We start from the raw sequence: 56944 nt of genomic DNA, 5'->3' as shown, positions 1-56944 counted from the left end.
CGCCGATCCCCCGACCAACCACCCTACGTGAGCTTCCAGGAGAGACGATGCTGGTCGCTGGGGCCGTGTTGGGCGATGGCGTCGCGGTGGGCCTGGGTGCCGTATCCCTTGTTGTGCTGCCACTCGTAAAGTTCGTACTTGGGGTCGGATTCGGCGAGTTCGACCATGAGATGGTCTCGGGTGACCTTGGCGATCACGGCGGCCGTGGCCACGACGGCGCAGTGGCGATCGCCCTTGACCTTGGTCGTCACCTGCGCGGGGATGGGGACGTCCGGGGCGTCGAAGGTGTTGAGCGCCTTGGTGATGTAGTCGCTCGGCCCGTCGAGGATCGCGCCGACGCGGATCGGAAGGGCGAGTCCCAGCTTGCGTTCGACGTCGGCCAGCGCGCGCAGAGCGGCCACGCCCAGCGCGTACGAGATGCCCCAGTCGTCGATTTCGGTGTTGGAGGCGGAGCCGACGGCGTATGCGGCGGCCCAGTCGGTGAGCTCGTCGTAGATGGCCTCGCGACGATGCTCGGTCAGGAGCTTCGAATCGGCGACGCCCGCGGGAACGTCGATGGCCCCGCTGTCGAGATCGCGCGACCGGATCGCGGCGCAGCCGACCATGACCGGTCCGGCGAGCGCGCCGCGGCCGACCTCGTCGAAGCCGCAGATCAGGTCGTAGCCCTGTGCGGCGAGGTCGCGTTCGAGATCGAGCGTGGGGGTGATCATGCGGCGTTACCGGCCGAACCGTCCGAACCGGCGTCGGGCACGTTGGAGAAGACCTCGTGGTGGGCGTCGAGTCCACTGATGCGGCTGAGGGGCCAGTATCGGGCGATGCCGACGCCGACGACGTCGCTCATCGGCACGAGACCCTTGTCGCCGTCGTCCTGATGGTAGCGGGAGTCGGCGGAGTTGGCGCGATTGTCGCCCATGACGAAGATGTGGTTCGCGCTGACCGTCACGCTGAACGGGAAGGCGCTGGGGTCGACTCCGGCCTTGAGGTAGGCGGTTTCGTTGACGGCGACGCCGTTGACCTTGATCGGCTGGCCGGCACCTTCGCATTCGACGGTATCGCCGGGCAGGCCGATGACGCGTTTGATGAGGTAGTCGCCGGCCAGCGGATTGCCGGACTGTTCGCCCGCGAGCCAGTTGGCGGGGTCGTGGAAGACGACGACGTCGCCGCGTTTGAGCCCGAAGGGCCTGGGCGAGAGTTTGGATGTGACGACGCGGTCGCCGGGTTCGATGGTGCTTTCCATCGAACGCGAGGGAATCTCGTAGAAGCCGACGAGCAGGACGCGGATGAGGATGACGACGAGGATCGGGATGCCGCACCAGATGAGCGTGTCGCGCCAGGAGAAGTTGTCGTCGTGCTCCTCCCTGCGTCTGCCACCGCCTCGGCCGCCGTTTCCGCCGGCGCCTACGGCCGGGTCGACCGGCTGTTCGCTGACGCCGACGACTTCGGCGGTGACGGGCATGTCGGACGGATCGACGCCGTGATTGGCCACGTCGAACGTGTACTGGTCGCGTTCGTCGGATTCGTTGGATGCCATGGTTCCCTTCCTGCTTGTCCATGTACTGCCCACATGCCCATGTGCATGCCGCCCATGCGCTCGAGCCAATCATAGTGCGTGGGTATGGAAACGGCCCGGAAACCGGAAGGCTTCCAGGCCGATTTTCACGTGAGTGATATCACTTGGCGCGACGCTCGACGATACGAGCGGCCTTGCCGCGCAGGGCGCGCAGGTAGTAGAGCTTGGCGCGGCGGACGCGACCCAGACGCACGACCTTGATGGAGTCGATGGACGGGGAGTGCAGCGGGAAGCGGCGCTCAACACCGGTGCCGAAGCTGATCTTGCGGACGACGAAGGTCTCGCGCACGCCGGAACCCTTACGGGCGATGACCACGCCGGTGAAGGTCTGGATACGGGAGTTGTTGCCTTCCTTGATCTTGACGTTCACGTCGACGGTGTCGCCCGGACGGAAGGTCGGGATCTCCTCGGCCGGCTTCATGTGCTTGGCGTCAAAAGCGTCAATGGCGTTAACCATGGTGTTTCCTTAGGTGCCGCCGCATATCGGCCACCGGTTGGGGGCATACGCTTCATGGCCGTTCCCCGGGCATCCCGCCCGATGCGGCTCCACGCACGCCGATTCGTTCCCTCGCCGGTTCGCCGACGAGGGGGTGTCAATCCGCCGGGAGACGCGCCTTGCGGCGGCCCGACTGGACTTCCTGGGCGAAACGGGTTTATGCGGTGACCCGTCTCACGACACAGCAATCGTCAAGATTATCCCTCGGGCGGGACAGGCGACGAACCCCGGAAGGCGGCCCCGCGATCCGACGAATCACCCCAGTCCATTCCACGAGCCGGACGGCGATCGCCCGGGAGCCGGACGCGCGCATCCGCGCCCGGCACCGCTCCCCTACCATCGTCCATCGGCCTGCAAGGGGCCGGAAAGGAAGGCGATCGACGATGGTCGACAACGTGATCTTCGACTTGTGCGGGGTGCTGGTCGACTGGCGTCCAAGGCTTGCGCTGGAGGGGCTCTTCCCGGCGGACGAGATCGACGACATGTTCGCCGAGGACGATCATTGCGGGTTCATGTACTTCGACGACCTGCATGACAGGGGCACGGACTACGTCGACCTGCTGCCCGACTACGAGAACGAGTACGGTCCGCGGCTCGCCGCGATGATGCGCGCCTACGCGGACCACGTCGATCGCACGCTGACCGGTCCCATGCCCGGCATGCCGCAGCTGGTCGCCGATCTGAGGCGACGGGGCGTGCGCGTATGGGGGCTGACCAACTGGGGACGCGACACCTGGCCGATCATGGCCGGCCGCCTCCCGCAGCTCATCGGCATGCTGGATGGCGTCGTCGTCTCCGGGCGCGACGGCGACGGCGCCGCCAAGCCGGACCGGGAGTTCTTCGATCTCGCACTCGCGCGGTTCGGCGTTCAGCGCACGTCCACGCTGTTCGTGGACGATTCGCCGTACAACGTGGACGGTGCCACGGCCGCGGGATTGCAGGCGTTTCGCTTCACCTGCGCGGATGAGACAAGACACTGGCTGGCCGACCACGCCCTTCTCTGATTCCACGAGCCGGACATCGCCCTGCCACGAGCCGGACCACCCCCTTCCACGAGCCGGACGGCGGCAACCGGCCGCACACGCCTCCTCTAGTATCGGATGACGATTTCAGCAGTCCATATATTGGACTTGCTGAATTCACATACCAAACAAACACAAACACACAATCACTATGTCTTCACCGTCGCAGGACGGCGTGGCGCGGTGCATAACTGAGTGCCCGCGACCCCACGAAACAGCAATCAGGGTGGTGGAGGGTAATCATGGGCACGTTTTCCTTGACGGCCAACAACGAGATCGGACGGAAGGCGGTATGGAGGGCCGTCACGCTGGGACAGCTGGAATTCCCGCAGGTCAGCGAACCGTACGCCGGTGCGTTCGACGACGATTTCTGGCCGAGCAGGCACGAGGAATACAACCGTCTCGAATGGGACGAGATGGACTGGCGGTCCATCCGCGAACAGATGGATCGGGCGAGCGACCAGCTTCAGCAGCATCCCGAAGCGTCGCCCGAACTCGAATTCGACGTGCCGTCGATACGCGAACGCACGTTCCTGGAGATGTGGTTCGGCTACGGCGATCCGAGCGTGGAGGCCTCGGCCGACGACACCCATTACCGGGTCGGCTACGGGCAGCATCGCATCTGCGCGTACGCCGACTATCCGATGAACGCCCGCGACCGAGACCTGATGCGGATCCCCGCATCCGGATTCCTCCCGACCGGCCCGCTCTCGCCGAACACCAGAATCCCCGTGCTGACGCACTGAATCATCCGCGATTCCCCCACGGGCGCGACACGAGCTTCAACCAAAACGAAGACAAGCAACAACAGGACAGGACGGCAGCGCCATGAAAACGAACAGAGCATACCCACGAGCCGTGATCACCGAGAAGGGCGCACGCGCGCTCGAAAGCGGGCATCCATGGGTATACGAGGGTGAGATCAGGCGGTTCGCGCTACCGTCAGGTGAGGCTTGGGACAACAATGGATCGCTCAAACCCGGCGCGCGGGAAGCGCTCGACGCGAACGCCAGCGGCAACACCAGCGGAACCGCCGAGACCGAAGGCGATTCCGGCACCACCCGCCCGAAACGCAACGACTTCCGCGAGCGCCGTCGCCGCAAGGAGCTGCTCAACGCGCCCCGGACCGAGGATGAGATCATCCCGCTCGACGCCCTGCCGGACGGCTCGATCGTCGACGTCGTAAACCTCAAGGGAACCTATCTAGGCACCGGCCTGCTGTCGCGTCACAGCCGCATCCGCGTGCGTCTGGTGACCCGCAACGCCAACGACGACTTCTCGCCGGCGTTCTGGGAGCGCAAGATCCGCTGGGCGTGGGAGTATCGCAAAACCGTGATGGGCGACGACGACATCACGGCATGCCGTGTGATCTTCTCCGAGGCCGACGAATTCCCCGGGCTGATCGTCGACCGGTTCAACGACGTGCTCGTCACCCAGACCCTGTCAGCCGGCATGGAGCGCCTCAAGCCGGTGATCTTCCCCGCGCTGCTCAGGGTCTTCACCGAGGACGGGGTGTTGTTGCGCGGCATTTACGAGCGCAACGACGTGTCCACGCGCGCGTTGGAGGGACTGGAGCAGACGACCGGCTGGTGGTCGGCATCGGACACATCCGATTTCGCCCCGACCGTTACCGACATCACCGAAAACGGCGTCAGGTATCACGTCGACTTCGCGAACGGCCAGAAGACGGGGTTCTTCCTCGATCAGAAGTACAACCGCCGAGCCGTGGCGCGACTTGCCCGGGGCCGGCGTGTGCTCGACTGCTGCACGCACACCGGCTCCTTCGCCCTCAACGCGGCCCGCGGCGGCGCGCAGTTTGTGCGCGCGGTCGACGTGTCCGAAACCGCCATCGACATGGCGAGGGAGAACGCGCGTCTCAACGGGCCGGACGTCTCCGGCCGCATGGACTTCACCGTCGCGAACATCTTCGATCTGCTGCCCGAGCTGGAGCGCACGCACAATCCCGAGCGATTCGATTTCATCATCCTCGATCCGCCGGCGTTCACCAAGAGCCGCAGCACGATCGGCTCGGCCGCGCGAGGCTATCGGGAGATCAACTACAGGGCGATGCGCATCCTGCCTCGCGGCGGCTATCTGGCGACCTGCTCGTGCTCGCATTTCATGGATCATGAGCATTTCAAGCGCATGCTCACCGAGGCGGCGCGCGATGCGGGCGTGCGTCTTCGTCAGATCGAGGAGCGTCAGCAGGCGCCGGATCATCCGATCGTCTGGGGCATTCCCGAGACCGACTATCTCAAGTGCCTGCTGTTCCAGGTGGTGTGACCGGCGTGATGACTCCTCGCAGCCCGCTCCTCGCAGCCCGCGTGGAGTAGTCATCGCGCCGCCATCAGGCGGGCGACTGCGGCACGGATGGCCGGTTCTGCGGCGAGCGGATCGCTGATCGAGGCCACCGACCGCTCGATCGGGCAGATGCCGGTGCGCGTGCGGTTGAGGATCACCGGCACGAGGGTGCCGTAGGAGGCGGCGATGCCCTGCGTGCGCAATGTCGCCAGTCCGGCCTCGCTCATCGTCTCGGCGTACACGGCGACGACGCCGAGACGTGCGTACAGCAGGGCCGCGCCCTTGCCGACCACGCGGTCGGCGGCCGAATAGCCGACGAGGCTGCGCCCTTCCGCCAGCCATTGCAGCAGCGGGCGCACACCACGGCCGAATCCGGTGAGGATCTCGTCGGATTCTCCATGGCGGTCGCCGCGCCCGTCGTCATGCGCATCGCCACTCCCGTCGCCACGGCAGGCCACACACCCGACCGCGGGGTCGGCCAGCAACACGCCCTTCGCGCGTTCCACATCAGTCGGCATATCAGCGCCTGCGTCCGCGATCCACGGTGGTCATGATCGCGGGGATCGCGATCCACTGCAGCACGAGGCCCGGCAGACCGGTGAGAACCGCGGCCCACACGGACGCGACGGTCATGGTCGTATTACCGAGAAGGGCGACGGCCACGCCGATCGCGAGCGCGTCGATCAGTCGGCCTGCGATCTGCGCACCGAGCAGCTTGACGAGCCATTCGATCGGCGAGGGCAGCGCGAACGGCAGGTTCACCCCGCGCAACACCCCGGCGACCAGACCGTAGGCGGCGAGTTCGATGACCATGAACGGGACCATCGGCGCCATCGGCATGCCGGTGAGCGCAAAGCTCACGACGGGCGCGAGCGCGCCGGTGGCGACGCCGGCGTACGGGCCGGCCAGCAGGCCGACCAACAGCACGGGCAGATGCATCGGCAGCAGCGTCTGACCGAGGGCCGGGCCAAGGCCGAGCGCGGCGCCGCCCAGATGGAAGATCTGTGGCAGGGCGACGGCCGCGATGACGGCGAGCACGGCGGCCAGCGACTGGACCTTAACGCTCGGCAGCGCACGGACGGCGACACCGGCGACCGTGCGAGTGGATGAGGTGGATGAAGTGGATTGCATGACAAGCTCCTTATGACGACTGATGAGTAATCACTGAGTAAATCACCGGTCAATCACCGGCCGGACGGTATTGCGCCCGGACCGGAGACCGGATTTGCTGCCGGATGGCGATGGTTCGACGGCTTCGCGGCTCAGCGCGCGTCGAGGTCGATGAGACGGTAGTCGCGCGAGCCCAGACCCATCTCCACGGCGTGCTCGATGATGTGGATGCCGTGGCGGGATTCGATGCGTTCGATGAGCGGTTCCTTGTTGTCGTCGGACACGTAGACCATGTCGACGCACGCCTGATCGACGGCCACCGGGTCGAGCGAGGCACAGATGCCGATGTCGTCCATGACCTGCGCGCTCGGATGTCCGTCGCAGTCGCAGTCGACCGAGAGGTTGTTCATCACGTTGATGAAGAGCATGTTGCCCTTGAGCGCGTTGAACACGGCGGTCGCGGCCTCGGCCATCGCCTCGAGGAAGGCGTCCTGGTCGCCGCTGAACGGCTGGGCGAGGATCTCGTCCTGTCCGGAGTGCAGGCGCTTCTTGCCGCGCGAGGACGCCATGCCGATCGAGATGTTCTTCAGGGCCCCGCCGAAGCCGCCCATCACGTGCCCCTTGAAGTGCGAGAGCACGGCGTAGTAGTCGTAGTTCGGGAAGTGCGATCCGACGATGTCGCCGGTGATGCGCCGGCCTCCCCCGACCGGGATTTCGATCTCGCCCTCCTCGTCCTGGATGTCGCAGGGGGCGATGTCGGTGAACCCGTGCTCCCTGATCGTCTTCCAGTGGTGTTCGGACGTGTCGCGTGTGCCCGCGTACGCGGTGTTGCATTCGACGATCGTACCGTCGAGCCGCTGGACGAGGTCCTTGATGAGGGACGGCTGCAGATAGTGCGTGTTGCCGCCCTCCCCGGAGCTCAGTTTGACCGCGACCTTGCCGTGCGGGCGCGCGCCGAGCGCCTCGTAGACGCGGATCAGCCCGGCGGGACTGATGTCGCGGGTGAAGTAGACCTTCGCGGCCATCGGATAGTCGGTTTGGTGTTCGAGCGTCATTGCCATGATTGATTGCCTCCTTGCCTTTCCACCACCCATCGTACAGCCCGATACGGCCTGAACGATGAACGAGCGCCCGACACCATGCGATGTGGTGCCGGGCGCTCGTCAGTCAGTCAACCGACCGATCGTGAGGATCGGGATCAGAACTCGCGGTTCTCGCGGTAGAACTTGATCAGGCTCTGGGTGGAGGCGTCCTGGGCGGCCAGGGCCTCGTCATCCTTGGAGATGGCCGGGGTGATCTGCTTGGCCAGCTGCTTGCCGAGCTCGACGCCCCACTGATCGTAGGAGTCGAGGCCCCAGACGGTGCCCTCGACGAAGGTGATGTGCTCGTACAGGGCGATGAGCTCGCCGAGCGCGAACGGGGTCAGGGCCACGCCGAAGATCGAGGTGGTCGGACGGTTGCCGGTGAACACGCGGGCCGGGACGATCTCCTCCGGGGTGCCCTCGGCGCGGACCTCCTCGGCGGTCTTGCCGAACGCAAGGGCCTTGGTCTGCGCGAAGTAGTTGCCGAGGAACAGCTCGTGCACGTCCTGGTCGCCGTCCTTGGTCGGGTTCGGGGTGTTGACGAACGCGATGAAGTCGGCCGGGATGAGCTGGGTGCCCTGGTGGATCAGCTGGTAGAAGGCGTGCTGGCCGTTGGTGCCCGGCTCGCCCCAGAAGATCTCGCCGGTCTCGGTGGTGACCGGGGTGCCGTCCCAACGCACGGACTTGCCGTTGGACTCCATGGTCAGCTGCTGCAGGTACGCCGGGAAGCGGTGCAGGTACTGGTCGTACGGCAGGACCGCGTGCGAGGCGGCCTTGAAGAAGTTGCGGTACCAGACGTTGAGCATGCCGAGCAGCACGACGACGTTCTTCTCGAACGGGGTGTTGGCGAAGTACTCGTCGATCTCGTGGAAGCCGTGCAGGAACTCCTCGAAGCGGGCCGGTCCGAAGACGACGGCCAGGGAGGTGCCGACGGCGGAGTCGACGGAGTAGCGGCCGCCGACCCAGTTCCAGAAGCCGAACGCGTTGTTCGGGTCGATGCCGAACTCGGCGACCTTCTCCAGGTTGGTGGAGACGGCGACGAAGTGCTTCTTGATGGCCTCGGCCTTCTGGGCGTCGTCGTTGGAGTCGATGGCGCCGTTGGCGGCCAGCTCCTCGAGCAGCCAGGTGCGGGCCTCGCGGGCGTTGGTCAGGGTCTCCAGGGTGGTGAAGGTCTTGGAGACGATGATGAACAGCGTGGTCTCCGGATCCAGACCCTTGGTCTTCTCGGCCAGATCGTTCGGGTCGATGTTGGAGATGTAGCGGGCGGAGATGCCGGCGTCCGCGTACGGCTTGAGGGCTTCGTACGCCATGACGGGGCCCAGGTCGGAGCCGCCGATGCCGATGTTGACGACGGTCTCGATCTTGCGGCCGGTCACGCCGGTCCACTTGCCGGAGCGGACCTCGTCGGCGAAGGCGTAGATCTTGTCGAGGACCTCACGCACGTCCTTGACGGTGTCCTGACCGTCGACGATGTACTTGCCCTCGTCCTCGACCGGGCGGCGCAGCGCGGTGTGCAGCACGGCGCGGTCCTCGGTGTTGTTGATGTGCACGCCGGTGTACATGGCCTTGATGCGCTCGTCGAGCTTGACCTCGCGGGCCAGGTGGACGAACAGCTGGAGGGTCTCCGGCTTGATGAGGTTCTTGGACAGGTCGAAGTGCAGATCGCCGGCGTCGAAGCTCAGGTTCTTGACGCGGTCGCTGTCCTCGGCGAACCACTTCTTGAGGCTGATGCCCTCGGCCTGCAGCTCGTCGTAGTGCTTCTGCAGGGCGACCCACGCCGGGGTCTGGGTGGCGTCAATGGGAGGATTGATGGCCATGGATTCCATTCCTTTCATCATCGATCGAAACGTCGCGCGGGGCCTGCCCGGCGATGCCGGACTGGTTACGCGATGTCCCTTATCAAGGAACAGAATACTCACAAAAGCGGACACAATAACACAAAAAGAATAAACGCTAACATATCGGCAACGTAGCAGTGAACGGACGGGGAATCGACGGGCGCGATCCGCCGGCGCATCATCACAGGCCTTCGCCCCGATATCGCGATCCGAGCCGGCAAACGCAGACGCCCGTAGCCGCGTGCCGCCCGATCGCACGCGGCGGCCACCGCCACCATCGAAGCCGGACGCACGACACGCCGGACACCACTCACACGACACGTCGATTTTGCGTTTTCCCGACGATGCCCTATACTCTTCTTTTCGTGCATGGATCGCGAATGCTTTCCAAGCACGACGCCACTTTAGCTCAGTCGGTAGAGCGGCTCACTCGTAATGAGCAGGTCGTCAGTTCGATTCTGACAAGTGGCTCCATCACCCCGGATCGCCCGTCCGGGGTTTTTGTTTTCCCGCAGACGCAGACCGCGATCACACGCCGAACCGTCCGCCCGCCCGTAATCAGGGTTTATGATAGATTGTCTCATTGCGCGCGAGTGGCGTAATTGGTAGCCGCGCAGGATTTAGGTTCCTGTGACTTCGGTCGTGTGGGTTCGAGTCCCATCTCGCGCACTGTCCTTCACGAGCTCTCACGAGCTTTCACGAGGCCGTGGCAACGTGACGAGCGGCATCGGGAAAACACGGAACTCGACAAGAACCACCCAGACAGACCAAGACACACCCAGACAGAAGACAAGAAGACAAGCGGAAGAAGTCACCATGATCGCGCTGCTCAAACCGATCGCGTTCCTGCTCATCATCGCCGCCGCATACCTCGTCAAGCGCGCCGGACTGTTCCGCCCGCGCGACTACCGCGTCATGCAGGTCGTCGTCTTCGACTTCACCCTGCCCGCCTCGATCATCGTCTCGTTCGCGACGAACCCGCATCACCTGAGCATGCTGCTCATCTCCGTGTTCGCGATCGTGTTCGGCCTGCTGCCGCTGCTGCTCGTCTACGCGGCGACGCGGCATCGCCCGGTGGCCGACCGCGCGTTCCTCATGCTCAACTGCTCCGGCTTCAACGTGGGCAACTTCTGTTTCCCCGTCATTCAGGCGTTCATGGGCCCCTCCGCGCTGGTGACGGCCTCGATGTTCGACATCGGCAATTCGGTGGTCGTCACCGCCGGATCGAACGTGATGACCACGTCGCTGCTGCACATCGACATGAATCGCACGCTCGCCGAACAGCACGCCGGCTCCGCGCCGACGATGCCGTACACGAAGCCGACCGATCCGGACGCGAGGCGACTCGCCCTCCGCGCGAAGCTCAAGCAGATCCTCAAGGGCTTCTTCACGTCGGTGCCGTTCGACATCTACATGCTGATGATCGTGGTGATGGTCTTCTCGATCCCGATCCCCTCGTTCGTGCCGACGCTGCTGCAGCCGGTCGCGGACGCGAACTCATTCTGCTCGGTGTTCATGGTCGGCATGCTCATGGATCTGCCGAAGACGCGCAAGGACGTGATGGACGTGCTGCAGGTGCTCGGATGGAGGCTGCCGCTCGGCGTGCTGTTCGCGGCCGCATGCTGGTTCCTGCTGCCGTTCGACGCCTCGGTGCGCAAGGCGGCGGTCATGCTCTCCCTCGCGCCGACCGCCGTGTTCTCGACGCTGTTCACCGATCGCGTGCTCGGCAACGCCAAGCTCGCCGGGTTCACGCTGTCGATCACGGCGATCATCGCGATCGTGCTGATGACCGCCGTGAACTTCCTGATTCCGGCGTGATTCCGGCGCGATTGCGCGGCTCCGCTAGTCGAGGATGGCCTCGATGGCAGGGACCAGGGCCTTCAGGGCCTTGCCCCTGTGGGAGATCGCGTTCTTCTCGGCCGGGGTCATCTCGGCGCTGGTGAGCGGCTCGCCCTCGTACTCGGGCTCCTCGCTGGTGCGGCCGGGCTGGTCGTCCGGCACGAAGATCGGATCGTAGCCGAAGCCGTGTTCGCCGCGCTCCTTACGGATGATGCGGCCGGGCATCTCCCCCGTCTCGACCGTCTCGGAGATGATGACGTGATGCGCGGCGAGCGCGGCGTCGGATCCCGCGGCGAGCGTGTCGCCGGCGGTCGAGTCGATCTCGTCGCCGGGGACGACGAGCGCGGCGGCGCAGCGGAACCGCGCGGTGCGTTTGTCGTCGGGGATGTCCTCGATCTGGGCGAGCAGCAGCGCGTTGTTGGCCTTGTCGTGGCCGTGCGCGCCGGCCCAGCGGGCGGAGAGGATGCCGGGGGCGGCGCCCATCACGTCGACGATCAGACCGGAGTCGTCGGCGATGGCCGGTAGTCCGGTGCGGCGGGCGACGTCGCGCGCCTTCAAGAGCGCGTTCTCATCAAAGGTGACGCCGGTCTCGACCGGGTCGGGCAGGTGGAGCGATCCGGCGGAGACGAGCTCCACCTTCGCGGCGTCGGCGCCGAGATCCTCCTCGAGGATGCGTCGGATCTCGACGAGCTTGCCTTCGTTGTGCGTGGCGACTACGAGTTTCATGGGGATGGACGGTCCTTTCGATCAGGGAATCAGTCGGAAATCAGTCGAGGGCGAGCGCGGCGCGCTGTGCGGCCTGCAGCTCCTCGTTGCCCTTCTGCGCCAAGTCGAGCAGCGTGTTCAGCTCGGCGCGGTTGAACGGGCGGTGTTCGGCGGTGCCCTGGATCTCGATGAAGTTGCCGGAGCCGGTCATCGCGACGTTCATGTCGGTCATCGCCTGGCTGTCCTCGACGTACGGCAGGTCAAGCATCGGCGTGCCGTTGATCACGCCCACGGACACGGCGGACACGTAGTCCTTGATCACCTTGTCGGCGGACTTGATGTGGTGGTTGCGTTCGGCCCAGTTGACCGCGTCGACGAGGGCGACGAACGCGCCGGTGACGGACGCGGTGCGCGTGCCGCCGTCGGCCTGCAGCACGTCGCAGTCGAGCTGGATCTGGTTCTCGCCGAGGGCCTGCATGTCGATGACGCCCCTCAGGCACCGGCCGATCAGGCGGCTGATCTCGTGCGTGCGGCCGCCGATCTTGCCGGCGACCGATTCGCGCGGGGTGCGCTCCTTCGTGGCGCGCGGCAGCATCGAGTATTCGGCGGTGACCCAGCCGAGGCCGGAGTCCTTGCGCCAGCGCGGCACGGTGGGCGTGAACGTGGCGGTGCACATGACGCGCGTGTTGCCGCATTCGATGAGCACGGAGCCCTCCGGCGCATCGGTGAAGTGGCGGGTGATCCTCACGGGACGCAGTTCGTCGACCTTACGTCCGTCCTGACGGGTGATGGAGCTGTTGCCCAGCATATCTGTGATTTCAACCATGCGTCCCAGCTTACGCCCTGTGCGGTCGGATCGGACCATCCCCTCGCATCGCCTACCCCACCAGCGGTTTGGGCGGCAGGATCCGGTCGATGACGAACAGGATCAGGCTCAGGGCGAGGAACCCCAGCGCGAGTTTGCCGCAGTTGATGCCGAACTGCGCCCATCCGAGGGCCTTCAGGTCGATGAACTGGTACGGGTACGGGTTGCCGCCGGCTGCCGGGCCGGAGGTGGGGAGCAGCGCCGCGCGCACGAGCACGAACGCCAGATAAAGCGGGAAATAGGCGAGCCACGTGAACATGTAGTGCCATTCGAAGCGGCGATGCTGGTCGAAGATCAGGAAGTCGATGCCCGCCATGATCGGGGCGACCCGATGCAGCCACGTGTTCGTCATGAGGCCGAGCACGGCCGGCACGTACGCCGGGTCGTCGGGCGGCATGAGCAGGAACGCGACGAGAGCGGTGACGATCGCGTAGAGCGTCACGCAGCCCTTGAGCCATGCGGGCGGCTCGATGCCCTTGAGGATCGTGGCGGCGCCCGCCCACAGCATCACGAAGCCGAGCACGAATCCGGTCTGGAAGGTGAAATAGGTCCAATATTCAGGCTTGTGCCACGCCTCGTAGGTGCCGACGAAGCACATGGCGGCGATCGCGAGCCGCCACAGTCCGGCGATGAATCTCATGGTCACCAGTCTAGGCGGAGCATGCGAATCGGAGTAGGCTGTTGCCCAGCGAAATCACAGCGAAGCATCCAAACCCAGGGGAGCGATCACATGGACTATTCACCGGCGCTGATGACCGACATGTACGAATACACGATGCTCGACGCATGTCTGAAGGACGGCACCGCGGACCGCAAATGCGTCTTCGAGGTGTTCACCCGCCATCTGCCGATCGGCCGGCGCTACGGCGTGGTCGCCGGCACCGAGCGCATCCTCGACGAGCTCGAGCGCTTCCACCTCGACGACGAGGATCTCAAGTTCCTCGCCGACCGCAAGGTCGTGAGCCCCGAGACGATCAAGTGGCTGGAGAGCTTCCACTTCTCCGGCACGATCAAGGGCTACCGCGAGGGCGAGATGTTCTTCCCGAACTCGCCGATCCTCGAGGTCGAGGGCACGTTCGGCGAATGCACGCTGCTCGAGACGCTCATCCTGTCCGTGCTGAACTATGATTCCGCGGTCGCCTCGGCCGCCTCCCGCATGGCCTCTGCGGCGAAGGACCGCCCCTGCATGGACATGGGCGGACGCCGCACGAACGAGTGGTCGGCCGTCGCGGCAGCACGTGCCGCGGTCGTCGGCGGATTCCAGGGCACCGCGAACCTGCTCGCCGCGCAGATGTACGGCCTCAAGGCGATCGGCACGGCCGCGCACTGCTTCACGCTCGTGCACGACAGCGAGCGTCAGGCGTTCGAATCGCAGATCGCCGCGTTGGGAAGGAACACGACGCTGCTCGTCGACACGTACAACATCGAAGAGGCCGTGAAGACCGCGGTCGAGGTCGCCGGACCGGAGCTCGGCGGCGTGCGCATCGATTCGGGCGATCTCGCGCTCATGGCGCAGCGCGTGCGCAACCAGCTCGACGCGCTCGGCGCGACGAACACGCGCATCACCGTCACCAACGATCTCGACGAGTACGCGCTCGCCGCGCTGCAGACCGCGCCGGTCGACTCGTACGGCGTGGGCACGATGCTCGTCACCGGCTCGGGCGCCCCCACGTGCGCGATGGTGTACAAGCTCACCGAGCGCGAGGGCGCGGACGGCGTGATGGTCCCGGTCATGAAGAAGTCGAAGGACAAGGCCACCGTGCCGGGCCGCAAGGTCGCCTACCGCTCGTACGAGTACGGTCTGGCCGACGTGGAGCACGTGATCTCCGGTTCGGAGGACAAGCTCGCCGCGTTCCGCCCGGAGGAGGGTTGGAAGGATCTCATGGTCGACTTCGTCGATCACGGCGAGATCAACCATGAGTGGCAGGGCCACGACGCGATCCAGCGCGCGCACGACTACCGTGCGAAGGCGCTTGCCGAGCTGCCGATCGCGGCGCAGAGCCTCATGCGCGGCGACCCGGTGATCCCCACCGAAGTCACTGTTCTGTGACTTCGGCCGGGATCCTTCGCGGCTGCCGCCGCGGTGTTCAGCGCTGGGAGATCTCGTCGATCCTGGCGAGCTCTTCGGCGCTGAACGTGGTGTTCTTCAGCGCGCCGATGTTGTCGACGATCTGCTGCGGCTTGGAGGCACCGGCGAGCACGGAGGTGACGGCGTCGTCGTGCAGCAGCCAGGCGAGGCTCATCTCGGCGAGGGTCTGGCCGCGGGCGATCGCGATGTCGTTGAGCTCGCGGATCTGCTGGAGACGCTCCGGGGTGAGGGCGGAGTCCTTGAGGAAGCGCGGGTCGACGGCGATGCGGCTGTCGGCCGGCACGCCGTTCAGGTAGCGGTTGGTCAGCAGACCCTGCTCGAGCGGGCAGAAGGTGATGAGGCCCTTGCCGAGCTTCTTGGCGGTGTCCTTGAGCCCGTTCTTTTCGACGGTGCGGTCGAAGATGTTGTACTTGTTCTGGTTGATGACGAACGGCACATGCAGCTCGTCGAGGATCGCTGAGGCCTTCTCCAGAGTCTGGCCGTCGTAGTTGGACAGGCCCACGTACAGCGCCTTGCCGGAATTGACGATCTGGGCGAGCGCGCCCATCGTCTCCTCGAGCGGGGTCTCCGGGTCCGGACGGTGGTGGTAGAAGATGTCGACGTAGTCGAGGCCGAGGCGTTCGAGGGACTGGTCGAGCGAGGCGATCAGGTATTTGCGCGAGCCCCAGTCGCCGTACGGACCGGCCCACATCTCGTAGCCGGCCTTGGTGGAGATGATGAGCTCGTCGCGGTGGGCCTTGAAGTACTTGTTGAGCAGCAGGCCGCAGTTCTTCTCCGCCTGGCCGGGCTCGGGACCGTAGTTGTTGGCGAGGTCGAAGTGGGTGATGCCGTGGTCAAACGCGGTGAACACCAGCTGCTTCATGTGGTCGAACGGCGTCAGGTCGCCGAAGTTGTGCCAGAAGCCGAGCGAGACGGCCGGCAACTTGAGGCCGGATTTGCCGCAGCGGTTGTAGGTCATGGTCGCGTAGCGGTCGTTCGCGGGCGCGTAGGCATTGGTGGGTTCGAACATCCTGTTGTTCTCCTTCAGGTCGATTCACTTACGAATCGAGTCCCGCATCGATTGCAGATCGATGCCGGTCTGATTCATGTGGGGCCCGCACCGTTCTCCCTCTTCCTTTGGTTTTCCTTTGGTCAGGATTCCTTCCTGCGGGTCCCGCATGTGGTTGCGCAATCATCATCACAGTTCAAGTAAGCTTGAATGCAAGTGCGCCGCGATCGGGCGGCGTGTCGCATGCGATGCCAAGGGCAATGCCGCGAGAAAGGGACGGATGCACAATGATGAACGACATCGACGGATCGGTCGAAAAGGTCGGGGCCGTGGCTGCCGAGAGCGGGACTGCCGGGAAGATCAAGAACGGAACTGCCATATCTGCCGGGGCTGAGACGACCAAGGCGGCCGAGAACGGCAAAGTGGCGGAGGCGGGGCAAACGTCAGCCGAGCCGCGGACCTACACGATCCGCGAGGTGGCGCGACAGTTCCATATGGAGCCCTCGGCACTGAGGTACTACGAGGATCAGGGACTGCTGACGAACGTCAGGCGCAACGCGAGCGGGCAGCGCGAATACGAGGAATGCCACATCAATCGATTGCGCGCGATCTGCTGCTTCAAGAACGCGGGCATGACGATCGGGGATCTCAAGAAGTTCTTCCTCTACGAAAGCAACGAGCCCGAGCACATCGACGAGATCCTCGAACTGCTCGAGTCGCGTCGCGAGGCGCTCGACGAGCAGCGACGCGCGCTCAACGAGGCCGCATTGCACGTGCAGCGCAAGCTGCACTTCTACGGCGACATCAAGCGCTCGCTCGACGAGCACCGCCCCCTGCCGGACTGGAAGTACTACAAGACCCGCAAATACTCGATCGACTGCTGACGGTCCAACATCCGGCGCGAGCCTCCTCCCCGCACCGAATCCCTTCGCCCCGGACCTCTTCACCCCGGGAGTCTTCACCCAAGAACTCCTCACCCGCCCCACCCCACACACCGGAACCCCTCACCTTGGAGACGAAGCCAGCCATTTTGCATCGAGGTCAACTTTCACTCAGCTGTGCCGCTCAATTGTTCCATCTCAACCGCGCCAGTCCAGTCATGTCCCAGTCATGTCACTTATCCGTGCCACTCAACGCAATTTTCGGCGATTTTGGCGTTGAGTGGCACGACGATACGTGATTCCCGTCTCGCCACCTTTTTGACATGCTGTCAAAAGGGTCATTTTCCAACGATTCTGCAATAGCCAATATCGCAAGGGCCACCCCTGCTCCCGATGTGTCTGCCACTCAACGTGAAAAAACACCGAAATCGCGTTGAGTGGCACGGTTTTCTGCCACTCAACGAACGTCAACCGATTGACATGCACTGAGTGGCAGACTCCTCACGCGTCTCACCCCGATCCACCCCGATCGCCGTATCGGATCCTACGGGATCGAACGTTTTCCCGACCACGCAAGCCCCCATAACGCCGGATCCTACAGGATCGAACGCAAAGGACCCAATCGCCACCAGGAAACAGGATTATGCGCAGGGTGCTAAAGCTAGAGCTCGCGCGGATTGACGCGGCACTCCTGCGACCATTTGGCCTTGTTCGCATCGTAGTTGGGGTCGGCCATGTCGAGGGGGATCCTGCTGAAGTAGGTGTCCGGACTGGTGGCGTTGAGCTCCGCCTCGATCTGCGCATCGGTCATCGAGTTGTCGACGACGTCGTGCCGGCGCATGCAGTCGATGATCATCGATATGTCGTTCTTGCCGTCCGGATTGGTTTTGTCCATCAGCAGCAAGCCCGCAAGATAGTCGATGCCGGACTCCTTCTCGCACGTGTCGGTATCGCGATGCATGCGGTCGGCCCATGCCTGATCGGTGGTCTGATCAGGGTGATAGATGGTGCTGGTTCCATCGATGGACATGGTGGCGGTGTATCCCTTGTCCGTCATGCAGGAGACATAGCGGTCCGCCGCCTCCTGGACCTCCGCCTCGGCGAGCTTGCCGTCGGAGAGCGCCTGAACCGCGAACTCGCTACCGTCGCGCTTCGCCCGATCGTACGCCCACGAATAGTCCTCCGCATGCGCCCCGGTGAACGTCGGTTCGCTGTTCGATCCGGTACCGCCGTTCCCTCCGCCTCCGCCCGAGGCGAGAGGATTCGAGGCGCATGATGCCAGCGTCATGATCACAATGAGCGTCGCACACGCGACGATCGTCGTACGACGCAGTCGAGAGCTCAGATGATACCGTGCCATGGTCGTCTCCTTCGCCGCTGTCGCCGGTAAGCGCTACACCATCCATCCATTGGATGGTCGCATAGCTTCACATTACGGCATGGACCATGGAACGGCAACGGCATGCGTCATCGCCGTGACTACACGAATCCGTTCATCAAACACTCATCATGTATGTCGCTATTGCTGTTTTCGTGGGTGGTTGTTTGCCGTTGGGCCTTAGGGAGAGGCATTCCATTTACTTGATTCCAAATTCCGTCGATTTGCGCGCTCTCCTATGGTCTGTTTCGGCAGTCCGCGTGGGACTCAGCGCCGCCAAGGCCGATTCCGGCCCTGAGTCCCGCAGATCCAAGGGACTCAGCACGATTCCTCGCGTTTTTCACGCTGAATCCCCCGAGGCAGGCGAACAAGGAGAACAGGAGACGCAACAGACACGACAGGGGGACAGCTCTACCGGGCCCGGCAACTCAAGGACTCCTGCGCAACCTGCTCAAACAACCCCATCGCAGTGACACACGCCCCTGTCGTACCGGCGCCGGCGTCAGTCGCATCACCAGCCGCGCATTTCGTCGTAGATGCGTTTGCAGTCGGGGCAGACGGGGTACTTGGACGGGTCGTGCTTGGGGACCCAGACCTTGCCGCACAGGGCGACGACCGGGCGGCCGGTGGCCTGCGACTCGGCGATGCGGTCACGCGAGACGTAGTGGGCGAAGCGGTCGGCGTCGCCATCGTCGGCGCGCTTGTTCTCCTCCTTGGTCTCGGGGCGTTCGAGCACCGCGGTGCCGGTCTCGGCATCCGGGTTGGACAGCGGCGAGGACGTGTCGGCGTCGAGATATTCGTCGAGGGATGCTTCGGCGAGCGCGTTGTTGATCATCATGACGACCTCCTTGTAGGGCATGTTCTGCACTCCATCATAGTGTTCGTGCAAACGATTGAGGTAACGGACGACGAATCGGCGTGACGCCGGCGCACATCATGGCGCATCACGCGCACGGGCGCGGTAGTCTAGTGCCTATGACCAAAGCAGTGTGCCCCGGCTCCTATGACCCCGTGACCGCCGGACATCTTGACGTTATCGAACGCAGTGCGCGCTTCTTCGACGAAGTGCATGTGGTGGTGGCGGTGAACGCCGCCAAGACGCCGATGTTCCCCACCGAGACCCGTGTCGACGTGATCCGTCGTGCCCTTGCCAAGGATGGCTGCACGAACGTCGTGGTCTCCTCCACCGACGGCCTGATCACCGATTACTGCAATAAGGTCGGCGCGTCGGTCATCGTCAAGGGCCTGCGTCAGAACGGCGACTATGAGGCCGAGCTCGGCATGGCGCTCGTCAATCGCAAGCTGGGCGGCGTGGAGACGCTGTTCCTGCCCGCCGATCCGGTGCTTGAGCATATCTCCAGTTCGATCGTCAAGGACGTGGCCCGTCACGGCGGCGACGTGACCGGCATGGTGCCCGACTGCGTGGTGCCGATGCTGAACGAGGCGCTGCACGGGCAGGCTTCGTCTGCGCCGTCCACGGACGCGCAGTCCACGGAAAGGAATGCATGATGAGCGATATCACCGATTATTCGAAGCCGGGCGAGCACCCGGAGGCTACGTCGATCTGACCGCGGGGACGGCGGACGGCGCGAACGCGGCAAACGCCGCCCAGACCGGTGCGGCCGGTACGCCCGGAAGCAACGCCGTTAACGGCTATGTCGCGCCGGCGGTCGATTTCACCGACATCGCGGGCGCGCCCGAAGCGGCCAGCGACGACACGGTCGACAGCGTTCGCGCGGCCGCGGCCGGCGTCTCCCCCGCACCGCAGTCCGCGCCCCAGGCCGCGCCGTCCTTGTCCGCGACGATGCCGGCGACGACCCCGAGCCCGACGACCCCCGGCGCGGACGCCGACGACAAGGCGGGCGACGATTCGCGCGTGCTCAAGTCCCCGTTCCCGCTGCCTGATCTGCGCGACGACGACGTCGATGACGACATGGACCAGAGCCGTGAGGAGTTCACGACCGTCTACGACATCATCGACCGGCTCGAGTCCGCGCTCAACGAGGCGAAGGGCAGCATCTTCTCCCCCGGTCAGGTGCGCATCGACCGCGACGACTTCTCCGACAACCTGAACGAGCTCAAGAAGATGCTCCCGGTGCAGCTCGAACGCGCCTCCGCGCTGATGCGCGAGGCCGAACGTCGACTGGAGGGCGCGCAGACGCAGGCGAACGCGATCGTCGCGTCCGCGCAGAGCCGTGCCGCCGATATCGTCAAGGAGGCCAACGAGCAGGCGCAGTTCCTCGCCGGTCAGGAGAACGTCACCGAGCTGGCGCGTCAGAAGGCGCGCACGATCCTCAACACGGCGCAGGCGAAGGCCGATCATCTCACGCATGGCGCGGACGAGTATTCGACGAAGGTCATGGAGACGCTGCGCGCGCAGCTCAACAAGATGGGCGGCGACGTGGACGCGGGCCTCAACGTGCTCTACGAGCGTCGCAAGGCCGCGGCACAGGACCTGCCGCATCTCGACATCAACGATTATCCTGAGGCGCAGTAGGGCGGAGTTGAGGCGGCTGATGGGGTGACGGAACATGTCCGTCTCTCCCCCAGTCAGCTTCGCTGACAGCCCCCTCGTCAGAGGGGGCCAATACTACGGATGACAACACTTAAGAAAGGCTAACGGTATTATGGCTCGTCCTGAACTTTCCCCGTGGGCGATTTCGGTGGCGCAGGTCGCCTCCCGCGCCGGGCAGTCCAAGGAGGTGAACGCCGACTTCCCCGCTCCCGGCGGCATCGGCGACGAGGTGATCGGCGTCGATGAGGGTGCGCCGGTGCATGTGGACGGCTCGTTCGACTCGATCGTCGACGGGCTGATCCTCAACGCGCGCGTCACCGCTCCGGTGCACGCCGAATGCACCCGCTGCTTGAAGCCGCTCAAGCGCGACTGGGGCGTGAACGTCACCGCATTCTTCCCCTACGAGTCCGAGGCCGCCAGCAAGGACAAGGACAAGAACAAGAAGAAGGGCGAGGTCGAGATCATCGCCGGCGAGGAGGAGTCGGAGGACTCCTATCCGCTGCTCGACGGCGGCGCGTTCGCCGACATCGAGGCGCTGCTGCGCGACACGCTCGTCGAGGCGCTGCCGCTGCAGCCACTGTGCCGTGAGGACTGCCTCGGTCTGTGCTCGCAGTGCGGCATCGACCTGAACGAGCATCCGGATCATCACCACGAGATCACCGACAGCCGCTTCGACGGACTCGCCGCTCTGAAGGCCCAGCTCGAGGCCGAGGAGAACGGCCGGGACGGCAGGGAGTAGTCACGCGGGCGATGGTGATGCCCCGGGCCCCGGTCCGGCATCTCGGGATACCACCCGCCGAAGAAACGCCGAGATCCGCTCGGAGTGACATTGTACGGGCATTGCGCTAGAGTACTGAACGCTTAAGCTCAAATGTTCGAACGAAATAGAGGATACTGAAAATGGCACTGCCTAAGTACAAGACCTCGCGCGCCAACACGCACTCGCGTCGCGCGAATTGGAAGGCGACCGCTACGGCCACCGTGAGCTGCCCGAACTGCGGCGCTCCGGCTCTCCCGCACGTGGCCTGCCCGAGCTGCGGCTCCTTCCGCGGCCGCATCTACCGTGAAGCCATCCGCGCCCCTCACGCCAAGTGAGTCGCCGAAGCTGATCACGGCATGAACTGCAAGAAAGCCCTGCCATCGACGGGTGGCGGGGCTTTCGCGTAACTATCCGCCATTCGTGGAAAGCGGCATCGCGGGCGACGACCGAGACGGGATTCGCCCCGGAGCCACTGTCCACGACCGACCCCATCAATCACCCATCATGACCAATTCCAACTCCAACTCCGCCACCAAGCAGACGTCCAAGCAGACCAAGCAAGACAACGATCAGCAGCACATCGTGCGCGTCTCCGGCCCGTCCAACGAAGCCGTCGAGGCGCTTCTCAAGGCGCTCGACACGACGATCAGCCCCGAGCTGCTCGTCCAGGCGCTCACTCACCGCTCCTTCGCGCACGAGCACCCCGGCGTCAAGCACTACGAGCGACTCGAGTTCCTCGGCGACGCCGTGCTCGAGCTCGTCGCCACCGAGACCCTGTACCGCATCCATCCGGACATGACCGAGGGCCAGCTGGCCAAGATGCGCGCCAAGGCCGTCTCCGAAGAGGCGCTGAGCGCGATCGCCCGCGACAAGCTGCACGTCGGCCCGTACATCCTGCTCGGCCACGGCGAGGCTGCGGACGGCGGCGCCGAGAAGAGCTCGATCCTGTGCGACATCGTCGAATCGCTCATCGGCGCGACGTTCGTCGAACACGGCATCGACGGCGCGCGCAACACCGTCCACCGCCTGATCGACGACACCCTGAAGGAGGTCGCCACCGAGGGCCCGGCGCTCGACTGGAAGACCTCGCTGACCGTCAAGGCGCACAAGATGGGCAAGGAGGAGCCGGTCTACCACATGGCCGTCACCGGCCCGGAGTACGCGCAGGAGTTCATCGCCCGCGTCACGCTCGGCGACGACGAGACGATCATCGGCGTCGGACGCGGCACGAGCAAGCGCAAGGCACAGCTCGCAGCCGCCGAGGCCGCCTGGCACAAGCTCGACGAGTAGGTCGTCAATGGGCGGAACGCGCGGGGCGTGAGGTACCTCACTGGTGCTTCGCGCCCCCGCGCGTTCCGCCCATTGAGCCATATGACGCAAACGTCACGCGCGCGAATACACTGGAGAAAACACGCGCGAAACCGGCCACGAAACCGGTCTTCGTCGCAAGCGAGGCCGACAGGACCGCAGGGTGCGACCATCAGTCGCGGCCGTCCGGCGGCGGCACAGGTCGGCGAGAACCAACGGAAGCGAAGTGTGAGAGGATTATGGCTTTACCCACGCCTTTGCAGGCATTCAGCGGCGTGCCCAAAACGCCCGTAAGCGACAAGCAGACCATCGTCGACGGCGAGAAGATGACCGGCGCCCAGGCGCTGGTCCGTTCGCTGGAGGATCTGGGCGTCACCGACGTCTTCGGCATCCCGGGAGGCGCGATCCTGCCCGTCTACCATCAGATCACCGACGATCTGAAGTTCCGTTTCATCCTGATGCGTCACGAGCAGGCCGCGGGTCATGCGGCCGAAGGCTACGCGATCTCCACCGGCAAGGTCGGCGTGTGCATCGTGACCTCCGGCCCGGGTGCCACCAACGTGGTCACCGCCATCGCCGACGCGAACATGGATTCGGTGCCGATGGTCGTCGTCACCGGTCAGGTCGGCGTGCAGGCGATCGGCACGGACGCGTTCCAGGAGGCCGACATCGTCGGCATGACCTACCCGGTCTCCAAGCACTCGTACCTCGTCACCCGCGCGCAGGACATCCCGCGCGTCATGGCCGAGGCGTTCCACGTCGCGTCCACCGGCCGCCCCGGCCCGGTGGTCGTCGACCTGACGAAGACCGCACAGACCGGCGAGATGTACTACTCGTGGCCGCAGCGCATGATCCTGCCCGGCTACAATCCGACGACCAAGGCGCACGGCCGCGTGCTCTCCGACGCCGCCAAGCTGTTCAACCAGTCCTACCGCCCGGTCCTCTACGTGGGCGGCGGCGCGATGCGCTCCGGCGCAAGCAAGCAGGTCAAGGCCCTGGCCGACCTGACCGACTCCCCGATCGTCACCACGCTGCCGGCGCGCGGCATCGTCCCGGATGACGATCCGAAGAACCTCGGCATGCTGGGCATGCACGGCACGATCGCCGCGACCGGTGCCGTGCAGCGCTGCGACCTGCTCGTCGCGATCGGCGCGCGCTTCGACGACCGCGTCACCGGCAAGCTCGACGCGTTCGCGCCGGGCGCCCGCGTGATCCACATCGACATCGACCCGGCCGAAATCGGCAAGAACCGTACGCCGGACGTGCCGATCGTGGGCGACGTGGCCACCGTGCTCGAGGATCTCATCCCCGAGATCGAACGCGCGCAGGCCATCACCCCGAAGCCGAACCGCAAGCCGTGGTGGGATCGCATCAACGGCTGGCGCGCGAAGTACCCGATGACGTGGGACGAGCCGACCGACGGCTCGCTGGCCCCGCAGTGGGTCGTCAAGAAGCTCTCCGAGCTGGCCGATCCGTCGACGATCTGGGTGACCGGCGTCGGACAGCATCAGATGTGGGCGTCGCAGTTCATCGACTTCCACGGCCCGCACGAGTGGATCTCCTCCGGCGGCCTCGGCACGATGGGCTACGGTCTGCCGGCGGCGATCGGCGCGTCCGTGGGTTCGGCGCGCGAGTTCGACGGCAAGAAGCCGGTGTGGCTCATCGACGGCGACGGCTCGTTCCAGATGACCAGCGAGGAGCTGGCGGCCGCGTTCTTCGCGCACACGCCGGTCAAGATCGCGCTGCTCAACAACTCCGTGTACGGCATGGTCCGCCAGTGGCAGACCCTGTTCTACGATCACCACTACTCGCAGACCAACCTGCTCGACGGCGAGGCGCACGGCGCCGAGGGCGACGCGCAGGCCGCCGCCGGCGAGCTGCCGCTCGAGGTGCCGGACTTCGTCAAGCTGGCCGAGGCGTACGGCTGCGTGGCGATGCGCGCTTTCACCGAGGAGGAGGCCGTCGAGGCGATCCGCAAGGCGAACGAGATCAACGACCGTCCGGTGCTCATCGACTTCCGCGTCTGGAAGGATGCGATGGTCTGGCCGATGGTCGCCGCCGGCAAGTCGAACGACGATGTGACGTACCGCCCCGGTCTGCACCCGTTGAAGGGCGATACCGGCACCGGGCCGATCGAGGACGACGAAGTGGCTGCGGCCGAAACCGCCGCCGCGAACGCCGAGAACGGAAAGGAGAACTGATATGCCCGCCAACTATCCCGCATCCAAGCCGGGCTCCGAGCGTCATACGCTGTCCGTGCTGGTGGAGAACCGTCCGGGCGTGCTGGCGCGCATCGCCGGTCTGTTCGCCCGCCGCGCGTTCAACATCAACTCGCTGTCCGTCTCCCCCACCGAGCGTCCGGACATCTCGCGCGTGACCGTCACCGCCGATGTGGAGGCGGTGCCGCTCGAGCAGATCATCAAGCAGCTCAACAAGCTGCTGCACGTGCTGAAGATCGTCGAACTCGACCCGAACACCACCGTCGAGCGCGAGCTCGTGCTCATCAAGGTGGCCGCCGATCAGTCGAACCGTTCCGACGTGCTCGAGATCGTGCGACTGTTCCGTGTGCGCGTCGTCGACGTGAACCCGGAGTCGCTCACGATCGAGGCCACCGGCGCCGAGGGCAAGATCGACGCGCTGCTGGGACTCCTGGAGCACTACGGCGTGATCGAGCTGGTGCGCTCCGGCGCCGTCGCCGTCACGCGCGGCCCGAAGGCGCTGGCCGAGAAGGTCATCGGCTCGGAGATCACCGGCCGCTGACGCCGCATTCGGCTCCATACACGTACGCGATAGGGGGTGTTCCTCACCTACGATGGTGGGGAACACCCGAATAACACTTCATTTCACATCATCACCCCACATCACCATCCATCGCGCGGTAATCACACCCATCGCGCGGTGAACGTCACATGAAGTAGTGTTTCGCCCATCGCGCAGTGATGCGAAACGGCGGAATTCCGCCAATCCGTAAAATCACCTCACTACTTCATGAGGATTTCGCCGCGCGATGGGTGTGATTACCGCGCGATGGGTGGCGAGGATGCCATGGCGATGATGCCGCCTGCGCCGGCTACCGGCCGAGCTGTTCGGACAGGTCCATCCATTCGAGAGTGAGTTCCTCCGACTCGTCGGAGACGGCCTTGAGCTGGTCGTTGAGCTTGTTGAGGCCCTCGTAGTCGCTTGGGTCGTGTGCGGCCATCTGCGCCTCGAGATCGGCCTTCTGCTCCTCGAGCTTGTCGAGTTTGCGCTCGATCGCGGAGACGCGCTTCGACGCGTCGTGGAACGCCTTGCCGGTGAGCTTCGGCGCGGAATCACCGGAATCACCGGAATCACCGGTACCGGAAGCGGAGGATGAGCCGGCAGCGGCGGAGGAAGCCGAAGACGCCGCATCGGACGCCTGACCGTTCCTGCCGGCGGCACCTGCCGAGCCCGCGCGTCCCCTAGCCCCGGACGAACCGGAACCGGAACCCGTGCCCGCGATGCCGGCGACCTCCGGCGGCAGTCCCTTGCCGTTCTTGAGGTCCTCGACCATGTCGAGATAGTCCTGCACGCCGCCGGGCAGGTGGCGCACCTTGCCGCCGATCAGCGCGAACTGCTGGTCAGTGACGCGTTCGAGCAGATAGCGGTCGTGGGAGACGACAATGAGCGTGCCCGGCCAGGTGTCGAGCAGGTCCTCCATCACGGCGAGCATGTCGGTGTCAAGATCGTTGCCGGGCTCGTCCATGATGAGCACGTTCGGTTCGTCGAGGAGGATGAGCAGCAGCTGCATGCGGCGCTTCTGGCCTCCGGACAGGTCGGCGATCGGGGTCATCAGCTGCGCGGACTCGAAGCCGAGACGCTCCATCAGCTGGCCCGGGGTGACCTCCTTGCCGTCGACGATGTAGCTCGGCTTGTAGCGCGAGAGCACTTCCTTGATCTTGTATTTGCCGAGCTTCTCAAGCTCGTCGAGTCGCTGCGAGAGCACCGCGAACTTCACGGTCTTGCCGATGTTCACGTGACCGGCGGTCGGGGTGAGCGTGCCGTCGATGAGCTTGAGGAGCGTCGACTTGCCGGCGCCGTTCGCGCCGACGATGCCGAAGCGGTCGCCCGGGCCGATCAGCCAGGTCACGTCGTCGAGGATCTCGCGACCGCTCACGGTGACCTTGCGCGCCGCGGACGTGGGTTCGGCCCCGCTCTCCTCGATGCCGCCGCCGATGGTCTCGCCGCCGGTGTTCATGCGACGCACCTCGCGATCGTCGTTGAGCGACAGGGCGGCCGACGCGGACGCCGCCCCGCCTTCGGCCTCGGCCCGGGCACGAGCCTCCTCGGCGGCCTTGATCGCCTCGGGTACGCCGGCGTCGACGAGACGCGGGTCGGTCATGTCGGTGACGGCCACCTCGACCGAGCCGTGCACCTGCGGTTCTGCGTACATCGCGTCGACCACGTCCACGCGCGACGCGGAGTCGGCGAGCGCCGCCACGTCCGGGTCGATGGCGTCGGCGGCCGATACGGTGCCCTGCGCATGCTCGAAGATCTGGGTGACGTCGACGAGGTCGACGACCTGCTTGCCGAGCCGGGAGGTGGCCATCTGCTTGAGTTCGAGCGTGTTGCGCATCGGCGGCACGTCGGCGATGAGCTCGCGGGCGGCCTTGACGTGGAACTTCTGCTTGGTGGAGCGGGCGCGGGCGCCGCGAGAGAGCCATGCGAGTTCCTTGCGGGCGAGGTTGCGGCGCTTGGTCTCGCGCACGTCGGCCTGACGGTCGCGTTCGACGCGCTGGAGCATGTAGGCGGAGTAGCCGCCCTCGAACGGTTCGATGACGCCGTCGTGGACCTCCCACATCGACTCGCACACCTCGTCGAGGAACCAGCGGTCGTGGGTGACGAGCAGCAGCGCGCCCTGCCCCTTGGACCAGCGGTTCTTCAGGTGTTCGGCGAGCCAGTGGATGGTGACGACGTCGAGGTGGTTGGTGGGCTCGTCGAGGGCGAGGATGTCCCAGTCCTTGAGGAGCAGTCGGGCGAGGTCGGCGCGGCGGCGCTGGCCGCCGGAGAGGGATCCGACCTTCGCGTCGAGGCTCATGCCGCCGAGAAGCGCCTCGACGATCTCGCGCGAGGAGTTGTCGGACGCCCATTCGTAGTCGGCGCGGCCTTCGAGCGCGGCCTGGCGGATCGTGGCGTCGTCATCGAGCGGATCGCGCTGGTCGAGCATGCCGAAGGTGAGGCCGCCGCGCTTGGTCACGCGGCCGGAGTCGGGTTCCTGCGTGCCGCGGAACAGGTGCAGCAGCGTGGATTTGCCGTCGCCGTTGCGGCCGACGATGCCGATGCGATCGCCTTCGAAGACGCCCTGCGTCACATCGGTGAAGATGGTCTTGGTGGCGAAGGCGAGCGAAACGTGTTCCAGTCCAATATCGTAAGTCGGCATGACTCACCAATGTAGCCTGAGGCCGCAACAGGGGCCGTGGCAGACGTTCCCGGCCGTTTCAGGAGATGACCGGGTCCTTCGGCCCCTGCTCCTCCTCGGCCTTGGCGAGCCCCTGCGCGTAGTTGCGGCAGCGCACGGCGAAGCCGGAGAACACCTGTTCGGCGAACGGCTCGAGCAGCGGGTTGCAGCGTTCGAAGTCCTCGCGCAGCTGCGATTTGGAGCCGCCGGCGGCTTTGAGATCCTTGACCATGCTCGGCTCGGCGAGCCACTCCTCGAGCAGGGAGGCGGTGACCTCGAGGTGGAACTGGAGTCCCAACGCGGATCCGGCACGGAACGCCTGCACCTTGGTGGCGTTCGATCGGGCGAGCAGCTGCGCGCTCTCGGGCAGCCCCACCACGTCGTTGTGCCAGTGGAGCACGTCGATCTGCTTGTCCCACATGGAGAAGTAGTCATGCTGGTCGACGCGCTTGATCGGGCCGAAGCCGATCTCCGGCGCCTCCCCGCGGCGCAGCTTCGCGCCGAGCGCGGTGGCGATGATCTGATGGCCGAGGCACACGCCGAGCACCGGCTTGTTCACGGCGACCGCGGCGCGGGCGAGCTTGGCCTCGGCCTTGAGCCCCGGGTGCCTGTCATAGTCGGCGGCGCCCATCGGGCCGCCCATGATGACCACGCCCGCGACCTCGTCGAACGAGGGCAGGTCCGGTTTCTTCTCGTCGACGATGTTGAGGATCTGATAGTCGAGACCGAGGTCCTCGAGATTGGTGAGGATGCGCCCGGGCTTCTCCCAGGGCACGTGTTGGAGCACAAGCACTTGCGGAGTCATGCCCTCTATTGTGGCACGAGCTACGTAAACGGCGCTCGCACGCGTCCGGGGTGTACCCTTGATGTATGGGAAATAGTCAAGAATCGCATGATTTCAATACTTCCGTATTGCATTCCGTATTGCCGAGCGCGCTCACGGAGGCGAAGGTCTCCCCGCTCGCCGAGGGGCTCAAGCTCTATGACACCGCCTCGCACGCGACGAGCGTGTTCACGCCGATCAAGCCCGGCGAGGTGGGCATCTACGTGTGCGGCGCCACCGTGCAGTCGTCGCCGCATATCGGCCACATCCGCGCGGCCGTCGCGTTCGACATCATCCGCCGCTGGTTTTTGAAGCTCGGATACAAGGTCACGTTCGTGAGGAACGTCACCGACATCGACGACAAGATCCTCGACAAGGCCGCCGCCGCGGGCCAGCAGTGGTGGGCGCGCGCCTACTACTACGAGCGCGAGTTCACGCGCGCCTATGAGACGCTGGGCGTGCTGCCGCCGACGGTCGAGCCGCGCGCGACCGGCCACATGTCCGACATGATCGACCTGATCCAGCGCATCATCGACAACGGCCACGGCTACGTCGTCACCGACGAGAACGGCAAGCCGACCGGCAACGTGTACTTCGACGTCGCCTCCTGGCCGCATTACGGCGAGCTGACGCATCAGAAGCAGACGGGCGCCGCGCAGGTGGACGAGGCGGCGGCCGTCGCCGACCGCATGGGCCCGTCCGTCGACGCCGCGGGCGACGACAAGTACAATCCGGTCGATCCGGCCGACGCCTCCCCCGACAAGCACGATCCGCGCGATTTCGCATTGTGGAAGGCGCCGAAGGACACCGATCCGCTGGATGCACGCTGGAACACGCCGTTCGGCGTGGGCCGCCCGGGCTGGCACATCGAATGCTCGGCGATGAGCCACCGGTACCTGAAGGACGGGTTCGACATCCACGGCGGCGGCCTCGACCTGCGCTTCCCGCACCACGAGAACGAGATGGCGCAGACCCGCGCCGCCGGCTACGACTCGGCCGCGCGCTGGATGCATTCGGCGTGGGTCACCGCCAAGGGCGAGAAGATGTCGAAGTCGCTGGGCACCGGCCTGTCCGTGCCGAGCGTGCTGGCCGAGCACTCCGCCTGGGTGGTGCGCTACGCGCTGGGCGGCGTGCAGTACCGTTCGATGCTCGAATGGTCCGATCAGGCGCTCGTCGAGGCCGAGGCGGCCTATGAGCGCATCGCGAACTTCATCGAGCGCGCCGGCGTCGCGCTGGGCGGGCAGCCCACGCGCGAGGAGATCGCGGGCGTTGCCGCCGATCAGCTGCCGGCCGATTTCACGTCCGCGATGAACGACGACGTGAACGTGTCCGGCGCGACCGCGGCGATCTTCACCGCGATCCGCTCCGGCAACACGCTGCTTTCCAAGCTCACCGACCACGCCGATTCGCCCGAGGCCAGGGCCGAGGTGCGCGCGGCGCTGGTCTCGGTGCGCACGATGCTCGACACGCTGGGCCTCGATCCGCTGGCCGAGCCGTGGGTGACGCAGGGCGCGGCCGGAGCGGCCGGCGACGGCGAGGACGAGACGCCGGAGCACAAGGCACTGGAGGCGCTGATCGGCGAGCAGCTGGCCGCCCGAGCCGCCGCCCGCAAGGAGCGCGACTTCGCCAGGGCCGATGCGATCCGCGATACGCTGGCCGAGGCCGGCATCGCCATCGAGGACGGCCCGCAGGGCTCGACCTGGTCCCTCAAGTAGACCCGGCGGGGTCTGCTCGAGGTCCCGATCAGACCCCGATCAGTCGAAGACGAAGTCTACGTCGACGATGTGCAGGCGGCGCTTGAGCTCGCGTTCGAGCGACCGCTTGCACTCGACGAGATCGGCCACGTCGATCGTGTCGCCGGTGCCGGCGAGGTACACGTCGACCGTGTAGTTCATGCCGGTCTTGAAGATCAGGGTCTTGTCGTATTCGGTGTTCGCCGGCAGATGCCGCTGAGCCACCGATTCGACGTACGCGTTCGTCTCGTCGTCGTCGTGCACGCCGCCGACCAGTTCGACGAACGCCTCCTTCAGTACGCCGAACGGCTCCTTGATCGTCGCGATGACCAAAGCCACGGTGATGAAGAAGTCGCCGGTGTAGTGCAGGAACCCGAGCGGGCCGCCCGCGGGCAGGATCATGAGGATCACCGCAACGGCGCCGACGCCGGCCGACATCACGCCATCGACGAAGGAGCTGTTGGCCTCGGCGTTCAGCATCGTGCTGGAATCGCGGATCGAACGGTTGCGGGAGCGGTAGTAGAGACACAGGCAGAAGCAGGCCGCCACGGCGAAGAGCTCGTAGATGACGACCGGCCCGGTGACGATCGGCTCGCCCTGTCCGAGCGCGAAGTAGTTGTAGGCGACCTGGATGACGTCGAGCAGGGAGTAGAGGAGCAGCGAGAGCGTGAGGATGGCCTTGGCGATCGCGTAGATCGGCTCGAGGGCGAACATGCCGTTGGGAAAGCGTTCGGTGGTGCGCACGGTGCGACGCGACAGGTAGACCGCGACGAGCCCCGAGAGCACGGAGATCGCGGTGAAGGAGAAGTCGAGGAACATGGCCTTGAGGCCGGTCATGAGGAAGACGACCATGCCGGCCGCGACCTGCGCGATGTTGACGACGATGCCGACGGTGAGCGCGCGGCGTTCGATGGCCTTGTGATTCTTGTTCTGATTGTGGTTCTGATGCTGATTGGGGGTACTGCTCATGGATGGGCCTTCCGGTGCTTGGCTGTCCGCGTTGGCCCTTGCCCGTCTCGGTATTCGCACCGGCGGGAGTGGCTCACAGCAGTCAGCTCGGTGGTGTCCAGGAAATTGTCAAAACACGGCCGTCATGGCCGCCGTGATCACATTCCACGGATTTTTATTGCCCCTCTATGATACCGGATACCCCCGATGCGGCTATGCTCCGGGCTGAGTCCGCATCGGCCCCGGCCACGCCCGAGCCCGGCGTCCGACCGCCGCCGGTTTTCCCGCGTGGCGGCTAGACTGAACCCATTATGGCAGCATTTAGTTCTTTGACTGACAAGCTCTCGAATGCGTTCAAGCATCTGAAGAGCAAGGGCAAGCTTTCCGAAACGGACATCGACGGCACGATCCGCGAGATCCGCCGCGCACTGCTCGACGCCGATGTGGCGCTCGAGGTGGTGCGCTCCTTCACCGCACGCGTGCGCGAACGCGCCCTCGGCACCGAGGTGTCGCAGGCGCTCAACCCGGCGCAGCAGGTCGTCAAGATCGTCGACGAGGAGCTGACCGATGTGCTCGGCGCCGGCGTCGACCGCCCGCTGAACTTCGCGAAGAACCCGCCGACGATCATCATGCTCGCGGGTCTTCAGGGCGCCGGCAAGACCACGCTGGCCGGCAAGCTCGGCTACTGGCTGAAGGATTCCGGCCACACGCCGCTGCTGGTCGCGGCCGATCTGCAGCGTCCGAACGCCGTGACGCAGCTGCAGGTGGTCGGCGAGCGCGCCGGCGTGCCGGTGTACGCCCCGGAGAAGGGCGTGCAGTCGGACGGCGGCGACGAGGTATCCGCTCCGGGACTGACGACCGGAGATCCGGTGAAGGTGGCGCGCGATTCAATCGCGTTCGCCAGGCAGAAGCTGTACGACACGGTGATCATCGATACCGCCGGCCGTCTGGGCGTCGACGAGGAGCTGATGAAGCAGGCGCGCGACATCCGCGACGCCGTGCAGCCCAACGAGATCCTGTTCGTCATCGACGCGATGATCGGCCAGGATGCGGTCAAGACCGCGAAGGCGTTCGATGAGGGCGTGGACTTCACCGGCGTGGTGCTCTCCAAGCTCGATGGCGATGCGCGAGGCGGCGCGGCCCTGTCGGTGGCGTCCGTGACCGGCAAGCCGATCCTGTTCGCCTCCACCGGCGAGGGATTCAAGGACTTCGAGGTCTTCCACCCGGATCGTATGGCCTCGCGCATCCTCGACATGGGCGACATCATGACCCTGATCGAGCAGGCGCAGAAGCAGTTCGACGAGGAGGAGGCCCGTAAGGCCGCCACGAAGATCTCCGACGGCTCGTTCGGCCTGGACGACTTCCTCGACCAGCTGCAGCAGGTGCGCAAGCTCGGTTCGATGAAGTCGCTGCTCGGCATGATCCCGGGCATGGCCGCGCATCGCAAGGAGCTGGAGCAGTTCGACGAGCGTGAGATCGACCGTACGGAGGCGATCATCCGTTCGATGACGCCGGCCGAGCGTCGTGATCCGAAGATCATCGACGGCTCCCGCCGCGCGCGCATCGCCTACGGTTCGGGTACGACCGTCTCGCAGGTCAACGCGCTGCTGCAGCGTTTCGAGCAGGCCGCGAAGATGATGAAGCGCATGTCCAACCGCGTCGGCGGCGGCATGCCCGGATTCGGCGGTCCGGCCATGGGCGGCGGCAAGAAGGGCAAGGGCAAGAACAAGCGCAAGGGCAAGTCCGGCAACCCGATGAAGCGCGAGGCCGAGGAGAAGGCGTTGCGCGACAAGCTCGCCGGCAAGAAGTCCGGTGCATCCGGCGGCTCGGCGTTCGCGAAGAAGCCGCAGAACCCGGCCCTGCCCGCGGGGATCCAGGAGGCGCTCGACGCCAACGGCGGCGAACTGCCCCCGAACTTCGGCGGCGGACTGGCGGGTCTGCTCCACTGATTCGGGAAGGGGTGAACCATGCTGGTGACGGTGTTGTATGCGGTGATGCTGATCGGCGCGATATGGGTGGCGATCGCGAACCTGCCGGCCGGTCTGGAGGCGTGGATGCCGTTGCCGTACATGATCGCGCTGATCCCGTTCCTGTGGGTGCCGCTCGGCGCCGCGGCACTCGTCGCCGCAGTGGCGCACGAGTGGGGCGTGATGTGCATGCTGATCGCGGTGGCGCTCGCCTCGACGACGCGTCGCAGCGAGTACTGGTCGAAGAGCCTCAATCCGCGGGGTGGCAAGGGCGGTTCCACAGCCGCCGGCACGTCGCGTGAAACAACCCGTGAAACACCTCGTGAAACGTCCTGTGAAACACGTCCGTCCCGACTCAACCTGATGACGCTCAACTGCCGGTACGGGCGTGCCGACGCGGAGCGGATCGTCGCCGAGGTGCGCGATCGCTATATCGACGTGCTCGCCCTGCAGGAGGTGAACGACGATCTCGTCGCACGCCTCGAGACGGCCGGCATCCAGAGTCTGCTTCCCTACCGACAGTCGGGCGAGCCGAAGGAGAGCAGCGACAACGGCGGATACAACATGCTGTTCTCGGCGCTCGAGCCCGCCGCGGCCGTGGCGAACGTCGTCGCGATCCCCGCGGCCGACGTGCCGGCGATCACGCTGCGTCTGGCCGGCGATCGCACGGCGACGATCGCCTCGGCCCATCCGAAGTCCCCGATGCGCGGCTGCCACGACTGGTCGGCCGGCATCCGCGGCCTCGGCGCGCTCGCCGAGGCGAAGCACATCGGCGATCACAACATCGCGGTCGTCATGGGCGACCTCAACTCCTCGACCGACCACCCGAGCTTCCGCGCGCTGCTCGGCGGGCGCGGACGGACGGGCGGACGGTTCCGCGACGCGAGCCTGATGCAGGGCACCGGGCCGTGCCTGACGTTCCCGAGCTGGCTGCCCTGGCCTCGCATCGAGCTCGACCACATCCTCGCCACGCCGGGCGTCACGTTCTCGAACGTCGCACCGGTCCATGTCAGGAACACCGATCATCTGGCGCTGACGGGGACGATCACGCTGGCCTGACCAGCGTGTCGCGCAGTCGCGACGCGACGTTACAATGGCTCAGTTATTCGCGCGTGCGTGGCGCCCTCTACACCCCGTGCCGCGAGGAACACGTGGGCTCGGCGAGCTGCGCCCCACAAAGCGAACCGATTCCACAAACCAACATTTACAAGGAGAGCCGTTTTGGCAACCAAGATTCGTCTCAAGCGCATGGGTAAGAAGTTCTACGCGTACTACCGCGTGGTCGTCATGGATTCCCGTACCAAGCGCGATGGCCGCGCCATCGAGGAGATCGGTACGTACGATCCGAACACCCAGCCGTCGACCATCAAGATCGACTCCGAGCGCGCCCAGTACTGGCTGGGTGTCGGCGCCCAGCCGACCGAGCAGGTCTACAAGCTGCTGAACATCACCGGTGACTGGCAGAAGTTCAAGGGTCTCGAAGGCGCCGAAGGCACCCTGAAGACCGTCGAGGCCGGCCCGGATGCCGCCGCCCGCATCGAGGCCGTCGAGGCCGAGGCGCAGAAGCTCAAGGCCGCCAAGTCCGAAGCCGAGGCGAAGGCCAAGGCTGAGGCTGAGGCCGCTGCCGCCGCCGAGGAGGCCCCGGCCGAGGAAGCCGCTCCGGCCGACGCCGAGTGAGCTTGCCCCAACAGGCATAACGCATAAGGAAGGCTGGTCATGCTCGCACAGGCAGTGGAACATCTCATCAAGAACATCGTCGATTTCCCGGATGACGTGTCCGTCAAGTCCCACGAGAACGCGCGCGGCGAACTGCTTCGCGTGCGCGTGAACCCGGAGGACATCGGCCGCGTCATCGGTCGCTCCGGCCGCACGGCCAACGCGATCCGCACGGTGGTGCAGGCCCTGTCCGACCACAAGGTGCGCGTCGACATCATGGATGTGCGCCGCTGACCCACGCGGGATGACAGCCACGCTGATCGGATGTGACGGCGGTGACGGCCATAGGCTACACTGCCAAGCATGACTGATCAGCACACTATGCAGGACGACCCTCAGCAGCCCGAGCTGCTGAGGGTCTGTCGTATCGGCCGAGCTCAGGGCATGAAGGGCGAGGTCACCGTACAGATCTTCACCGACGAACCGGAATGGCGCTTCGAACCCGGGTCGGTGCTGTATTCCGAGGACGGCGAGACGGAGTACACCGTCGAATCCTCTCGCACGTTCAAGAACCGATGGATCATCAAGCTCGAAGGCTGCGACGATCGCAACGCCTCCGAAGCCCTCAACGGCACCATGCTGTACGGCGAGGCCGACGATCCGGACGACATGCTCGAAGCCGACGAATGGTATCCGAAGGATCTCATCGGCCTCGAGGCCCGCATGGACGAGGAGAACGCGCTCGGCGTCGAGGGCGGGCATGTGGTGGGCAAGGTCGTCGACGTGATCGACTCCCCCGCCCAGTCCCTGCTCAAGATCCGCCTTGCCGAACCGGTGACGGTCGGCACCGCCAAGGACGGCACGCCGGTGGTCGAGAAGACCGCGCTCGTGCCGTTCGTCGACGAGATCGTGCCCGAAATCGACCTCGAGGAGGGCTATCTCACCCTCGACCCGCCGGGCGGGCTGATCCCGGGAATGTGATCGATCCGGGGATCATCCACGGATCACAGATCGATCTTCGGCGAGGCGTCGAGCAGCGTCCGCGTGTACTGCGCACGTGGATGGTTGAGCACCTCATCGGTCGCGCCGGACTCGACGACATGCCCGTTGCGCAGGACGGTGATCACATCGGACACCTCCTGCACGATGCCCAGATCATGCGTGATGAACAGGCACGCGAACCCCTCCTCGACCTGCAGACGGTGCAGCAGATCCAGCACGCGCCGCTGCACCGTCACATCAAGCGACGACGTCGGCTCGTCGGCGATCAGCAGCGACGGGCTCAGCGCCAGCGCACGCGCGATGCCGACGCGCTGACGCTGACCGCCCGACAGCTGATGCGGGAAACGATCGGCCACATCGGCCGGCAGTTCCACCTGATCCAGCAGCTCGAGCACACGCTTGCGCCTGTCGGCCTGGGAGAACCCGCCCTGCACGCTCATCGGCTCGCTGATGCTCCACGCGACGCTCTTACGCGGATTCAACGCCGAACCGCTGTCCTGGAACACGTACCCCATATGGGACAGGATCCCGCGCTTACGACGCCCATGCGCCCTGGCCAGATCCTCGCCGTCGATGAGCACGCGACCGCGCGTCGGGGAAAGCTGACCGGAGATGACCTTGGCGATCGTGGTCTTGCCCGCGCCGGACTCGCCGACCAGCGCGCGGGTACGCCCCGCCACCAGATCGAACGAGATGTCCTCCACCGCGTACTTGCCGGGGCGATACGCCACCGACACGCCCTCGATGGACGCCGCGCGCCTGCCGTCGCCCAACGCGGCGCGCTCGCCGGCGTCGTCCGACTCCTCCGGCTGGCCCGACACATCCGGTTTGCCGGGCTCAGGCTCGCGCACCGTGGCGATTGCCGGCTCAGCTGATTCCTCGACGTGCAGCCTCGGCACCGCCGCCAGCAGCATCCTCGTGTAGTCGTCCTTCGGGTTGCGGAAGACCTCGCCCACGCTCCCCTGTTCGACGATCACGCCGTCGTGCATGACGTACACGTCCTGCGCGGCCTGCCACACGACGCCCATGTCGTGCGTGATCAGGAGCACCGCGAGATCGAGTTCGGCCGCGAGCGAGGAGATGAGCTTCAAAATGGCCTGCTGGGTGGTCACGTCGAGCGCGGTGGTCGGCTCGTCGGCGATCAGCACCTTGGGGCGGTTGATGATCGCCATCGCGATCATCACGCGCTGCAGCTGTCCGCCGGACAGTTCGTGCGGATACGACGACCAGACGCGTTCGGCGTCCTGAAGCCCGACCTCGCGAAGCTGCTCGAGCACCTTCGCCTTGCGTTCGGCGGCACTGAGGTTCCGCTGATGGTATTTGAGCGATTCGGCGACCTGCATGCCCAGCGTGAACACCGGGTTGAACGCGGTGGACGGCTCCTGGAACACGGTGCCGATGTATTCGCCGCGGATGCGCTGCAGAGGCGCGTCGTCCGCCAGCAGGTCGATGTCATGACCGGATGCGGCGTCCTTGCCGGCGTCGTCGCCGCCGTCGCCGCCCTCGTCGAGGAACGCGTGGCCCTTGACGCTGGCCACGGACGGGTCGAGTCGGGGCAGCGCCATCGCCGTCACCGACTTGCCGGAGCCGGATTCGCCGACCAGCGCGGTGATGCGCCCCGGGTAGAGCTTCAGGCTCACGCCGTGGGTCACCTCCCGCTCGTCGAAACTGACGGACAGTCCGTCGACGGTGACGATCGCGCGCGGCTCGCTCATTGCTGCTCCTTGGCTGGTCATGAGATCACGAAAACTTGGGGAAAAGTATGGGGTGCGCCCCGTGCCCGGGTGGGCTCGCGGGGCGCATTCACTGGTCATTGGCGTTGGATTTGGATATCGGGTCAGTTCGCGCTGGCGAGGGTGACCTGGTTGTAGTCCGGGTATGCCGGGAAGTTGCCGATCACGAAGTTGGTGACGTTCGATCCGTGGATGAACGTGTTCTTCGAGTAGATCAGCGGCACGACGGGGGCGTCGGCCATGATCTTCTTGTCGGTCTCGGCCCAGATCTTGCCGGCCTCGCTCTGGTCGATGGTCTCGGTGGCCTTCTTGATGAGGGCGTCGACCTCCGGGTTGGAGTAGCGGGCGAGGTTGTAGTTGCCGTTGCCGATCTGCGAGGAGTCGAACAGCGGGGAGATGTTCGCGTACGGCGACGGGAAGTCCGGCTGCCAGCCGCCGATGACGAGGTCGTAGTCGCCCTCGTTGTTGGTCTCCGCATCGGAGAAGACGTCGTCGTTCAGGGTCTGGATGTCCACCGTGATGCCGGCGCGCTTGAGGCTCGTCTGGATGGAGGAGGCGGTCTCGGCCTGATCGGAGGTGGCGATGAGCTTGAGATTCGGGGAGGTCTGGCCGGCCTCCTTGAGCAGCTGCTTGGCCTTGTCGACGTCGCCGGTGGAGTCGGCCTTGTACAGGTCGTACTTCTCGCGGCCGGCGATGCCCGGGGTGATGAGGGTCGTGGCGAAGTTGCCGGCGATCTCGCCGCCGGAGGCGGTCTGGTAGGCCTTCTTGTCGACGGCGTATTCGATGGCCTGGCGCACCTTCAGATCCGTCACGCGCTTGGTGTTGATGGCGAGGTATTCGAGGGCGCCGTCACCGCTGGTGGCGAGCAGCTTCTGGTAGGCGGGGTTGGCCTGCGCCTGCGCGAGCTGCGCCGGCGGGACGAATCCGGAGAGGAAGGAGTTCTTGCCCTCGCCGGTGCCCTGCATGATCGACTGGGCGGCCACGGAGGTGTCCTGGCTCATCTTGAACACGATCTTGTCGGGGCCGGCGGTGCGCACCGGGTCGGTCTTCTTGTCCCAGTACTTGTTGCGCACGTACACGGCCTGCTTGCCGGCCTCGTTCGACTCGACCTTGTACGGGCCGGAGGCGACCGGGGTCTTGCCGTAGCCGGAGGCCGGGCCCTTGCCTTCGGGCACCGGGGTGAAGGCGGCCAGCGAGGCCACCCACGGCCAGTCGCCGAACGGGGCGTTCAGGTGGAAGACGATGGTCTTGTCGTCCGGGGTCTCGATGGAGTCGAGATGCTTGCCGTCGAACGGACCATGGTAGTCCTGCGCGCCCACGAGCAGCGTCTTGTGGTAGCTCAGGCCGCCGGTCAGGGAGTCGGCGAAGGAGCGCTCGAGACCGTACTTGATGTCCTTGGACGTGATCGTCGTGCCGTCGTCGAACTTGATGCCGTCCTTGAGGGTGTAGGTCCAGGTCTTGCCGTCGTCGCTCGGCTCGCCGGTGGTGGTGGCGAGGTCCGGCACGACCTTGGTCTCGCCGCCCTGCGTGATCTTCCATGCGGTCAGACGGCGGAAGATGTTGCCGTTGGTGGTGATGGGCAGACCCTGGCTCTTGGCCGGGTCGAGGTCCATCTCGGTGCTGGACAGCAGAACGTTCAGCGTGCCGCCGGTGGCGCCGGTCGACTGGCCGTTCGCCGTGCCGTTGGCGGTGTTGTTGCTGGCGCCGCAGCCCGACAGGGCGAGCACCGCCGCGCATACGCCGGCGATCGCGGCGCGCACCACGTGCTTGTTGGTCATGGTTGTCTCCTCTTCTTTTGCGCCGGCCCTCGATCGGTCCGGCAAGTCTTGTGAAATCGGAAATGCCGCTGATGGCGTCAGTTCCTGCCCAGAGTGACCCTCGGGTCAAGCAGGCTGTAGCAGATGTCGACGATGAGGTTGGCGATGATCACCAGCACCGCGGCGAACAGCGTCGCCCCGACGAGCACCTGCAGATCCAGATTCGATACGGAGTCGAGCAGCAGCGCGCCCAGTCCCTGCATCGAGAACACCTTCTCGGTCAGGACCGCGCCGCCGAGCAGGCCGCCCAGATCGAGACCGAACATGGTCATGACCGGCAGCATCGCGTTGCGCAGCGCGTGCTTGAACACGATGACCGACTCGGGCACGCCCTTCGAGCGGGCGGTGCGGATGTAGTCCTGGCTCAGCTCGCCGATCATCTGCGTGCGCGTGATGCGCGTGTAGCCGGCGGCGCTCAGGATCGCCAGCACCAGCCACGGCAGGATCAGGTGGTAGAGCCACTGCACCGGGTCCTGGCTGAAGTTCACGTATCCGCCGGAGGGGAAGATCTGGATGCTCAGCGCGAACGCGATCACGGCGAGCAGGCCGATCAGGTACGACGGCGCGGACACGCCCACGACGGACAGGCCGAGCAGCGTGCGGTCGACGAGCGTATCGCGCTTCAGGGCGGCCCACACGCCGCTGGCGACGCCGATGATGAGCCACAGCACAGCCGCGCCCACCGCGATCGAGGCGGTGACGGGGAAGCGGTCGGCGATCAGCTGGCTGACGGATTCGTTGAGACGGAACGAGTAGCCGAGGCACGGTGCGTCGCACACGACCGCGCCGCCGCCGGTGCCGAAGGTGCGTCCCACGAAGATGCCGGCGATATAGCTGCCCATCTGGATGTACCACGGCTGGTCGGTGCCCATGAACGCCGAGACGCGGCTCAACTGCTCGGGCGTGCAGGGCTTGCCGCAGGACAGCTGCGCGGGGTTGGTGGGCAGCAGGAAGAAGATGAGGAACAGCGCCAGCGTGATCAGGAGGATGACCAGCAGCGAGCTGGCGATGCGCTTGCCGATGTAGGCGAGGATGTTCATGCGCGGACCCCCTTGCGCGGATCGATGGCGTCGCTCAGACCGTCACCGAGCAGATTGAAGCCGAAGGTGAGCAGGAACAGCGCGCCGCCCGGGAACAACAGGTACATCGGATCGACGAGCGCCCACTGGACCGCGTCGGAGATCGAGCGGCCCCACGACGGAGTCGGCGGGTTCATGCCCACACCGAGGAACGACAGGCCGGCCTCGGCGCCGATGCGGCCCGGGATCGACAGGGTCACGTTGACGATGAGCAGCGGCATGAGGTTCGGCAGGATCTGGTGCCACAGCACGTGGGCCGGGGAGGCTCCCATCACGCGCGAGGCCACGGCGAAGTTGCGTTTGCTCAGGGTCAGGGTCTGGCCGCGCACCAGTCGCGCGATGCCCGGCCATCCGAAAAAGCCGAGGACGAGCGTAAGCAGCAGTGGGCGCGGGAAGCTCTGCGGCACGACCACCGACAGGGCGATCGCGAAGATGAGGAACGGGAAGCCGAAGAACACATCCATCGTGCGGGAGATCAGCGCGTCGGCCAGTCCCTGGAAATAGCCGGCGAGCAGGCCGAGCGCCACGCCGATCACCAGCGAGATGACCGAGGAGAACAGGCCGATGCCCAGTGAGATGCGCGAGCCGTACGCCACGATGGAGAACAGGTCGACGCCGCGCAGCGGGGTCACGCCGAACCAGTGGCTGGCGCTGATGCCGCCGCCGAATCCGGCCGGCACCGAGCCGGCGAGCGCCTCGGGGTGCTCGGCGTACGGGTCGTTGCCGGTGATCGCGGACAGGGGGCCGGCGAACACGGCGAGGGCCACGAAGAGCAGGACGATGACGCCGCCGACGATGATCGACGAGCGCAGATACGGTGATCTGTCTGCGGATGCGCCTGTGGCCGTACTGCGTGCCGCGGCCGATCCGCGTTTCGTCCCTCCGGCTGGTGCCGTCACTTCCGACATGTCTGTTCGCCTCTTTTCCTAGTCGAACAAACACAGTAACTCGAATCGAACCGTTTCAGGGCCGATTGCCATCAGAGAAACTGATGACCTGCTATCGTTCCCTGATTTGGCGCGAATCGTGAGCGCTATAGGGTTTTCCTACACCCCCGGATTGTCTCGCATTCGGCGCCAGCATGCGAGACGCGGGCGGGCGGCGCCCCGTCACTTCGCCGCGAGGGCGGTGATGCGCGTCATGAACCTCTCGAGGAACTCCGGCACGTCGACGCCGAGGGCGACCTGCGTGTGCTTGTCCGGATCGGCCAGGCGCGCCCGGTCACCGATCGTGCGGCCGCGGAACGCGCCGTCCAGATCGACCTTCAGGTTCACGCCGAGGGTCGTGACGAGCATCGGGTCGAGCGCGGCGGCGACGGCGAGCGGGTCGTGTAGGCCGCATCCGCCGATCTCGGGCTGGTGGGCGAGGTAGAAGTCGATGTAGTAGTCGGTCATGTCGGCGAGGAAATCGCCCGCCGGGGTGCCGAGGGCGCGCCAGACGGCCGTGCCCTTGCGGGTCAGCGCGGTCTGGTGGGTCACGTCGAGGCCGATCATCGTGGTGCGCGCGCCGCAGCGGAACAGGTAGTCGGCGGCCTCGGGGTCCTGGGAGATGTTCGCCTCGGCGCCCGGGCTCACGTTGCCCGGCACGGTGAGCGCTCCGCCCATCAGGGTGATGCGCGCGCCGGAGTCCCTGATGTCCGGCGCGGTCTTGAGGACGGTGGCCATCGTGGTCATCGCGCCGGTCGGCACGATCACGAGGTTCTCGCCGTACGTGCGCGCCGCGTCGATGATGAAGTCGACCGCGGAGCCGTCCGGTTCGGCCTCGCGCGGCGAATCGGGAATCGTTGCGCCGCCGACGCCGTTGGGCGCGTGGACGGCGACCGATCCGGCGCTCGGCTCCCACGGTCCGTTCGCCGCGGGATCGTAGGCGAGCGGATGGTCGACGCCCGGGTAGACGGGCACGTCGTCGCGTCCGAACAGGTGCAGCACGGCGAGCGAGTTGCGCACGCCCCGGCGCACGGTGACGTTGCCGTACGTGCCGGTGATGCCGATCAGGTCGACCTCGTCGCCGCTGCCCAGCGCGTAGGCGATCGCCAGCGTATCGTCGATGCCCGTGTCCAGATCCAGAATCAGCTTGCGTGCCGCCATCGTCCGCTCCCTTGTCTCGTGTTGCTATCTATCAATAGCGCATGCCGTCACCCGCCCGATGGAACCCGACATGAACAATCCGTGAACCTCGAGTGCGGCCCCGCCGCCCGCACCCCTTGCGATAGGGTGGATGGTTATGAAGATCGATATCGTGAGCGTGTTCCCCGAGTATTTCGACGTGATGAACCTGAGTCTGATGGGCAAGGCGCAGGACAAGGGCCTGTTGCGCATTACGGCGCATAATTTGCGCGATTGGACGCATGACGTGCACCACTCGGTCGACGACACCCCGGTCGGCGGCGGCGCGGGCATGGTCATGAAACCCAGTGTCTGGGCCGAATGCCTCGATGAGCTGCTGGGGCCGGAGCCGGCGGATGGCCCGGTGCTGATCTTCCCGAACCCGTCGGCACCGCTGTTCACGCAGCGCGACGCGACCGAGCTCTCCCACGCCGAGCACCTGCTGTTCGGCTGCGGACGCTACGAGGGCTATGACGCGCGCATCCCCGAGTACTACCGTTCGCGCGGCGTGGACGTGCGCGAGTACTCGATCGGCGATTACGTGCTCAACGGCGGCGAGGTCGCCACTTCGGTGATGCTCGAGGCGATCACCCGCCTGATCCCGGGATTCATGGGCAACTCCGACTCCATCGTCGAGGAATCCTACACGGGAAGCAACGCCCTGCTCGAGCATCGCCAGTACACGAAACCCGCCGAATGGCGGGGTTTGAAGGTTCCGGACATCCTCCTGTCCGGAGACCACGGCAAGGTGGACCGCTATCGTCGCGACGAGGCGCTGGAGCGCACCAGCCAGATCCGCCCCGACCTGATCGAGCGGCTCGACTGCAAGTCGCTCGACAAGGCCGATCGCAAAACGCTGATCGCGCTCGGCTGGGAGGTCTCCTCCGTCCACCCGAGAAGGGTGTGAGCAGGTGGCTGGTTCCCAGGGAACCAGCCACCCATCGATCACAGACCGAACACCTTGACGCGGGCGTCTGCCGGCTGCTTGTCGACCGGGGCGGCCGGCTGGGCGACGACGCCGAACGGCATCTGGGCCTGCAGCTTCCAGCTCTCCGGCAGGCCGAACTCGGCGGTGACGGCCTCGTCGATCAGCGGGTTGTAGTGCTGCAGGGAGGCGCCGAGGCCCTTGTCGGCGAGCGCGGTCCACACGGCGAGCTGCAGCATGCCGGCGGCGTCACGGGCGAAGCCCGGGAAGTTGGCGGCGTAGGCGGGGATGTTCTCCTGCAGCTGCTTGGTGACGTCCTCGTCGTCGTAGAAGAGCACGGTGCCGTGGCCGGCGGCGAAGGCGTTGATCTTGGCCTCGGTGGACTTGAACTGCTCATCGTCGTTGACGACCTTGCGCAGGGTCTCCTTGACGATGTCCCACAGCTTCTGGTTGGCGTCGCCGAACAGGACGACGGCGCGCTGCGGCTGGGAGTTGAAGGCGCTCGGCACCTCGACGGTGACCTTCTTGACGAGGTCGGCGATCTCCTGATCGCTGATCGGGGAGGCGTCGGTCAGGGCGTACTGGGAGCGGCGCTTTTCGAGTTCCTCGACGAAGTTCGACATGGTTCATGTCCCTTTCATGTGATCGTGTCCCGGCCCGTCACGATCCAACATCATGAGATATCTCGTTTCGAGCCATCGCTTACGGATATCACGATACGAGATATCCCAGACAGCGCGGTTTCGCCCGCGAAAAGCCAACGAGCCTCAGCGCTCGATGTAGAACACGGCCGTCTCGCCGTAGTCACGGCGATCGGTGATGTCCCACCCCTCGGGAGGAACGGGGTCGTCGGAGCGCGCGGAACGCTCCAGCACGATCACCGTGCCTTCGCCGGCCATGCCCGACGCAGCCAGATCGGCGAGCAGTTTCTCGCACGCCTCGGTCTCGAACGCGTAGGGCGGGTCGATGAAGATCACGTCGTACGCGGCGGCCGCGGGCGAGGCCGTCACCACGCCGTCGCCGCCGTCGCCCGCAGCATCCCGATGCGCCGGCTCCGCGAACTTCTCGGCCTTCGCGCGCACCACGCGGGCCTTGAGATCGGCCGTCCACGCGCGATTGCGCTTCAACGCGCCGAGCGTCTTCGCGATCAGCGCGGCCGCCGGACCGTTCGCCTCGACCGCGACGAGCTCGCGGGCCCCGCGCGAGAGCGCCTCGATGCCGAGCGCGCCCGTACCGGCGAACAGGTCGAGCACGCGGGCGTCGTCGAGCACGCCCCACGAGTCGAGACGCGAGAAGATCGCCTCCTTGGTGCGGTCGGTGGTGGGGCGGGTCACGCTTTTCGGCGTGGTCAGCGCCATGCCCTTGAATCGTCCGGAAATCACACGCATGATGATCGACCTTAGTTGGAGGTCAGGAAGGTCTCGTTGCCGCGCGTGAAATCGAGCACGGCGCCGGCGAGCTGCGGGTTGCCGGACAGATCCGGGTCGTCGGCGAGCAGACGCTCCGCGCGTTCGCGCGCGTCGACGATGAGATCGGCGTCCTTGACGACGCGCAGCAGCTTGAGGCTGGATTTCGCGCCGGACTGCGCGTCGCCGAGCACGTCGCCGGCACCGCGCAGCTCCAGATCGGCCTTGGCGATCTCGGCGCCGTCGAGCGAACCGCGGATGACGTCCAGTCGCTGCGCGGCGATCGACCCGGCCTCGGCGCGCGAGACGAGGAACGCCCAGCTGTCGGTGCCGCCGCGCCCGACGCGGCCGCGCAGCTGATGCAGCTGGGACAGGCCGTACCGGTCGGCGTCGAAGATGACGATGCAGCTGGCCTGCCTGACGTCGACGCCCACCTCGATGACGGTCGTGGCGACGAGGATCGGCGTCTCGCCGGATGCGAAATCGGCCATGACGGCGGTTTTGACGTCGTCCTTGTCGCGTCCGGTCAGAGTCGCGAACCGCACGCCCCGGAACTGCGGCAGGGCCTTGAGCCGCTCGGTGATCTCCGCGACCGAATGCAGCGGCGGGCGGGCGACGGCATCGCCGTTCTCGTCCAGCGCCTCGAACAGGTCGTCGATGCCGTCGTCCGCGTCCGGCGCGTCGTCCGCGGCATCGGCGTCACCGGCACCATCCGCGGCATCGGCACCATCCGCGTCGATGCGGGCGCACACGATGTACGCGCGCTCCCCCGCGTCGATGCGCGAGCGGATGTGCGCGAACATGCGTCCCATCGTCGGGCCGTCCGATTCGTCGACGACGATCGTGCGGATCGGCTTGCGCCCGCCGGGCAGTTCGGTCAGCCACGAGATGTCGAGATCGCCGAACCAGGTCATCGCGGCGGTGCGCGGGATCGGCGTGGCGGTCATCACCAGCAGATGCGGCACGGTGCCGTCGGCCGATTCGGCACTGAGGGAATCACGCTGTTCGACGCCGAAGCGATGCTGTTCGTCGATGACGACGAGCGCGAGGTTCGGCGCCTGGAACGTCTTGGAGAACGCGGCGTGCGTGGCGACGATGATGCCCGGTTCGCCGCTGGCCGCGGCCGCGAGCGCCTTGCGCCGGGCCGCGAGCCGCATGCCGCCGGTCAGCAGCGTGACCGGCACGCCCAGCCCCTCGACCATCCGGCCGATGGAGTCATGGTGCTGTTCGGCGAGCACCTGCGTGGGGGCGACGAGCACGGCCTGACGCCCCGCGCCGACCGCCTGCATCATCGCGGCGAGCGCGACGACGGTCTTGCCGGAGCCGACCTCGCCCTGCAGCAGACGGCGCATCGGGCGTTCGCCGGACATGTCACGGGCGATGTCGTCGACGACCGCACGCTGGCCGTCGGTCAGCGTGAACGGCAGCGAGGCGAGGAACCGGTCGCGCAGGCCGCCCTTGTCCTCCCCCTCACCCTCGTTCAGCGGGCAGGGCGTGGCGGGTGACTGATGCGCGCTGTTGCGCGCCTTGAGCAGGGCGCTCTGGCAGACGAACGCCTCCTCGTAGCGCAGCGTCTCGATGCCCTTGTGGAACTGCTCGACCGTCTTGGGGTCGTGGATCGCGCGGAACGCGTCGGCCCGGTGCATGAGACCGCGTGCGGCGCGCACGTCCTCGGGCAGCACGTCGGGGATGGCCTTGGCGAGCGTGCCGGTGAACTCCTCCTCGTCGCCGCGCGACTGCAGGATGATGTCGTCGGTGCCGGGCGCGGCGATGTCGCGTCCGCCGAGCGCCCACATCAGGCTCAGAATGGTCTCGTGGATGCGTTCGCTGGACAGTCGCGCGGACGCGTGATAGACGGGTCGCGGCCGGCAGACGCGTGCAAGACCCTCGATCGGCGAGGGCGCATCGTAGGAGGGCTTGCGCTGAGTGCGCGGGGAGCGGTCGCGCACCTTGCGTTCGATGTCGATGTCCGGGGAGAAGGCGAGCCACGGGTCGGCGGCCCGGGCGGCGCGTGCGGCGCGGGTGTTGCCGCCGAGCGGATTGCCCGGCGCCACGGTGAGGATCTGCGGATGCGTGAACTGCAACTGGCCCATGTATTCGCCCGCGGTGCCGGCGACGACCACGGTGGCGCCGTTGGTGAGCCGGGCGGCCATCCAGTCGATGTAGCTGCGTTTGCCGGAGAAGAAGACGAGGCGGGCCCTGCCGGAGGCGACGCCGCGCGTCGCCGCGTAGATGGCGTCGTCGACGATGACCTCGAGTCGCAGCATCCGACCGGTCGCCACGCGCGACGAGACAACCGTCGCCACGAACGCCATCGGCTCGCCGATACGCGCCTCGCCTACGGCGCGTGCGGGAACGGGATCGGACACGCGGAACGGATAGTAGGTCAGCGCATCGCCGATGGTTCTGATGCCGAACGATTTGAGCGTGGACGCACGCCGCTTGTTCGCCAGCAGCGAGGCGACCCGGGTAGCCAGCTTGATGCTCATGGCAATCCATTGTTCCCGCATACGCGGACGGCACCGGCCAACGCCACACTGCTCCCGACCACGCGAGCCTACGCTCATAGCAAAAGCCCCCATCGGCGAACCGATGGGGGCTTCGTAACGCTTATGCTATCGCGCACTTCACGCAACCACGCGCTGGACCTTGCCGGCCTTGAGGCACTTGGCGCACACGGCGATACGGACGTTCTGGCCGTCGACGGTGGTGCGCACCGGCTGAAGGTTCGGGCGGAAGCGACGCTTGTTGCGGATATGCGAGTGAGACACGGTGTATCCGACCTGCGGACCCTTGCCGCACACTGCACAACGAGCTGCCATGATGGACTCCCTTTAACCTTGACTGTCAAGTCTTTTCGCGTTCCGGCCGGACGCGTCTACACACATCGGGCATATGACTATAGGTCTATGCAGATATGCGCCGATTGCATCTAGCCGAACACACAACTTCACGAATATATCCTGAAATGGGGACAAACGCAACCACGGCGTGGTATGCTACCCGCCACGAGCCTCCGATCCGGCGTCAAACCGTCATCGAACCCGCCGGAAAAACGGATCAGCGTCGGAATATTGTCCATTGCGCTTCCAGCGTGTTCGCATAGAATCACGGTAGAACTGAAAGCAGGGGCACAGGCGCACGCAAGGATGCGGAACCTGCAGCACCCGACAACATAAAACATTCGAAGGTTCCACGGGCACAAGGAGGACACGATGCTCGGATTGACAGTCAACGAGGAGACCATGCTCGGCAAGCTCATCGCCAGAAGAAAGGCCGAGGCGGAGGAGGAGCTGCGCCGCCACGAGGAGGAGGAACGCAACCGCGAGCGCGAGGCGAAGGACCACACGCCCTCCGTGATCTCGCTCGGTCAGGTGTGGGTCGACATCATGATGGATGTGGACTCGCTGCCGGCGAGCGGCGGATTCACCGTCGCGGACGCCGCGCATCCGGCGATCGGCGGCAGCTACCGCGTACTCGATGCGGTCAGCCGCATGGGCGTGCCCGCCGAGCACGCGGGCGTCATCGGCAACGGCGTATGGGCGTCGATGATCCGCAAGGCGTACGAGGAGGACGGCATCGTCCACGTCGGACCGAGCCGGCTCGACGTGGATTCCGGATTCCGTCTCGTCTTCCACGACGGCGACGACCGCAAGACGTTCGTCGCGCACTACGGCGCCGAGGCGCGAGGCGACGAACACACGTTCGACACGCTCGAACCGGGCGCCGGCGACGTGGTCCACATCTCCGGCAACACGCTGCTCGACCACACGGCAGCCGGCATCGACGAATTCATGGACCGCGCCGGCAGCGATCCGAGGAAGCGGCCGTACCACCTCGTCATCAATCCCACGAACACGCTCAAGCTCGTCAACGACCATCTGCTCGAGGATCTGGTGCTGGCCCGCCCGATCTGGTCCTGCAACCGCCAGGAGGCGACGACGCTGGCCGAACGCCTCGGCATCGCCCTCGACGAAGGCGACACCCTCACCGTCGGCGGCGGCTTCGACAAGGCGATGAACGCGCTGTGCGACGCGCTCGGCAACACGCTGCGCGCCCCGCTGATCGTACGCGCGGGCGCACGCGGCGCATGGGTGCGCGAGCCGGGCGGCGACGTGCTGCACGTCGAGGGATACCCGACCAAGGGTGTCCACACGCGTTCCGCCGGCTCCTGCCACACCGGCGCGATGTGCGCGATGCTCGCGAAGGGCTGGTCGCTCGCCGACGCAGTGAACATCGCCAACGCGGCCGCCTCGATCGCCATCCAGCGCTCCCACGCCGGCGTGCCGGTCTGCCCGTCCGCCGACGAGGCCATCCAGCTCGCCGGAGTGGATCCCGAATCGCCGTCCGAATCGCCGTCCTCGCACTGACATGACCATTTCCTAGGCACTTTTCTCACTTCCTAGGCAGGCGGGTGGTCGGCGACCGCGGGAGGCACGAAAGAAACCGTTGGTTTTCCGCGCCTCCCGCGCCGGGCACAGGACGTGATCAGGACGCGACCTGCCTAGGAAACGCAAAATCTGCCTAAGAAACGTCTCCTCTATGCGCCTCTATGCGCCTCGACATAAGTTCATCCTGCGTTCACCTATGCACGGCCCACACCGGTGCCACGCATCCGTACGATTAAAGATGGTCTGGACGTTCCGCCGAACGCCCCACGGATTCGTCGAGGAGTGAACATGTCCGAAAGCACCGCTGCGGCCCTGCCCGCCTCCGCCAGACTCACCGCGCGTGAGAAGAAGTGGATCGTCTACGACGTGGGCAACTCCGCGTTCGTGCTGCTGTCGACCGCCGTCATCCCGATCTACGCGAAGTCGCTGATGCCGGCGGACGGCAACATCGTGTCCGCGTGGGGCTACGCGCAGACGATCGCCTCGCTGGTGATCGCCCTGCTCATGCCGCTGCTCGGCTCGATCGCCGACGTGCAGGGCATGAAGATCAAGTTCTTCCTCGGCTTCTTCGGCACCGGCGTGGTGATGTGCTGCGCGATGGCCCTGCCGCTGACCTGGCTGCCGTTCCTCATCGTCTACGTGCTGGCGACGATCGGCCTGAACGGCTCACTCACGTTCTATGATTCGATGCTCATCGACACGACCTCGAACGAGCGCATGGACAAGGTCTCCTCGCACGGCTACGGATGGGGCTACGTCGGCTCGACGATCCCGTTCATCGCCTGCATCGCCCTGATCTTCGGCGGCCCCTCGCTTCTCGGCTGGTCGACAACCGCCTGCACGCGCGCCGCGTTCATCATCACGGCCATCTGGTGGGTGGCGTTCACGATCCCGCTCATCACCAGCTACACGCAGGTCCACTACCGTGCCACCCGCGACCACGCCGCCGAGGCCGTGCGCGGCACGTTCACCGAATTGGCCGGCACGTTGCGCAAGCTCGTGAAGAACAAGCCGCTGTGGATGTTCATGATCGCGTTCTTCTTCTACATCGACGCGGTCAACACCGTGATCTCGATGAGCACGTCGTACGGCACGCAGCTCGGCATCGACTCGACCCAGCTGGTCGTCGCGCTGCTGGTCACGCAGTTCGTGGCCTTCCCGTGCGCGATCATCTACGGACGACTCGCCGGCCGATTCGGATGCAAGCCGATGATCATGGCCGCGGTGGTCGCGTACATGGGCATCGTGTTCTTCGCCACGTTCTTCCTCAAGTCGGCCGTCGAATTCTGGATCCTTGCGATCCTGGTCGGCATGTTCCAAGGCGGCATCCAGGCGCTCTCCCGCTCCTACTACGGCAAGATCATCCCCAAGGAGCACGCCAACGAGTACTACGGACTGTACGATATCTTCGGCAAGACGGCCTCGATCCTCGGCACGTTCCTCGTCGCCACGACCACGACCCTGACCGGCAACGCCTCCCTCGGCGTCCTGTCCATCGCGATCCTGCTCGTCGTCGCCCTCGTCTTCCTGACCCTGCAGAAGGACCCGACACGCACGGCCGCGGCCCGGACCGCCTGATATTCCGGGGACGACTATCTTGGCGTCATGAACGTCATGAGCGTCATGAACATGCTGCGGGCGATCGCGCGGCATTGGAAGGCGCTGGCGGTCGTCGTCGCGCTCGCCGTCATCGCCACGGACGGCACCGGGTTCACGCACGCGCAGATCGACGACGCGATAGACGCCATGCTTGAAAGCAAGCAGTCGTTGCACGGCTGTTCGATCGACAGCGTCACCTTCGACGAGACCCGCTCGGACGACATGCTGCGCTCGGAGGTTCGGATGGTCGAGAACTCGGGCGCGGACAGCGGCTCCTCCGTGTACAGCGCCATCAGGAAGTACGGCATCGACCACGTCGCCGTATTCACCACCGACTACGCCTTCGCGCCCGGCTCGCCCGACGCCGAGCGCGGCTGGGTGTACATCGACAGCGGAAGCTGACGCATCAACATGATGTCACAGTGAATCGATCCCTTTCTTCCACTCGACCATGGACTTGTGATCGGGGTGGTTCGGGTCGGTATACGCCTTGAGGAACTCGGCGAACCCCCATGGTCCTCCGACGTCTTCAGGAGGTGCGTCACCCTCACTCCCACAAACCGTGGGATGTTCGATCTCGCTTGTTTTGTTGGTCTTGACAAGCTTGATCTCGTGTTCCCAGTTGTCGCCGTAATCGTACGTGTACAACGCGGTGCGGCTGCGCGGGAACACTTCATCAAGACGCACGGTGTCCGCGTCGGCGGGCGTACGCCGGCTCCAGTAGTCGTCGAACGAATTCTCGTTCGACGAGGACTCCAACTGGTATTTCACACCGCGACTGTTCAGCTGGATGTTCCATAGGTGGTAGTCCTTCCAGTCGAACGCATGCTGGATGGCCATGTGCAGGTCGGTGAAGGACGATCCGGCTGGCATCTCGATTTCACGCCAGCACACCAGTGGCTTGCCGTCAGGTGACGTCGCATCGTATAGACGCAAAGTCACGCGTAACAGGAAGGAACGCGGATCATCGACGTCTACGTACTTCGTGTCAATATGTTCGGCGATATCATCCATCGGTGTTGAATCACCGTAGCTGGCGTATCCGCGGAACTGATCGAGGCCCGAACGATCCGCACGGGATTGGTCGCCATCGCTTTCCAGCATCGTCACCAATCCGTGCGGACCAAAGACGTGTTCGGGATCGTTCCGTTCATCAGAGGGATCGAGGTCAGGACGACCTGCCGCGCGTGCCATCAGCGACATCACCACCATCTGCGCTTCTTGCTCGGTGAGAGTGTCGATGTCTTCCATCATCTCCGCGAACATGTCATGATGCGCATGATGCACACCGTTCGCAGCGCCACCACCGGTCATGATCCGATACCGATCGACCAATGCCTTGGCGAGACCAACTCCCTGCTCCGTCAGATAGACGGACTTGTTGCCCTTGCGCCCCTCTACCAGTTGTTCATCACGTAGCGCATCCACGGCGCCCCAGCTGTAGCTGACCCACGAGCGCAGCAAGGGTTTGGCGCCCTCGGTCTTGGAACTCTCATCCCATGATGTCAGCCACAACAGCATCAGGGTGAGATCCTTGATCATCCCGTCACGCCATGCATCCGATTCGACAGGTGTCTCGCTTGAATTGTCCATTTGTTTCTCCCTTGAAATCGTATCACCGATATGCACCACTGTATAAGGTCTTGATGAGCCAGCCGTGACGACCGTGTTTATAGACGTATTCGGTCAGCTGCAGTAGCCACCGCTCTCGAGCGCAAGCAGATGTACCAATCTGCCAGGGACGTCCCCTGCATCGAACTCCGACCGGCATACACGCTCACGAATGAACACCTTGACACGCATCGTATGCTTCATACTCTCATCTTGACTCTCACTGCCCGAGCAGCAGGGGGCGCAGCGTCGCCTCGTCGACGAACCGGATGCCGGTCAAGCCCGGTACGGCGGCCGACGCGGCGTCGGCGTTGCGCTGCTTGTCGTCGACGAACGCGGTATGCTCCGGGTCGACGCCGAACCGCGCGACCGCCCGACGGTAGATCTCCGCGTCGGGCTTGTGGATTTTCTCGGCGCTGGAGACGACCACGTCGCGCAAGATGTTCAGCGCGGGGAACAGTTCGCGCGCCGCATCCACGTATTTCACGGTGAAGTTGGTCAGTCCCCAGCAGCGTACGCCGGCCGCGTCCAGATCACGCAGCAGCGCGGCCATGCCCGGCAGCATGCCGGCGAGCGCGAGTCGCTGACGCCGGAAATATGTGGCGTACGCCTCCAGCTGACGCACTTTGCCGCCTGATTCCTCCCCGATGCCGTGCCGCGACGCGTACTCGGCGAGGACCTGTTCCTCGCTCCAGCCAAGGTCGGACAGGATGTCGTAATGCCAGAAGCCGAACGGATCGCGCCGGTCGAAGAGCGCGTCGAGCACGTCGTCGGGGAACAGGCCCTCGACGGCGCGTCGCGGCCTCCAGTCGACCAGCACGTCGCAGAAATCGAAGATGATGTCGGTGTACATGCCTGTCAGCTTACAGCGAATCGTTCTCAGTAAGAAATGTGTGAGCCAATCACACATTCCCGCACAATCGCACATGTCGAAAAAGCCCGGAATTTCGCCCTTTCGAAGGCAGGCATGTGCGATTCACGCACTTCGTGGGCTCACACGTTTGCTATTGAGAATGATTCGCTGCACAGCCCGTCCGCGCGCAACGCCTTATACATGCGATCAAAGCACTCCCTGAGCAGCGGGTAGGGCATAGCGAAGTTCATGCGCACGCATCCGGCGCCGCACTCGCCGCACTCGCGTCCGTCGGTCAGGGCAACTTCGGCCTTCTCGAGGAAGTATGCGGCCGGATCGTCAATGCCCAGCGGCGAGAAATCGAGCCACGCGATGTACGTGCCCTGCGGCGGAATGTAGCCCACACGCGTGAAGCGCGTGCGCATTTCGTCGTTGACCAGCGCGATGTTGCGCTCGATGTACTTCAATACCCCGTCGAACCATGCGCTGCCACCGTCGTAGGCCGCGGTGGTGGCGATCGCGCCGATGGTCGCGGTCTGGTGCTCGGACCATTCCGCGTTGCGCATCCACAGGTCGAGGTCGTCGGGGTTGGTGAGGATCACCTGCGCGCACTTGGTGCCGGGGATGTTGAACGATTTCGAGGCGGATGTGGACGTGAACGCCTGCCTCGCGGTCCGCTCGTCGATCGAGGCGAACGGCACGTGCGTGTGCCCCCGGTAGACAAACGGCGCGTGGATCTCGTCGGAGAAGATGCGCACGTCGTACTTCTCCGCGAGATCGGAGATACGCAGCATCTCGTCACGCGTGAGCACCTTGCCGATCGGATTGTGGGGATTGCACAGCGTGAACGCGTGACAGCCGGCGGCGAACGCGCGCTCGATCGCGTCGAAGTCGAACAGCCACTCCCCTGAGGCGTCGTCGCGCAGCATCGGGATCTCGATGACGTCGACGCCGTACAGGCGCGGCACGCTCAGGAACGGCATGTAGGCGGGCGTCGGCACGATGATCGAGTTGCCGACGCGTACGATCTCGCGCAGAAACACCTCGAACGCCTCGAGCACGTCTGGGACCGGGCGGATGACCGCCGGGTTGACGTTCCAGTCGTAGCGCAGCTGCCATGCGGCGCAGGATCGCGCGACCTCCTTCTTCCACGGGTCGGGGATGTAGCCGAGCGCTCCGCGTTCGGTCGCCTGTTCGATGGCCTTGGCGACGCACGGCGCGAGCCCGTAGTCCATCTCCGCGATGAACGCCCCGATGCATCCGGGGTGACGGGTCCACTTGTCCGAACCGATGCGTTCGAGTTCCTCGATGCTCTCCGCGTCGATGCGCGCGGCGTCGAAGCCGCCGTCGGTCTTCGTCTCGTTCATGGGACGGTCGATGATGCTGCTCTTCGTATCCATGACGCCCATTGTTCCCGGCGTGGATCGGCCGCTCAACGTCGCCGTTCCCCGGAATCGTGATGGCGTTGGCAATATTGCTTATCGACCCCGTGTCCCGTTCTCAGGCCGGTTTGCCGCCGATCAGGTATCTCAACGCGGTACGCTTCAGCTCCTCGATGAGCGGCTGCAATGCGGGCCGCTTGTCACCGGCGCGCGTGACGACGCCGATCTCGCGCGACGCATAATCGTCCATGATCGGACAGGCGACAAGGTCCTCGCCAAGATTGATATGCGTGTCCAGTGCCGGTACGAGCGAGACGCCCATACCGACCTCCACGAGGTTCTGCGTCGCCCAATAGTCGTCCGTCGCGTGACGGATGTCCGGGGTGAATCCGGCGCGCGCGGCAAGTTTGACGAGGTTCGCGCGGCAGGTCGCGCAGCCGGCGATCCACGGTTCGTCCCTGGCCGCGGACAATGGCACCGGCGTCCCGTCCGATTCGTATGCGCGGGCGATGGCGCTCGAACGTCGCACCAGCAGGCGCAGAGGGTCGGTGCCGAGCGAATGGAAGTCGAGATCGTCGCCGATGGGCAGGAATCCGGGGATGCTGCTGTAACGGAACACGACGGCCGCGTCGGCCTTGCCCTGTGCGATCAGGGCGATCGCCTCGGGCGGCTCCATCTGCGTCAGGCTCAGTTCGATGTCGGTGTACATGCCGAGTTTGACGACCGTGCGCGCCGCGATCGTCGAGCAGATCGACGGAGGCGCGACGAGCGTCAGATGCGCGAATCGTCGCTCCCGATAATCCTTCAGCTCACGTTCCGCACGTTCCAGCCGATCCGCGATCGCCTCGCCGTGACGCGCGAGCATCGCGCCCGTGGCGGTCAGTTCGACCCCATGCGGCGTGCGATCGACCAGCATGGTGCCGCATTGCGATTCCAGCTTCTTGATCTGCTGGCTGATGGCCGGCTGCGACCAACCGGTCGCCTTGGCCGTGGCGGAGAACGAACCGTACTGTTCGATGCGCCACAGGGTGACCAGCGACTGCGGATTGAGGTCGGCCATACCTGGAACTCCTTGTCCGCCCGATAAGGATCAGGCTGCGGATGCTGCCATTGCCTGTCAGCGTACGTTCTTGCGGGTGTTTTCGATCGGTTTCCGGATAAAACCGTACGGATACCGATTGTAGGAGTACGGTTGTCCGGGAGCCTCCCGGGAATACCCGGAGGAACGTACTCTTACCGGCCGTGAGTGTACGTTCCTCCGGAAATCCCCCAAGAATGTCCGGCCAAACGTACTCCTGACCGTTATTACCGGGGCCGGATCCTCCCTGGGGCCGGAAAACAAAGAATCCCCGGGGACTGTGTTGTCCTGCCGGGGATCCTAGTGATGTTTGGTAGCGGCGACGTGCTACTCTCCCACATCCTCTCGGGTGCAGTACCATCGCCGTGCAAGGCCTTAGCTTCCGGGTTCGGAATGGGACCGGGCGTCTCACCTTGGCTATGGTCGCCGCAAATCTTCAATTAGCATCCCACCACAAGGGCGGGGGATGGAACCGTGACGGTTCGGGGACCGGACGGCGGACGCGAAAAGTGTTGACGTTCTGTGACCCGTTCGACCTGTTCAGTGTCGTACCGGGTGGTTCACGCAGTGCGTGACGCCCTCCCAAACGGGAGGATGTGTGATTGCCTTTTCCCCGTTAGTACCGGTCGGCTCCACCCCTCGCGGGGCTTCCACGTCCGGCCTATCGGACCAC

The 56944-nt window shown here is 65.5% G+C and carries 51 protein-coding genes, 2 tRNA genes, 1 rRNA gene and 2 pseudogenes; 25 read left to right on the top strand and 31 right to left on the bottom strand.

The genetic code is table 11. The features are described 5' to 3' along the window. Positions 1 to 23 precede the first annotated feature (23 nt). The 3 genes from BCAL_RS05310 to rplS form a co-directional block, all read right to left on the bottom strand. Positions 24 to 710, bottom strand: coding sequence for a ribonuclease HII (locus BCAL_RS05310; RefSeq protein ID WP_043166954.1), 687 nt, complete (start codon positions 708 to 710; stop codon positions 24 to 26). Then, positions 707 to 1531 carry a signal peptidase I gene (lepB, locus tag BCAL_RS05305; RefSeq protein ID WP_052119260.1) on the bottom strand — a complete coding sequence of 275 codons (825 nt, stop codon included), beginning with the start codon at positions 1529 to 1531 and terminating at the stop codon, positions 707 to 709. Before lepB ends, BCAL_RS05310 begins: the two co-directional genes overlap by 4 nt. Positions 1532 to 1670: 139 nt before the next feature. Then, positions 1671 to 2027 (bottom strand): 50S ribosomal protein L19, encoded by a 357-nt coding sequence (gene rplS, locus BCAL_RS05300; protein WP_043166952.1) that lies wholly within the window; start codon positions 2025 to 2027, stop codon positions 1671 to 1673. A 422-nt stretch (positions 2028 to 2449) separates the two neighbouring features. On the opposite strand from rplS, the gene BCAL_RS05295 reads away from it, so the two are divergent. The 3 genes from BCAL_RS05295 (at position 2450) to BCAL_RS05285 (ending at position 5371) form a co-directional block, all read left to right on the top strand. Next, positions 2450 to 3070 carry an HAD family hydrolase gene (locus BCAL_RS05295; protein ID WP_043166950.1) on the top strand — a complete coding sequence of 207 codons (621 nt, stop codon included), beginning with the start codon at positions 2450 to 2452 and terminating at the stop codon, positions 3068 to 3070. Between the two features lie 260 nt (positions 3071 to 3330). Next, positions 3331 to 3834 (top strand): hypothetical protein, encoded by a 504-nt coding sequence (locus BCAL_RS05290; protein ID WP_043166948.1) that lies wholly within the window; start codon positions 3331 to 3333, stop codon positions 3832 to 3834. An 82-nt stretch (positions 3835 to 3916) separates the two neighbouring features. Further along, a complete protein-coding gene (locus BCAL_RS05285) occupies positions 3917 to 5371 on the top strand; it encodes a class I SAM-dependent rRNA methyltransferase (protein ID WP_081887265.1) in 1455 nt (484 codons plus the stop codon). A 50-nt stretch (positions 5372 to 5421) separates the two neighbouring features. On the opposite strand, the gene BCAL_RS05280 is transcribed toward BCAL_RS05285, so the two are convergent. The 4 genes from BCAL_RS05280 to pgi form a co-directional block, all read right to left on the bottom strand. Then, positions 5422 to 5907: a DUF1893 domain-containing protein gene (locus tag BCAL_RS05280; RefSeq protein WP_052119259.1), complete on the bottom strand. Its 486-nt coding sequence runs from the start codon at positions 5905 to 5907 to the stop codon at positions 5422 to 5424. A 1-nt stretch (position 5908) separates the two neighbouring features. After that, entirely contained in the window at positions 5909 to 6520 is a 612-nt protein-coding gene (locus BCAL_RS05275; protein WP_052119258.1) for an ECF transporter S component, read from the bottom strand. A gap of 131 nt (positions 6521 to 6651) precedes the next feature. Next, on the bottom strand, positions 6652 to 7560 hold the full coding sequence (locus BCAL_RS05270; RefSeq protein ID WP_202961945.1) for a DUF362 domain-containing protein: 909 nt from the start codon (positions 7558 to 7560) through the stop codon (positions 6652 to 6654). Positions 7561 to 7697: 137 nt separating this feature from the next. Beyond that, positions 7698 to 9398, bottom strand: coding sequence for a glucose-6-phosphate isomerase (gene pgi, locus BCAL_RS05265; RefSeq protein ID WP_043166947.1), 1701 nt, complete (start codon positions 9396 to 9398; stop codon positions 7698 to 7700). Positions 9399 to 9817: 419 nt separating this feature from the next. On the opposite strand from pgi, the gene BCAL_RS05260 reads away from it, so the two are divergent. From BCAL_RS05260 to BCAL_RS05250, 3 genes are all read left to right on the top strand, one after another. After that, positions 9818 to 9893: transfer RNA gene (locus BCAL_RS05260), tRNA-Thr, on the top strand. Between the two features lie 113 nt (positions 9894 to 10006). Beyond that, positions 10007 to 10088 (top strand) — tRNA-Leu (locus BCAL_RS05255). A gap of 147 nt (positions 10089 to 10235) precedes the next feature. After that, positions 10236 to 11237: an AEC family transporter gene (locus BCAL_RS05250; protein ID WP_043166945.1), complete on the top strand. Its 1002-nt coding sequence runs from the start codon at positions 10236 to 10238 to the stop codon at positions 11235 to 11237. A gap of 24 nt (positions 11238 to 11261) precedes the next feature. Here the strand turns inward: BCAL_RS05250 and BCAL_RS05245 are convergent, their stop codons facing one another. Genes BCAL_RS05245 through BCAL_RS05235 form a run of 3 tightly spaced genes read right to left on the bottom strand, consistent with a single transcriptional unit; the run spans position 11262 to position 13468 of the window. Next, entirely contained in the window at positions 11262 to 11984 is a 723-nt protein-coding gene (locus tag BCAL_RS05245) for a non-canonical purine NTP pyrophosphatase (protein ID WP_043166943.1), read from the bottom strand. Positions 11985 to 12024: 40 nt separating this feature from the next. Next, complete coding sequence (gene rph, locus BCAL_RS05240; protein WP_043166941.1) at positions 12025 to 12789, bottom strand: ribonuclease PH; 765 nt, start codon at positions 12787 to 12789, stop codon at positions 12025 to 12027. Positions 12790 to 12841: 52 nt separating this feature from the next. After that, positions 12842 to 13468 carry a Pr6Pr family membrane protein gene (locus tag BCAL_RS05235; RefSeq protein WP_043166939.1) on the bottom strand — a complete coding sequence of 209 codons (627 nt, stop codon included), beginning with the start codon at positions 13466 to 13468 and terminating at the stop codon, positions 12842 to 12844. A 66-nt stretch (positions 13469 to 13534) separates the two neighbouring features. On the opposite strand from BCAL_RS05235, the gene BCAL_RS05230 reads away from it, so the two are divergent. Next, positions 13535 to 14878 carry a nicotinate phosphoribosyltransferase gene (locus tag BCAL_RS05230; protein ID WP_420796813.1) on the top strand — a complete coding sequence of 448 codons (1344 nt, stop codon included), beginning with the start codon at positions 13535 to 13537 and terminating at the stop codon, positions 14876 to 14878. 37 nt (positions 14879 to 14915) lie between these two features. Here the strand turns inward: BCAL_RS05230 and BCAL_RS05225 are convergent, their stop codons facing one another. Continuing rightward, positions 14916 to 15926, bottom strand: coding sequence for an aldo/keto reductase (locus tag BCAL_RS05225; protein WP_043166935.1), 1011 nt, complete (start codon positions 15924 to 15926; stop codon positions 14916 to 14918). 401 nt (positions 15927 to 16327) lie between these two features. On the opposite strand from BCAL_RS05225, the gene BCAL_RS05220 reads away from it, so the two are divergent. Beyond that, positions 16328 to 16789 carry a MerR family transcriptional regulator gene (locus BCAL_RS05220; RefSeq protein WP_274518250.1) on the top strand — a complete coding sequence of 154 codons (462 nt, stop codon included), beginning with the start codon at positions 16328 to 16330 and terminating at the stop codon, positions 16787 to 16789. Positions 16790 to 17447: 658 nt separating this feature from the next. Here the strand turns inward: BCAL_RS05220 and BCAL_RS05215 are convergent. Then, on the bottom strand, positions 17448 to 18146 hold the full coding sequence (locus BCAL_RS05215) for a hypothetical protein (protein WP_043166934.1): 699 nt from the start codon (positions 18144 to 18146) through the stop codon (positions 17448 to 17450). Between the two features lie 529 nt (positions 18147 to 18675). Further along, on the bottom strand, positions 18676 to 18999 hold the full coding sequence (locus tag BCAL_RS05210) for a DUF3039 domain-containing protein (protein ID WP_043166977.1): 324 nt from the start codon (positions 18997 to 18999) through the stop codon (positions 18676 to 18678). Between the two features lie 140 nt (positions 19000 to 19139). On the opposite strand from BCAL_RS05210, the gene coaD reads away from it, so the two are divergent. The 7 genes from coaD (at position 19140) to ilvN (ending at position 25507) form a co-directional block, all read left to right on the top strand. Beyond that, positions 19140 to 19673, top strand: a complete 534-nt coding sequence (gene coaD, locus BCAL_RS05205; RefSeq protein ID WP_052119257.1) for a pantetheine-phosphate adenylyltransferase — start codon at positions 19140 to 19142, stop codon at positions 19671 to 19673. Next, on the top strand, positions 19666 to 20661 hold the full coding sequence (locus BCAL_RS05200) for an ATP synthase subunit B family protein (RefSeq protein ID WP_238549624.1): 996 nt from the start codon (positions 19666 to 19668) through the stop codon (positions 20659 to 20661). Before coaD ends, BCAL_RS05200 begins: the two co-directional genes overlap by 8 nt. Before the next feature lie 130 nt (positions 20662 to 20791). Continuing rightward, positions 20792 to 21418: a YceD family protein gene (locus BCAL_RS05195; RefSeq protein WP_043166931.1), complete on the top strand. Its 627-nt coding sequence runs from the start codon at positions 20792 to 20794 to the stop codon at positions 21416 to 21418. Positions 21419 to 21579: 161 nt separating this feature from the next. Next, complete coding sequence (gene rpmF / locus BCAL_RS12650) at positions 21580 to 21774, top strand: 50S ribosomal protein L32 (RefSeq protein WP_081887263.1); 195 nt, start codon at positions 21580 to 21582, stop codon at positions 21772 to 21774. Between the two features lie 169 nt (positions 21775 to 21943). Then, positions 21944 to 22729, top strand: coding sequence for a ribonuclease III (gene rnc / locus BCAL_RS05185; protein WP_081887262.1), 786 nt, complete (start codon positions 21944 to 21946; stop codon positions 22727 to 22729). A gap of 257 nt (positions 22730 to 22986) precedes the next feature. Further along, positions 22987 to 24948: an acetolactate synthase large subunit gene (locus BCAL_RS05180; RefSeq protein ID WP_043166928.1), complete on the top strand. Its 1962-nt coding sequence runs from the start codon at positions 22987 to 22989 to the stop codon at positions 24946 to 24948. A 1-nt stretch (position 24949) separates the two neighbouring features. Continuing rightward, positions 24950 to 25507 carry an acetolactate synthase small subunit gene (ilvN, locus tag BCAL_RS05175; RefSeq protein WP_043166926.1) on the top strand — a complete coding sequence of 186 codons (558 nt, stop codon included), beginning with the start codon at positions 24950 to 24952 and terminating at the stop codon, positions 25505 to 25507. Positions 25508 to 25817: 310 nt separating this feature from the next. Here ilvN and BCAL_RS14125 read toward each other — a convergent pair. The 3 genes and pseudogenes from BCAL_RS14125 to BCAL_RS05165 form a co-directional block, all read right to left on the bottom strand. After that, positions 25818 to 26060: pseudogene (locus BCAL_RS14125) on the bottom strand (ABC transporter C-terminal domain-containing protein); the annotation flags it as partial. Positions 26061 to 26176: 116 nt separating this feature from the next. Beyond that, positions 26177 to 28145, bottom strand: a pseudogene (locus BCAL_RS05170) (ABC-F family ATP-binding cassette domain-containing protein); the annotation flags it as partial. A 58-nt stretch (positions 28146 to 28203) separates the two neighbouring features. Next, on the bottom strand, positions 28204 to 28968 hold the full coding sequence (locus tag BCAL_RS05165; RefSeq protein ID WP_052119256.1) for a type 1 glutamine amidotransferase: 765 nt from the start codon (positions 28966 to 28968) through the stop codon (positions 28204 to 28206). 65 nt (positions 28969 to 29033) lie between these two features. Here BCAL_RS05165 and cysS point away from each other — a divergent pair, with 65 nt between their 5' ends. Further along, positions 29034 to 30701 carry a cysteine--tRNA ligase gene (gene cysS / locus BCAL_RS05160; protein ID WP_043166923.1) on the top strand — a complete coding sequence of 556 codons (1668 nt, stop codon included), beginning with the start codon at positions 29034 to 29036 and terminating at the stop codon, positions 30699 to 30701. A gap of 39 nt (positions 30702 to 30740) precedes the next feature. Here cysS and BCAL_RS05155 read toward each other — a convergent pair whose 3' ends face one another. Beyond that, positions 30741 to 31688 carry a cation transporter gene (locus BCAL_RS05155; RefSeq protein ID WP_052119255.1) on the bottom strand — a complete coding sequence of 316 codons (948 nt, stop codon included), beginning with the start codon at positions 31686 to 31688 and terminating at the stop codon, positions 30741 to 30743. 290 nt (positions 31689 to 31978) lie between these two features. Here BCAL_RS05155 and ffh point away from each other — a divergent pair, with 290 nt between their 5' ends. The 5 genes from ffh to rimM all read left to right on the top strand — a co-directional run bounded on the left by ffh (position 31979) and on the right by rimM (position 36271). After that, a complete protein-coding gene (gene ffh, locus BCAL_RS05150) occupies positions 31979 to 33616 on the top strand; it encodes a signal recognition particle protein (RefSeq protein WP_043166921.1) in 1638 nt (545 codons plus the stop codon). Between the two features lie 21 nt (positions 33617 to 33637). Further along, positions 33638 to 34693, top strand: coding sequence for an endonuclease/exonuclease/phosphatase family protein (locus BCAL_RS05145; RefSeq protein ID WP_043166968.1), 1056 nt, complete (start codon positions 33638 to 33640; stop codon positions 34691 to 34693). Positions 34694 to 34855: 162 nt separating this feature from the next. Then, on the top strand, positions 34856 to 35311 hold the full coding sequence (gene rpsP / locus BCAL_RS05140) for a 30S ribosomal protein S16 (RefSeq protein ID WP_043166919.1): 456 nt from the start codon (positions 34856 to 34858) through the stop codon (positions 35309 to 35311). A gap of 39 nt (positions 35312 to 35350) precedes the next feature. After that, a complete protein-coding gene (locus BCAL_RS05135; RefSeq protein ID WP_003828241.1) occupies positions 35351 to 35584 on the top strand; it encodes an RNA-binding protein in 234 nt (77 codons plus the stop codon). 69 nt (positions 35585 to 35653) lie between these two features. Then, positions 35654 to 36271: a ribosome maturation factor RimM gene (rimM, locus tag BCAL_RS05130; protein ID WP_043166916.1), complete on the top strand. Its 618-nt coding sequence runs from the start codon at positions 35654 to 35656 to the stop codon at positions 36269 to 36271. Positions 36272 to 36294: 23 nt separating this feature from the next. Here the strand turns inward: rimM and BCAL_RS05125 are convergent, their stop codons facing one another. The 5 genes from BCAL_RS05125 to BCAL_RS05105 all read right to left on the bottom strand — a co-directional run bounded on the left by BCAL_RS05125 (position 36295) and on the right by BCAL_RS05105 (position 43008). Beyond that, positions 36295 to 38007, bottom strand: a complete 1713-nt coding sequence (locus BCAL_RS05125) for a dipeptide ABC transporter ATP-binding protein (RefSeq protein WP_043166914.1) — start codon at positions 38005 to 38007, stop codon at positions 36295 to 36297. A gap of 122 nt (positions 38008 to 38129) precedes the next feature. Then, on the bottom strand, positions 38130 to 39803 hold the full coding sequence (locus BCAL_RS05120; protein ID WP_043166912.1) for an ABC transporter substrate-binding protein: 1674 nt from the start codon (positions 39801 to 39803) through the stop codon (positions 38130 to 38132). Between the two features lie 77 nt (positions 39804 to 39880). Further along, positions 39881 to 40882: an ABC transporter permease gene (locus tag BCAL_RS05115; RefSeq protein WP_043166910.1), complete on the bottom strand. Its 1002-nt coding sequence runs from the start codon at positions 40880 to 40882 to the stop codon at positions 39881 to 39883. After that, positions 40879 to 41829, bottom strand: coding sequence for an ABC transporter permease (locus BCAL_RS05110; protein ID WP_043166908.1), 951 nt, complete (start codon positions 41827 to 41829; stop codon positions 40879 to 40881). The genes BCAL_RS05115 and BCAL_RS05110 overlap by 4 nt, the downstream gene beginning before the upstream one ends. A gap of 201 nt (positions 41830 to 42030) precedes the next feature. Further along, complete coding sequence (locus tag BCAL_RS05105) at positions 42031 to 43008, bottom strand: nucleoside hydrolase (protein ID WP_043166905.1); 978 nt, start codon at positions 43006 to 43008, stop codon at positions 42031 to 42033. Positions 43009 to 43144: 136 nt separating this feature from the next. Here BCAL_RS05105 and trmD point away from each other — a divergent pair, with 136 nt between their 5' ends. Next, a complete protein-coding gene (trmD, locus tag BCAL_RS05100) occupies positions 43145 to 43933 on the top strand; it encodes a tRNA (guanosine(37)-N1)-methyltransferase TrmD (RefSeq protein ID WP_043166903.1) in 789 nt (262 codons plus the stop codon). Positions 43934 to 43971: 38 nt separating this feature from the next. On the opposite strand, the gene BCAL_RS05095 is transcribed toward trmD, so the two are convergent. From BCAL_RS05095 to rpmB, 4 genes are all read right to left on the bottom strand, one after another. Continuing rightward, positions 43972 to 44574 carry a nitroreductase family protein gene (locus tag BCAL_RS05095; RefSeq protein WP_043166902.1) on the bottom strand — a complete coding sequence of 201 codons (603 nt, stop codon included), beginning with the start codon at positions 44572 to 44574 and terminating at the stop codon, positions 43972 to 43974. 144 nt (positions 44575 to 44718) lie between these two features. Continuing rightward, entirely contained in the window at positions 44719 to 45339 is a 621-nt protein-coding gene (locus BCAL_RS05090; RefSeq protein WP_043166900.1) for an RsmD family RNA methyltransferase, read from the bottom strand. An 11-nt stretch (positions 45340 to 45350) separates the two neighbouring features. Further along, positions 45351 to 47846: an ATP-dependent DNA helicase RecG gene (locus tag BCAL_RS05085; protein WP_081887261.1), complete on the bottom strand. Its 2496-nt coding sequence runs from the start codon at positions 47844 to 47846 to the stop codon at positions 45351 to 45353. 138 nt (positions 47847 to 47984) lie between these two features. Beyond that, positions 47985 to 48179, bottom strand: a complete 195-nt coding sequence (rpmB, locus tag BCAL_RS05080; protein ID WP_043166896.1) for a 50S ribosomal protein L28 — start codon at positions 48177 to 48179, stop codon at positions 47985 to 47987. 393 nt (positions 48180 to 48572) lie between these two features. On the opposite strand from rpmB, the gene BCAL_RS05075 reads away from it, so the two are divergent. The 3 genes from BCAL_RS05075 to BCAL_RS05065 all read left to right on the top strand — a co-directional run bounded on the left by BCAL_RS05075 (position 48573) and on the right by BCAL_RS05065 (position 51749). After that, complete coding sequence (locus tag BCAL_RS05075; protein ID WP_238549622.1) at positions 48573 to 49727, top strand: PfkB family carbohydrate kinase; 1155 nt, start codon at positions 48573 to 48575, stop codon at positions 49725 to 49727. Positions 49728 to 50036: 309 nt separating this feature from the next. Continuing rightward, positions 50037 to 51326, top strand: a complete 1290-nt coding sequence (locus BCAL_RS05070) for an MFS transporter (protein ID WP_043166895.1) — start codon at positions 50037 to 50039, stop codon at positions 51324 to 51326. A gap of 36 nt (positions 51327 to 51362) precedes the next feature. After that, positions 51363 to 51749, top strand: a complete 387-nt coding sequence (locus tag BCAL_RS05065; protein WP_152600408.1) for a hypothetical protein — start codon at positions 51363 to 51365, stop codon at positions 51747 to 51749. Positions 51750 to 51764: 15 nt separating this feature from the next. Here BCAL_RS05065 and BCAL_RS05060 read toward each other — a convergent pair whose 3' ends face one another. The 5 genes from BCAL_RS05060 to rrf all read right to left on the bottom strand — a co-directional run bounded on the left by BCAL_RS05060 (position 51765) and on the right by rrf (position 56702). Next, positions 51765 to 52940 (bottom strand): DUF6429 family protein, encoded by a 1176-nt coding sequence (locus tag BCAL_RS05060; protein WP_043166891.1) that lies wholly within the window; start codon positions 52938 to 52940, stop codon positions 51765 to 51767. Between the two features lie 238 nt (positions 52941 to 53178). Beyond that, positions 53179 to 53811 (bottom strand): HAD family hydrolase, encoded by a 633-nt coding sequence (locus BCAL_RS05055; RefSeq protein WP_052119254.1) that lies wholly within the window; start codon positions 53809 to 53811, stop codon positions 53179 to 53181. Positions 53812 to 53951: 140 nt separating this feature from the next. Then, positions 53952 to 55211, bottom strand: coding sequence for a MalY/PatB family protein (locus BCAL_RS05050; protein ID WP_152600407.1), 1260 nt, complete (start codon positions 55209 to 55211; stop codon positions 53952 to 53954). 100 nt (positions 55212 to 55311) lie between these two features. After that, positions 55312 to 56253, bottom strand: a complete 942-nt coding sequence (locus BCAL_RS05045; protein WP_043166890.1) for a LysR family transcriptional regulator — start codon at positions 56251 to 56253, stop codon at positions 55312 to 55314. A 332-nt stretch (positions 56254 to 56585) separates the two neighbouring features. Next, positions 56586 to 56702, bottom strand: a 5S ribosomal RNA gene (gene rrf / locus BCAL_RS05040). Positions 56703 to 56944 lie beyond the last annotated feature (242 nt).

It is taken from the genome of Bifidobacterium callitrichos DSM 23973 (genome assembly GCF_000741175.1).
In the GTDB taxonomy this organism is placed as follows: Bacteria; Actinomycetota; Actinomycetes; order Actinomycetales; family Bifidobacteriaceae; genus Bifidobacterium; species Bifidobacterium callitrichos.
Note: the sequence above shows the minus strand (reverse complement) of the source record. Positions and strands in the feature narration are given on the sequence as shown.

Coding starts and splice junctions, on each gene's coding strand:
- BCAL_RS05310 (WP_043166954.1), bottom strand. CDS start 710: ATGATCACCCCCACGCTCGATCTCGAACGCGACCTCGCCGCACAGGGC.
- lepB (WP_052119260.1), bottom strand. CDS start 1,531: ATGGCATCCAACGAATCCGACGAACGCGACCAGTACACGTTCGACGTG.
- rplS (WP_043166952.1), bottom strand. CDS start 2,027: ATGGTTAACGCCATTGACGCTTTTGACGCCAAGCACATGAAGCCGGCC.
- BCAL_RS05295 (WP_043166950.1), top strand. CDS start 2,450: ATGGTCGACAACGTGATCTTCGACTTGTGCGGGGTGCTGGTCGACTGG.
- BCAL_RS05290 (WP_043166948.1), top strand. CDS start 3,331: ATGGGCACGTTTTCCTTGACGGCCAACAACGAGATCGGACGGAAGGCG.
- BCAL_RS05285 (WP_081887265.1), top strand. CDS start 3,917: ATGAAAACGAACAGAGCATACCCACGAGCCGTGATCACCGAGAAGGGC.
- BCAL_RS05280 (WP_052119259.1), bottom strand. CDS start 5,907: ATGCCGACTGATGTGGAACGCGCGAAGGGCGTGTTGCTGGCCGACCCC.
- BCAL_RS05275 (WP_052119258.1), bottom strand. CDS start 6,520: ATGCAATCCACTTCATCCACCTCATCCACTCGCACGGTCGCCGGTGTC.
- BCAL_RS05270 (WP_202961945.1), bottom strand. CDS start 7,560: ATGGCAATGACGCTCGAACACCAAACCGACTATCCGATGGCCGCGAAG.
- pgi (WP_043166947.1), bottom strand. CDS start 9,398: ATGGCCATCAATCCTCCCATTGACGCCACCCAGACCCCGGCGTGGGTC.
- BCAL_RS05250 (WP_043166945.1), top strand. CDS start 10,236: ATGATCGCGCTGCTCAAACCGATCGCGTTCCTGCTCATCATCGCCGCC.
- BCAL_RS05245 (WP_043166943.1), bottom strand. CDS start 11,984: ATGAAACTCGTAGTCGCCACGCACAACGAAGGCAAGCTCGTCGAGATC.
- rph (WP_043166941.1), bottom strand. CDS start 12,789: ATGGTTGAAATCACAGATATGCTGGGCAACAGCTCCATCACCCGTCAG.
- BCAL_RS05235 (WP_043166939.1), bottom strand. CDS start 13,468: ATGAGATTCATCGCCGGACTGTGGCGGCTCGCGATCGCCGCCATGTGC.
- BCAL_RS05225 (WP_043166935.1), bottom strand. CDS start 15,926: ATGTTCGAACCCACCAATGCCTACGCGCCCGCGAACGACCGCTACGCG.
- BCAL_RS05215 (WP_043166934.1), bottom strand. CDS start 18,146: ATGGCACGGTATCATCTGAGCTCTCGACTGCGTCGTACGACGATCGTC.
- BCAL_RS05210 (WP_043166977.1), bottom strand. CDS start 18,999: ATGATCAACAACGCGCTCGCCGAAGCATCCCTCGACGAATATCTCGAC.
- coaD (WP_052119257.1), top strand. CDS start 19,140: ATGACCAAAGCAGTGTGCCCCGGCTCCTATGACCCCGTGACCGCCGGA.
- BCAL_RS05200 (WP_238549624.1), top strand. CDS start 19,666: ATGCATGATGAGCGATATCACCGATTATTCGAAGCCGGGCGAGCACCC.
- BCAL_RS05195 (WP_043166931.1), top strand. CDS start 20,792: ATGGCTCGTCCTGAACTTTCCCCGTGGGCGATTTCGGTGGCGCAGGTC.
- rpmF (WP_081887263.1), top strand. CDS start 21,580: ATGGCACTGCCTAAGTACAAGACCTCGCGCGCCAACACGCACTCGCGT.
- rnc (WP_081887262.1), top strand. CDS start 21,944: ATGACCAATTCCAACTCCAACTCCGCCACCAAGCAGACGTCCAAGCAG.
- BCAL_RS05180 (WP_043166928.1), top strand. CDS start 22,987: ATGGCTTTACCCACGCCTTTGCAGGCATTCAGCGGCGTGCCCAAAACG.
- ilvN (WP_043166926.1), top strand. CDS start 24,950: ATGCCCGCCAACTATCCCGCATCCAAGCCGGGCTCCGAGCGTCATACG.
- BCAL_RS05165 (WP_052119256.1), bottom strand. CDS start 28,968: ATGACTCCGCAAGTGCTTGTGCTCCAACACGTGCCCTGGGAGAAGCCC.
- cysS (WP_043166923.1), top strand. CDS start 29,034: ATGGGAAATAGTCAAGAATCGCATGATTTCAATACTTCCGTATTGCAT.
- BCAL_RS05155 (WP_052119255.1), bottom strand. CDS start 31,688: ATGAGCAGTACCCCCAATCAGCATCAGAACCACAATCAGAACAAGAAT.
- ffh (WP_043166921.1), top strand. CDS start 31,979: ATGGCAGCATTTAGTTCTTTGACTGACAAGCTCTCGAATGCGTTCAAG.
- BCAL_RS05135 (WP_003828241.1), top strand. CDS start 35,351: ATGCTCGCACAGGCAGTGGAACATCTCATCAAGAACATCGTCGATTTC.
- rimM (WP_043166916.1), top strand. CDS start 35,654: ATGACTGATCAGCACACTATGCAGGACGACCCTCAGCAGCCCGAGCTG.
- BCAL_RS05125 (WP_043166914.1), bottom strand. CDS start 38,007: ATGAGCGAGCCGCGCGCGATCGTCACCGTCGACGGACTGTCCGTCAGT.
- BCAL_RS05120 (WP_043166912.1), bottom strand. CDS start 39,803: ATGACCAACAAGCACGTGGTGCGCGCCGCGATCGCCGGCGTATGCGCG.
- BCAL_RS05115 (WP_043166910.1), bottom strand. CDS start 40,882: ATGAACATCCTCGCCTACATCGGCAAGCGCATCGCCAGCTCGCTGCTG.
- BCAL_RS05110 (WP_043166908.1), bottom strand. CDS start 41,829: ATGTCGGAAGTGACGGCACCAGCCGGAGGGACGAAACGCGGATCGGCC.
- BCAL_RS05105 (WP_043166905.1), bottom strand. CDS start 43,008: ATGGCGGCACGCAAGCTGATTCTGGATCTGGACACGGGCATCGACGAT.
- trmD (WP_043166903.1), top strand. CDS start 43,145: ATGAAGATCGATATCGTGAGCGTGTTCCCCGAGTATTTCGACGTGATG.
- BCAL_RS05095 (WP_043166902.1), bottom strand. CDS start 44,574: ATGTCGAACTTCGTCGAGGAACTCGAAAAGCGCCGCTCCCAGTACGCC.
- BCAL_RS05090 (WP_043166900.1), bottom strand. CDS start 45,339: ATGCGTGTGATTTCCGGACGATTCAAGGGCATGGCGCTGACCACGCCG.
- BCAL_RS05085 (WP_081887261.1), bottom strand. CDS start 47,846: ATGAGCATCAAGCTGGCTACCCGGGTCGCCTCGCTGCTGGCGAACAAG.
- rpmB (WP_043166896.1), bottom strand. CDS start 48,179: ATGGCAGCTCGTTGTGCAGTGTGCGGCAAGGGTCCGCAGGTCGGATAC.
- BCAL_RS05075 (WP_238549622.1), top strand. CDS start 48,573: ATGCTCGGATTGACAGTCAACGAGGAGACCATGCTCGGCAAGCTCATC.
- BCAL_RS05070 (WP_043166895.1), top strand. CDS start 50,037: ATGTCCGAAAGCACCGCTGCGGCCCTGCCCGCCTCCGCCAGACTCACC.
- BCAL_RS05065 (WP_152600408.1), top strand. CDS start 51,363: ATGAGCGTCATGAACATGCTGCGGGCGATCGCGCGGCATTGGAAGGCG.
- BCAL_RS05060 (WP_043166891.1), bottom strand. CDS start 52,940: ATGGACAATTCAAGCGAGACACCTGTCGAATCGGATGCATGGCGTGAC.
- BCAL_RS05055 (WP_052119254.1), bottom strand. CDS start 53,811: ATGTACACCGACATCATCTTCGATTTCTGCGACGTGCTGGTCGACTGG.
- BCAL_RS05050 (WP_152600407.1), bottom strand. CDS start 55,211: ATGGATACGAAGAGCAGCATCATCGACCGTCCCATGAACGAGACGAAG.
- BCAL_RS05045 (WP_043166890.1), bottom strand. CDS start 56,253: ATGGCCGACCTCAATCCGCAGTCGCTGGTCACCCTGTGGCGCATCGAA.